Consider the following 57,671-nt stretch of genomic DNA (forward strand, 5'->3'; position numbering starts at 1 on the left):
CTCAGATGAGGCTCGTGATATGAATCCCAAACTGTGGGACAGCAGTGGGCATTGCCGGGTTTTTTTATGTCTGTCTGAAAGCTCCCAGGCAGCGCTGCTATGGGCTGTGGTACACTTGCCGCTTCAGTTACAGGTGTTGTTATGTCGTTAATATTAGCGCTCGATGCGTCTTCATTACTTTGTTCTGTCGCCCTGGGTGATGGGGATCAGCAGTGGAATATCACAGAGCTTCAGCCTCGCCGTCATGCTCAGCGTTTATTGCCGATGGTTGACGAAGTTATCGCTCAGGCCGGAATGGAAATAGAAAGCATTTCTGCCATTGCTTATGGTCGCGGACCAGGCTCTTTTACGGGCATTCGTATCGCCGCAGCGGTAATGCAGGGGCTGGCGATGGCGCTGGATGTTCCGGTTGCCGGTATTTCGTCTTTACAGGCAGTGGCGCAGTCAGTGTTTGAACGCTCCCAGGCAGAAAAAATACTGGTGGTGATGGATGCCCACATGGGTGAGGTGTTCTGGGGTATTTATCAGCGTGATGGCGCTGTTTGTCGGCCTGTTTCCGAAGAAAAAGTAGGTGCTCCTGAGTTATGCCTGCAGAATATCGCCGTTTTCGATGGTGAATTGGCGGGTGATGGTCTGGCTTTGGAGCCGTTTAAACATTTATCCCAACAATGGGCAGATCGTCATCCGGATGCCTGTGACATTCTCAAGCTGGCGCTGGTTGCAAAAAATAAGGGGCTTTTTGCTGAACCAGAACAGCACCAGCCTGTCTATCTGCGCGATTCCGTGGCATGGAAGAAACTTGATGAGCAGCCAAGTCTGCTGAAACGCAATTAAGGGAGCGGAACCTCCGTGGATTTATTTCAGATTATTGTTTTAGCTCTGGTGCAGGGACTGACCGAATTCCTGCCTATTTCCAGTTCAGCGCATCTTATTCTGCCGTCGGCGGTACTGGGTTGGCAGGATCAGGGCCTGGCATTTGATGTTGCAGTCCATATCGGGACGTTGCTCGCGGTTGTTGTGTATTTCCGTCAGGATATCCTGCGCATTATTGGTGGCTGGTTAACGACAGGCTTCAGCCGCACTCCCAATGCAGATGGACGTCTGGCCTGGTTTATTGCTCTGGCGACCATTCCGGCCGGATTGGCTGGTCTGTTGCTGGATGATTGGATTGAAGCAAACCTGCGTTCCGTGGCTGTTATTGCGTGGGCGACAATCGGTTTTGGTATTTTATTGGGTATTGCTGACCGCGTTAAAGGCAAGGGTATTACGCTGGGTAAAATGACGCTGATGATGGCGCTGGTTATTGGTGTTGCTCAGGCAATTGCCTTGATTCCGGGAACCTCCCGCTCAGGTATTACCATGACAGCAGCATTATTTATTGGTCTGCAACGGGTCGATGCCGCGCGTTTTTCTTTCTTATTATCAATTCCATTAATACTGGCCGCAGGCGGATTAAAAACACTGGATCTGATGGATTCTGTTCTGCCGGTTGACTGGAGTGCTATTGCTATTGGTATTGCGGTGTCCGCGGTCAGCGCCTGGTTATGTATCTATTATTTCCTCGCGTTTATCAACCGGATCGGGATGATGCCGTTCGTTGTTTACCGGCTGGTTCTTGGCGCGCTGCTGATGGTCTTTTTTGTCTGAGGTCGCCCTTGTACTCACTTATCTGTCTTGACCGCGCCTTACTGGCGGAGGCAAAGCGCTGGTGTGATATGTATGGCCTGACTCTGGCACAGGGCACCAGACTGCCAGTGGGTGGCTTTCATTTGTGTCTGGATTTTACCGGGCTGAGTCTGCGCAGTGGCGATGACCCCAAAGTACAGGTGCAGGTGAATTTTTCCGAGGGGGCTGTGGCTCACCGCCGTCGCTTCGGCGGTGGAATGGGGCAGGATATTGCCAAAGCGATAGGTGTTTCCTCGAGCTATAAGCCTTCAGTCATCGATGCAACAGCAGGTCTTGGTCGTGACTCGTTTGTGCTGGCAACGCTGGGCTGCGAAGTAACAGCCATTGAACGTCAGCCGGTTGTCGCTGCATTACTGGCGGATGGATTGCAACGGGCAATTAATGATATTGATATCAGTGATATTATTGCCCGTATCCATTTGAAATATGGCCAAAGCCAGACATTAATCAGCGACGAAAGTGATCAGGGTTTTATGGCGGATATCGTTTATCTCGATCCGATGTTTGATCACGATCCGAAACAAACTGCGAAAGTAAAAAAAGATATGCAGGCGTTCCGCGATATTGTCGGCCAGGATACGGATGCTGGTGATCTGCTGGGACCAGCCTGGCAGGCAGCACGCTGCCGGGTGGTAGTCAAAAGAGCCAGAAAGGCAGAACCTTTGGCCGGACGTGCGCCAAGTTATGCGATTACCGGTAAATCCAATCGCTTTGATGTGTATGTTAAAGCAAAGGTCGCGCCGCCAGAGGCATAACTATCCGCTGCCTGCTGACACAACAGCCGGATAATTTATCCGGCTGTTGTGTCGAATCAATCCTGTTTTTTCTCGTCTGCCTCTTCTGCGCCAGGTTTCTGAGCCGGAGTTGCTTCGGTTTCATCTGCCTCTGCATCATCATTGGCGGTGTCTTCCGTGTCCGGTTCTTTATCGTCAGAGTCTGCTCCCAGGCTGCGCAGGATACTCTCGCGTAATGCACCGTCGAGAATTTCTTCCAGACTGGCGATCAGCGGCTGCAAGCCATCGTCAAATATCAGTTTATCGTCAGTGGCTTTTGCCAGGCGCTGTTCGCTGATGAGCTGGCGGATCAGTGTGCGGAACAGGTTCTTGTCAAAAAACTCCGGCGCGTTAATGCCGTACAGCAGAGAGATACGTTGCGCCAGCAGGGTGCTCTGTTCCTCCAGGGAGGTGGCGTCGAGTTCGCCGCTGCCTTTCTGACTGAGAATGCTCAGTGTCAGGAAATAGCGCTCCAGCGTTTGCATCATATTGCCGGCCAATCCCTGCAGCATGGCAAATTCGTAGCTGCTTGCCGGCGGTGCGTAATAACCGCGGCTGTTATGCAGGAGATATCCATGCTCGACCAGTACTGTCAGCCATTGCTTCACTTCTTCTGCCAGTTCTGCTTCGTCCCAGCGCAGGAACAGCTCGGCTTTTAAATATGGATACAGCAAGGTGACGATGTCCTGGGTCTGGGTCAGACCGGCGCGCTGATTGTTGGTGAACAAACAGGCTAATAACGACGGCAGTGCGATCAGGTGCAGCACGTTGTTGCGGTAGTAGGTCAGGGTTACCGCCTGACGTTCATTAGTCTGAATCAGGTCGCCCAGTGGATGCTGACTGCGGCTGACGACGTCCAGCTTCTCACCATATTCGAGCCAGCTCTGGCCATCGCCGTCCGGCAGGCTGGTGAGGTGGCTGTATGGGTTGCTGGCGAGCAGGCGATGGTAACTTTCCATCTGGCTGATCAGCTGTTCTTCTTCCATGGCCTGACGCGGCGCTGACAGGATGCTCAGAGCGATCAGGTTAACCGGATTGACAGACGTGGCGTTATTAATACCGGTAACGACCTGATTGGCCAGCTGGCCGACCACTTCCGGTGCCCATTGCGGGCGATAGTCAGAATCGCTGTAATCCTGCTCTTTCCAGTCAGGCTGTTGCTGATCCAGAAATTCTGTCAGGTAGACCGGATCGCCAAAGGTCACGTTCACTTTGCCAAATGAGCGTTTCAGAGAGCGCAGAGTGCCCAGCACGCCGAGCAGGCTTTCTTTTTTCTTTTTCTGACCGCGTAATTCGCCCAGATAGCTGTTGGCTTCGAATACTTTTTCATAGCCGGTATAAACCGGCATAAACAGGATCGGTTTGCGTGAATCGCGCAAATAGCTGCGCAATGTCATGGCCAGCATGCCGGCTTTCGGACTCAGGGTGCGGCCGGTGCGGGAGCGGCCGCCTTCAACGAAATATTCTGTGGCGTAACCGCCGGCAAAGACTGAGTGCAGGTATTCGTCAAACACCGCTGCATACAGTTTATTGTCGCGGAAGGTACGGCGCATAAAGAAAGCACCGCCACGGCGCAGAATGGAACCCACCACCGGCATATTCAGGTTAATGCCTGCAGCGATCTGTGGCAGCTGCAGGCCCTGATGGTATAGCACGTACGACAGCAGCAGATAGTCGATGTGGCTGCGGTGGCAAGGCACATAAATGATTTCGTTGTCTTTAATGACGTCTTTCAGGTTTTCAATATTGTGTAACGCAATACCGTCGTAAATCTTATTCCACACCCAGGTCAGTACCAGGTCGAGAAAGCGCACATTGGTATAGGAAATATTGGAGGCGATTTCGTCTGCGTACTTAAGTGCTTTTTGCTGGGCTTTGAGTTTGGAAATACCTTTGCTTTGCGCTTCTTCTTCAATCGCTTTGACCACCAATGGGCGGTTAGGAATCTGATGTACCAGGGTGCGGCGGTGAGAAAGGTCTGGTCCGAGTACCGCTGCAGATACCTGGCGGTTATGAACGCGCAGTACCCGCGCTACTTTGCGGGCCAGTTTCTCTGCGTTCTGGCCGGACTCTGCCATCTCGCGTAATGAAATCGGACGGCTGAAATGAACAAAGGTATTGCGGCCATTGAGCACAATGGCCATCAGTTTGGCCAGGCGACCACCGATGGCACCGGTATTCTGTAACCAGATACGCAGAAATGAGCCTTCCTTTTGTGGCGCCCGGCCCCAGAAGACACGTACTGGTACGATCTGGATGTCGCGCTCGTCATCTTCCAGCAGCCATTGCGTCTGGCGGACCAGTTGGGATGCCACCATGGGCGTTCCCTGTTTGCGGAAAAAGGCAGCGCGATGGTAAATGCTGAACCAGGGTTTGCCTGGCAGGCGGCGCTCCGCGCGGTCATCCTGTGGGCTGGCCCAGCCTTTCAGGCTGGCTTCGCGGTCAATAACCAGCTGTTCCGCGTGGGATGGGTACAGCATGGCGTAAATCACCGGTTTATCCGGATCAATATTAAAGTCTTTGGTATCCGGACCAATAATCTGGGTTTTAATCATGCTGTACAGCAGCTTTTGCTGTACGCGGAACAGAACGCTGCGCAATTTTCGGATTATTTTCATCTTATGGCTCTTTATTCGCTACAGACAGTCCGGATGCTGCTGTCTTATGGGCTGTGAAAGTTTAACCCGTGCAGCGCCTTGTTTAAACGGTGAATAATCTGACTCTGTGAACCAGGGCCGTGGATTTTTAAATTGCAGGAGCGCGATATTTAATCCTGCAGCTCCTTATGCAAATAAAAAGCAGACTTTATGCTTCATTGTCCTTTTGTGTTGTTTATAAACCGTCTGCTTGGTTGTTTGGATTGCTTCGCGTTATTCACAGGTTTGTGTGGAGAGGTTTGTATGGAGAGGTCTGTGTCGAGAGGTTTGTGTGGAAGTCATCGTTATTCTGACACACCACGACACTTGTCGTGATGGCTGATTTTTTCTTGTTGTTTTGCTGATGGTGATCGTGAGGGGGAGTGCGAGGGAAGGGGTCATGCAATGACATGATCGGTATTCAGCCGTTGTGCCGGACACAGTCTGGCAGGAAAGAACAAAGTGGGCTCCAATACGGGCTGTTGCGCTTGTTTTTGCGGTGTTGTTACAGCGTTGAGGGCTTTCCTCTGTCCTTAGCTGCTGTTCTTAGCTACACAGCAACCGGATGTCACTATGTGATATGGACTGGCGAACATTGCAGGCAGACAATCCTGGTTCGGTATGCAGGTACAGGATGCACAGTTGTTGTCGGTCAGTCTGAATCAGCATCTTTCTTTGAGGCCTGTGTTCTCCGCCGGATCTGTGGTTGCTATCCGTGGGTGCTATAAAGAGGGCAGGAAAGAGAACTGGATGGAAGAGGGGTTTCAGCGCAGTCACTTTCTGCCTGCGCCTTGACTATCTCTCATCAGTAATGAGGGGGCGGTGCTTCCTGGCTGCTGTCTTTTACCTGGCCATCATCGGCCTGCAGCTGCTCCAGTTTTTTATTCATCATGCGCATTGCCTGACGGGCAAGATCAAATTGTTGCGACAGCTCCGCCATCTGGCTGTTTAGCGTGTCCACGGTTTCCTCCATGAAGGCCAGCTTCACTTCGAGTTCGTCAATCCGGCGCTGAGCCGCGTCATCCGTGGTCTGCAGGCTTTTATGCCCTTGCTCTGAATGGCTCATAGGATGCTTTATACCCCTTTGCTATCGTGTTGATTTTTTTAATGAATTGGGCTTTCATAGCCCACTCGTTACACGGCTTTTACAGCCAGTATTCCGATTCAGATGTGATAATAACAGCGATATGAGAGAAGGCATGGGCAAAATTATGTTGAGAAGAATTTTAATAGCACTGGTCAGTGCGGTGTTATTGGCAGGTTTGGTTGCTGTAGTTTTACCGAAAGTGGTCACCGGCCTGCAGGTTGAAGGCAGCGTGATGGCGATCGAAGGCATGAAGATGTTTCTGTTCCTGGTGGCCGTGTTTGGTTTCGTCATCAGTATTGTGTCTGTGCAGCTGTCGCCATCCCGTCGTCGCCGTTTCCGTAACAGCGGTACTGTGGTTGAGCAGGATGTGGAAGACGGCCGTGAGCGCGGCGTTGTTAAATGGTTTAACGTCAAAAAAGGTTTTGGTTTTATTACCTGGGACGAAGGTGAGGATGTGTTTGTCCACTTCCGCTCGATTCGTGGTCAGGGTCACCGATCACTGACGGAAGGTCAGCGGGTTAAGTTTACCGTTGTTCGTGGGCAGAAAGGCCCTCAGGCGGAAGACGTATCAGCGGTTCGCTGAATACGGACAGCGGAAAACAAAAAAAGCGGCTTTCAGCCGCTTTTTTTGTGCCTGACCGTCAGATCAGATGCGCAGTTTTTTACCGGCCCGCGGTCGTCAGGTCTGTTGTTTCTGTGGCGCGGGCTTTACCTGAGCTGCAATTTTGCGCAGCGGACAGGCGCGGTTGATCCGGGCGACACGATACGGGTCGTCGCATTGGGCTTCGCCCAGCCATTGCAGAATTTCGGTGATATGTTGCCAGAAGGTCATCGGGTCACTCCTGCAGAACCTATACATTGACTGTAGAAATTCCGCAGGAAGTTGCCACTGGCTGACAGGTTAGTCGCGGGCGAGAAGAGCCTTCAGCAGACGAGGATTGCTGACAACCAGGTTGGCTGGTGCTTTCAGCATTGGCTGGCCAGACACTTCGGACATCAGACAGCCGGCTTCAGAGGCGACCAGACCGGCAGCGCTGAGCGCATACTCGTCGACATCGCTGAGCATGGCAGCCTGAAAACGGTCGGCAGCTACGTAGCAGATGGACAGCGCGTTAGAGCCGATGTTGCGCAGATCGTAAGCGCGGGTCATCAGGCGTTGAGTACGCTGGCGCTGGTCGAGTGCTGAATCGTTAGTACCCATTGGCTGGGTATAACCAACAATGGCATCGCTCAGGGCATTGATGTTACTGCAACGAATACGACGGTTGTTCAGCTGAGAGCCACGACCACGGGAAGCAGTAAACTCATCACCATTGATTGGGTTAACAACAACGGCGTGCTCAGTTTTACCGTTGGCCACGCAGCTGATAATGATGGCAAAAGACGGAATGCCTACGCGGAAGTTGGCGATGTCATCAATCACGCAGATCTGCCAGGTTGGCTGATCGTTATTCTCAATGTTGCGGCCGGTTTCACGACCAGCAAAGTTGTGCTCAGGCAGGGCTTTCTTCAGTTCGAAGATGATGCTCTTTTCCAGACCAATGGTGCAGTCTGCAATAAACTTTGCTTTTTCCTGATCCGTGCTCTGGGCAGAATCGAAACGGTCCAGACGGCGGACCAGGTCTTGGCCAGCATTACGCGCAGCGCGCAACGCCAGGTTCACCATGGGTTGCATAGGGCTTCTGTCTCTTAAAGAACATTTTGGGGCGCGGGATTATATCAGCACCGAACTGGTTAGCAAGGGCGGTTTTACGTTACACTTCACGCCCTTTCAATTTTTCCTTTATCCGCTTAGCCGGATACGTCGCAGGATTCCGCTTTTTTATGCTAGATCAGATACGCATTGTCATGGTGAATACCACCCATTCCGGCAACATCGGAGCGGCTGCCCGGGCAATGAAGAACATGGGGCTCAGCCGGCTGGTGTTGGTGGATCCGATTGCCGCTATCGATGAAGAGGCGATTCAGCGCTCCTCCCGCGCAGAGGATATCCTGCACAACGCTGTGATCGTACCGACATTAGAGGAAGCCGTAGCGGACTGCTCTTTGATCATCGGCACGTCGGCGCGCAGCCGGCATATTCCGTGGCCGCTGATGACACCACGGCAGTCAGCAGCCAAAGCCCGTGAGATGATTCCGGCCGGTAATGAAGTGGCATTGGTGTTCGGGCGTGAGTCCCGCGGCCTGACCAATGAAGAGCTGCATCTGTGTACGGCCCACGTGCACATTCCCACGGAGGAGTCATTTTCTTCTCTTAATGTGGCGCAGGCGATTCAGGTGCTGTGTTACGAAATGCGTCTGGCACTGGCGGAACCTGCCGGGACTGATGCTGACGAAGAAGACGGTGTCTGGGGGGTGCCCTGGGATCATCCGCTGGCAACGCACGCGGAATTGGAAGGACTGTTTCAGCATATGGAATCTGCGCTGGTTGATATCGGCTTTCTTGACCCCGATACTCCCAAACAATTGATGTCGCGCATGCGCCGCCTGTACCAGCGTGCGGCGATGGACAAAACCGAAGTAAACATCCTGCGCGGTATGCTGGCCACAGTGCAAAAGCAACTGCATGGCGGAAAAGCCCGGGACAAGAACAATATACCAGCCTCAGATGCTGGCAACAGCACAACACAAGAAGGTGAAAGTAAGTGAGTATCAAACAACTGCGTGAAGATATCGCCAGTGTTTTTGAGCGTGACCCGGCAGCCCGCAATACGTTTGAGGTGTTGACTACCTATCCGGGTTTGCACGCTATTCTGCATTACCGTATCGCCAACTGGCTTTGGCGCAAGGGAATGAAGTGGCTGGCGCGTTTATTGTCGACCTTCAGCCGCTGGATGACGGGTATTGAGATCCATCCCGGCGCAACCATTGGCCGCCGCTTCTTTATTGACCATGGCATGGGTGTGGTGATCGGTGAGACAGCAGAGATCGGCGACGACTGCACGTTGTATCATGGCGTTACGCTGGGGGGTACCACCTGGAATAAAGGCAAGCGTCACCCGACGCTGCGCAATGGCGTGGTTGTGGGTGCCGGTGCCAAAGTGCTCGGTCCGATCATTGTTGGTGAGAATGCCCGTATCGGCTCCAATGCGGTCGTCACCAAAGAAGTGCCGGACAGTGCAACCGTGGTGGGGATTCCGGGTCGTATTATCCGTAAAGCCGGCGATGAAACACTGGAAAAACGTCGCCTCATCGCCGAAAAGATTGGCTTCGACGCCTACGGTATAGCCGACGAAATGCCGGACCCGATTGCGCGATCCATCCATAACCTGATGGATCACATGAACGCGGTAGACAGCAAGATTGATACTATGTGCAAAGCGTTGGCAGAAATGGGTAACACCAGTTGCTCTGATGCCTTGCCCAAGCTTGAAGAAGAGACCTTCGTCAGTCTTAATGATGCCTATGCAGAACTGAAAGAAGTGGCCCGTGAAGCCATCCGTCAGGAGGATCAGCAGGAACAGGCGGCTGACAAGACTGACAATGAACAGGACAGGGCGCTTTAAAGTTGACTGAATTTGTCGGATTTGGGCATAATAAGTCATTACTTAATACAGGGGATTACTCATGCGATTAACGACTAAAGGACGCTATGCTGTGACTGCCATGCTGGATCTGGCGATTCATGCTCAGCAGGGGCCGGTCAGTCTTAATGATATTTCCGGTCGTCAGGGAATCTCCCTTTCCTATCTGGAGCAGTTGTTTGCCAAGCTGCGCCGTAATGGATTGGTCGCCAGTGTCCGTGGTCCGGGCGGCGGTTACCGCCTGAGCCGCGAGAGTGCACAGATCAATGTCGCCGACATCGTGGATGCAGTAAACGAATCCATGGATGCAACCCGCTGTAATCGCCGTGGCGATTGCCAGGATGGTCAGCCATGTCTGACGCATCATCTGTGGCTGGATCTGAGTGATCAGATTCACGACTTCCTGTCCGGCATTACTTTATCCGGTCTGATTGAGCGCGAAGAGATCCGTCTGATCGCCGACCGTCAGGGTCAGTCCGGCAGTAACCGCATTCAGGCGGTTGAAGAAACAGAACAAGAGAGTCAGGCGCAATCAGCCTGATGGCTGGCGTAAACCGCTGACTTTATACCTCCGGCACCCGGATGGGTGCCGTCTCCACTTGACCTGAAGGCGCGGGCGCGGACAATGCCCGGTTTCAGATCAGCCCGGAACCATCATGAAAGCCCTGTATTTCGATTACGCTGCGACCACTCCCGTTGACCCTCGTGTTGCTGAGGCTATGGCTGCCTGTCTGACGATGGACGGCAACTTCGGTAATCCTGCTTCCCGTTCCCACCGTTATGGCTGGCAGGCGGAGCAGGCGGGGGAAAGCGCCCGTCGCCAGCTGGCTGATCTGTTGAATGCTGATCCGCGCGAAATTGTCTGGACCTCTGGCGCCACTGAGAGCAACAACCTGGCTCTGAAAGGCGTGGTTGAGCACCTGCGTGACGCTGAGCAGGTACAGGGTCCGCTGCACATTATTACGTCGGCGATCGAACACAAAGCGGTGCTTGATCCGTGTAAATGGCTGGAAAAGCACCAGAATGTGGAAGTAACTCTGCTGACACCGGATGCGGATGGTCTGATTGACCCGCAACAGGTGAAAGACGCATTGCGTGATAACACCTGTCTGGTCAGTCTGATGGCTGTCAATAATGAGCTGGGTACCATCACCGACATTGCCGCAGTCTCTGCGCTGCTGAACGATCATCCGGCTCTGCTGCATGTGGATGCCGCTCAGGCGGTAGGCAAAATTCCGGTGGACGTAAAAGCCTGGGATGTTGACCTGATGTCTGTGTCGGCGCATAAGTTCTATGGCCCTAAAGGCATTGGCGCTTTGTTCGTGCGCCGTGAACCACAGGTGAAACTGGCCGCCCAGATTCACGGTGGTGGTCATGAGCGTGGTATGCGTTCCGGTACGCTGGCGACGCATCAGCTGGTCGGTCTGGGTGAAGCAGCACGTATTGTTGCGGAAGAACAGGCCACTGACGAAGCGCGGATCCGTGCTTTGCGCAACAAACTCTGGCAGGGGCTGGAAGCGATCGGTGACGTTTATCTTAACGGCCATGCGGTGCACGGCTCTGCCAATCATCTGAACGTGAGTTTTGCCGGTGTCGATGGTGAAATTCTGCTGGCTTCGCTGGCGAAGGTCGCTGTCTCGTCGGGCTCCGCCTGTAACTCGGCCACCGTCGCGCCATCTTATGTACTGAAGGCCATTGGCCGCAGCGATGATCTGGCTCATGCGGGGCTCCGTTTCAGTCTCGGACGCTTCACCAGTGAAGACGATATCGATGCTGCAATTGCCGAGGTAAGCCGCGTGGTAACTGCGCTGAGAGGCTGAGCAGGCGCTGTCAGCGCTGGTCCTGCTGAGGCCTTTTAGTGGCCGTTGTACCCGCTGAGCAAAAACCTTAACAAAATCAGTGCCAAAATTTCCTTCAGAACCCCCGGGACACGTACAACTTTCATCAAAAGGTGCGTATAATCCGCGGGTTTTGATCCTCTAACCCCTAAAATTGATTAATTCTGGAGCTAAAAATGGCTGTTGAACGCACTTTGTCCATCATCAAACCGGATGCAGTGGCCAAAAACGTAATCGGTGAAATCCTGACCCGCTTTGAAAAAGCTGGCCTGAAAGTAGTTGCCGCTAAAATGATCAAGCTGGACGACGAAAAAGCCGGTGGTTTCTACGCTGAGCACAAAGAGCGTCCTTTCTTCAAAGATCTGGTTGGCTTCATGACTTCTGGTCCTGTTGTTGTACAGGTTCTGGAAGGCGAAAACGCTATCGCTGCTAACCGCGAACTGATGGGTGCAACTAACCCTAAAGAAGCGGCTGCCGGCACTATCCGTGCTGACTTCGCAGAAAGCATCGATGCAAACGCAGTACACGGTTCTGACTCTGCAGCATCTGCTGAGCGCGAAATCGCTTACTTCTTCTCTGCAGAAGAAATCTGCGCACGTTAATTCGGCGCGGAACTCAGGGGGCCTGTGGCCCTCTGACTGCTCTTAACGCCAAACTCTGTCTGGTATCTGCTGATGTCTGAAAGCAACGAAAAAGTTAATCTGCTGGGGCTGTCGCCCACCAAAATGGAAGCCTTCTTTGCCAATCTGGGTGAGAAGAAGTTCCGTGCCCAGCAAATGCTGAAATGGATACATCAGTACGGCGAATCCGACTTCGACAAAATGACCAATATGAGCAAGCCTCTGCGGGAAAAACTGTCGAAGGTGTGTGAAGTACGCCTTCCGGAAGTGATTTACGAAGATTTCTCCAAAGACGGAACGCGCAAATGGGTGATGCGCATGGACGGCGGCAGTGCTGTCGAAACCGTTTATATCCCGGAAAACGAACGTGGCACCCTGTGTGTCAGCTCGCAGATTGGCTGTTCCCTGGACTGCAGTTTCTGCTCCACCGGTAAACAGGGCTTTAACCGTGATCTGAGCGTCGCTGAGATTATTGGTCAGCTGTATGTCGCGGCCATGAGTTTCCACGAGCCGGGTGAACGCCGCGAACGCCGCATTACCAACGTGGTAATGATGGGTATGGGCGAGCCATTACTGAATTTTGATAACGTTGTCGACGCCATGCAGCTGATGATGGAAGACAACGCTTATGGTTTATCCAAGCGCCGGGTGACATTGAGCACCTCCGGTGTCGTACCAATGATGGATAAACTGGGTGACGTGATTGACGTTTCCCTTGCGGTATCCCTGCATGCGCCAAACGATGCGCTGCGTAATCAGCTGGTGCCGCTGAACAAAAAATACCCGCTGAAAGAATTGATTGCCGCCACCAACCGTTATCTGGGCAAACTGCCGGATAAACGTAAAGCGACCATTGAATACACTTTGATTGATGGTGTGAACGACACGATGGAGTGTGCGGTTGAACTGGCCGAGCTGTTGAAGCAGGTTCCCTGCAAAATTAACCTGATTCCATTTAATCCATTCCCGAATTCCGGCTACAAACGCCCGAGCAATAACCGGGTTTACAAGTTCCGCGATTATCTGATCAGCCAGAATCATGTTGCCACTATCCGTTCGACACGTGGCGATGATATTGATGCCGCCTGTGGACAGCTGGTAGGCAAAGTACAGGACCGTACGCGTCGCAGTGCCCGTTATATTGATGCCGTACAGGTCGACGACACATCAACCAGAGGGAATGCATAGTGATTAAACGTTTTATCAGCTCTGTATTGGTTTTACTGGTCAGCCTTACCCTGGCATCCTGTGTGACAGTAACGGAAAGCCGCCTGACAAAGAAAAAGTCGCCGGAAAAAGCAGTCGAAAATTACACTCAGCTGGGTCTGGGTTACCTGAACCGTAACCGTCCGGATCTGGCGCGTAAGCGTTTACAAAAAGCATTATCCATCGATGACAGTTACGCACCGGCTAACGATGCTATGGGCCTGTTGTGGCAAACCGAAAGTGAATTTGATCTGGCCGAAGAGTTTTTCAAAAAGGCGCTGCGGGAAGATTCATCCTATGTGCTCGCCCGACACCATCTGGGTCGTCTTTATACTCAGCTGAAGCGTTACGATGATGCCGAAGATGAATTGCGCAAAGTTGCTGAGAATCCTTATTACGAAGGGCGTGCCTCGGCCAGTAATGACCGCGCTACGAATTATTATCTGCAGGGTAAAACGCAGGAAACCATTCAGACTTACGGCCAGACTCTGCGTATAGCACCGTACAATACAGAAGCGTTGATGAATGTATCCAATCTGTTGTTCGACGCTCAGAGATTTGACGAATCGCAAAAATATTTCGACCGCTTTGATCGGATGGTTGCCCGGGATCAGACACAGCATACGTCTCACAGTCTGTGGCTGGGCATTAAATTGGCCAATATCCATGGTCAGGCCAGTCGTGCAGCCGGATATGCCAGTGACCTGAAACAGAACTTCCCGCAATCCCGGGAATATAAGCTCTATATCCAGTCTTTGTCCGGAGTGACTCAATGAGTACGCAGTTTGTAAATCCGATTAAACGGCGCAAAAGCCGTAAAATCTGGGTGGGGGATGTACCGGTGGGCGGCGATGCGCCGATTGCCATACAGACCATGACAAACACTGACACCTGTGATGTTGCCGCCACGGTGGCGCAGATTCAGCGCGCACAGGATGCAGGTGCGGATATTGTTCGTGTTTCTGTGCCGACGATGGACGCCGCGGATGCCTTCGGTAAGATCCGTCAGCAGGTCAATGTACCTCTGGTGGCGGATATTCATTTTGATTACCGCATTGCTCTGCGTGTCGCCGAGCTGGGTGTGGATTGCCTGCGCATTAACCCGGGTAATATTGGCCGTGAAGACCGCGTTCGTTCGGTGGTTGACGCCGCCCGCGATAAAAATATTCCGATCCGTATCGGCGTCAATGCCGGTTCACTGGAAAAAGATCTGCAGAAAAAATATGGCGAGCCGACATCGGAAGCTCTGGTGGAATCGGCCATGCGTCATATCGATATTCTCGATCGCCTGAATTTCCCTGATTTCAAATTAAGCCTGAAAGCCTCTGATATTTTTATGACAGTGGCCGCTTACAAACAGATCGCCTCACAGATTGAACAGCCGCTGCACCTGGGTATCACCGAAGCCGGTGGCCTGCGCGGTGGTACGGTGAAATCGTCCATCGGTCTGGGGCTGTTACTGTGGGAAGGTATCGGCGATACCATCCGTGTGTCTCTGGCGGCTGATCCGGTAGAAGAAGTGAAAGTCGGCTGGGATATGCTCAAGTCACTGAAACTGCGTTCCCGCGGCATCAACTTTATTGCCTGTCCAAGCTGTTCACGTCAGAACTTTGATGTGATCAAAACCATGAACGAGCTGGAAATGCGTGTGGAAGATATCCGCACGGATATGAGTGTGGCTGTGATTGGTTGTGTGGTAAATGGTCCGGGTGAAGCCAAAGAAGTGGATCTCGGTCTCACTGGCGGCCAGCCAAACCTGGTTTACATCGATGGTAAACCGGCCGGTAAAGTGACCAACGAAACTCTGGTTGACGACCTTGAACGAATGATTCGTGAACGCGCCGACAACCTTGAAAAAGAACGTGAAAACCTGATCGCCAGTACCGCCGAATAAGTACTGAACTGCGAAAACAGAAACGGATTAAAGACGACTAATGGCAAAGAAAATCCAGGCCATCCGTGGCATGAACGATATTCTGCCGGCACAAAGCCCGGTATGGCAGTATCTGGAAGGCACAGTAAAAGAGTTGCTGGCTTCCTACGGTTACGATGAAATCCGTATGCCGGTTGTGGAGCAGACTGCGCTGTTTAAACGCTCCATCGGTGAAGTTACCGACATCGTCGAAAAAGAAATGTACACCTTCGACGACCGCAACGGCGACAGCCTGACCCTGCGTCCGGAAGGGACTGCCAGCTGTGTACGTGCCTGTGAAGAACATGGTCTGCTGTATAACCAGACTCAGCGTCTGTGGTACACAGGTCCGATGTTCCGCCACGAGCGTCCGCAGAAAGGTCGTTACCGCCAGTTTTATCAGATCGGTGTGGAAACCTTTGGTATGGCCACGGCCGATATCGATGCTGAAGTTATTCTGATGACGGCGCGTCTGTGGAAAATGCTGGGGCTGAGTGAACACGTTACTCTGCAGCTGAATACGCTGGGCAGTAACGAAGCGCGTGCTAAGTACCGCGATGCACTGGTTGAATTCCTCGGCGAGCGTAAAGACCAGCTGGATGAAGACAGCCAGCGTCGCCTCGACAGTAATCCGCTGCGTGTACTGGACAGCAAAGATCCGGCCACTCAGGCACTGCTGGCGGATGCGCCACAGTTGCATGATCATCTCGATGACGAAAGCCGCGAACATTTCGACCTGCTGCGCAGCATTCTGGATGCCGCGGGTGTGAAATACGAAATTAACCAGCGTCTGGTGCGCGGTCTGGATTATTACTGCAAAACCGTATTCGAATGGGTAACTGACCAACTCGGTTCCCAGGGCACCGTGTGTGCCGGTGGACGTTATGATGGTCTGGTTGAGCAACTGGGCGGTAAGCCAACACCGGCAGTCGGTTTTGCCATGGGTGTTGAGCGTCTGATTCTGTTGCTGGAAACTCTGGAACTGATTCCTGAAGAAGTGCTCAATACTCTGGACGTTTATATCTGTCCGATGGGTGAGAGCAGCGCCCGCGCCGCGCTTCTGTTAGCTGACCAGTTACGTGATGATCACAGCTGGCTGCGGGTGCAGACCAACTGTGGCGGTGGCAGCTTTAAAAGCCAGATGAAAAAGGCTGATAAAAGTGGTGCACGCATTGCCCTTCTGCTGGGCGAAGACGAAGTCGCAGCCGGTACAGTAACGGTTAAGGATCTGCGTGGTGAAGCGGGTCAGGAAACCGTCCCGGCTGCTGAAGTCGGCGACTGGATTGCCAAAGAAATTTTTTAACCATTAAAAAACAGGCCGGTGGTTTGCCGGCAGTGAAATAAAAACACACGCACGGAGACGTGGAAGAATGACTGATATCCGTACCGATGAAGAACAGGCTGAAGCACTTAAAAAGTGGTGGGCTGATAATGGCAAAAGCCTGCTGATCACCGTACTGATCGCTGGCGGCGGTTTTTTCGGCTGGAATACCTGGAAAGAGAAACAGCAGGCCACTGGTGAAGCGGCTTCTCAGGTGTTCAGTCAGCTGATTCAGCAGGCAGCACAGCCAGCTGCTGCCCAGACAGACGCTGTGAAAGAAGAAATGGAAGCACTGGCTCAGCAATTAAAAACAGATTACGCCAGCACCACTTACGCGCAATTCGGTTCCCTGTTTCTGGCGCGTTTCGCTGCGGACGAAGGTGATTTCGCTGCCGCTGAAACCGAACTGAAAGCACTGATCGCTACAGCGGATGAAGGTCCGGTGAAATACACGGCGCAGTCCCGTCTGGCCAATGTGCTGATTCAGCAGGAAAAATACGATGAAGCGCTGGCTCTGGTAGCCACCGTTCCTGCGGACGCTTATGCGCCCCAGTTTGACGAAGCGAAAGGCGATGCTCTGTACCTGAAAGGTCAGCTGGCAGAAGCCCGCGCAGCCTACATCAGCGCTCAGACTGCCGCACAGAACCTGGGCCTGAATACTCAGGGCCTGCAGCGTAAGATTGATAACCTGGCTGCAGCAGCCAGCACAGACGGAGACGCCTGATGCGCAGTCTGCTGCTTCCTGTTGTTCTCAGTGTCTTGCTGGCCGCCTGTGCCAGCCAGCCGGAAAACGAAACGGCTGACACCGGGGAGAGCGGACTGCCTGATTATAACGATCAGACGGATATTGATATCAAGTGGCGTGAAAAGCTCGGCGAAGGCCCGCAAAAGGCTTATACCCGCCTGTACCCACTGGTGATGAATTCCGTGGTCTACGCTGCGGATCCATCCGGTGCGCTGACCGCCATGAGCCTCGAAGATGGCGATAAAATCTGGTCGGTTACCCTGGATGCAAAAGTATCCTCTGCGGTGAGCGGCGACCGTGATCAATTGTTTGTGGCCACGCTGGATGGCTATCTTCATTGTCTGAAGGCAGAGGATGGCGAAGAAATCTGGCGCAGCCGCATGAGCAGCGAAGCTGTTGCTCCGGCAGGTTTTGATCGTGGCCGTGTGTTCGTACAGACAGTCGACGGTCGTGTAACTGCGTTTGAGCGCAGCAATGGTCGCCAGGCCTGGTCTTATGAAAATGCCATGCCGGTGCTCTCAGTGCGTGGCACGGGTACGCCTCTGGTAATGGATCAGTTCGTAGTGGCCGGTTTTGCCACCGGTAAAGTACTGGCGCTGGATAAGACCCTGGGTATTCCCCGTTGGGAAGTACGTCTGGCGACTCCGGATGGCCGTTCAGAGCTGGAACGACTGGTGGATATCGATGGCAGCCCGGCACTGGATGGCAGCGTAATTTACGCTGCTAGCTACCACGGTAAACTGGCCGCGATCACTCCCAACGGACAAACCCGTTGGGAAGAAGAGGGTTCAACCTATACCAGCCCGGCGCTGGGTCTGGGTAATATTTACCTGACTCTCGACGATGGTACGATCCAGGCTTATGACCAGAACAGCGGCGCTAAAGTGTGGACTCAGAAGGGTCTGCGTGACCAGCTGCCAGGTCAGGTAACGGCTTACGGTAACTGGCTGCTGGCGGCTGACCGTGAAGGTTATCTGCATGTTATGAGTCAGGTGGATGGCGAGCTGGTCGGACGTGTTCTGCTGCGTCCTAAGCCTCTGCACATCAGCTACCCAAACCAGACTGAAGGTACCAACTGGCGTGCGCTGCGCGGTATCGATATGGGCATCCGCAGCCCAATGGTCGCCACACCGGAAGGTGTTCTGATCTTTACCAATGCGGGCGAGCTGCTGTTGCTTGATATCGAAGCAGACTAAACTGGTGAAGATGTTGTGCGAAACGCCGCCTTCTGCGGCGTTTTGTTTATCTGCCCAAGAAAAATTATTGAAAACGTCAGCCCGCGCGCTGGCGAATACTGAGGTTTCCTGAATATGGTTCCTGTCATTGCGTTGGTCGGCCGTCCGAATGTGGGTAAATCCACGCTCTTTAACCGCCTGACGAAAACCCGTGACGCATTGGTGGCTGAAATCGCCGGCCTGACCCGTGACCGCAAATACGGCGAGGGTAAGATCGGTGATCGTCCTTTTATCGTGGTTGATACCGGTGGTATCAGTGGCGAAGAAGAGGGAATTGATTCTGCCATGGCCGCGCAGAGCTACCAGGCGATTCAGGATGCTGACATTGTCTTCTTTATGGTGGATGTTGGTGCCGGCATCACCAATGGCGACCGTATGATCGCTGAGCATCTGCGCCGCTCCGGTAAAGACGCCTATCTGGTTGCCAATAAAATCGACGGTAAAAACCCGGATCTGGTTCTTGGTGAATTCTTTGAACTGGGCATGGGCGAGCCGTTAGCCATTGCCGCCGCTCATAACCGCGGTATTTCCGCCCTGATCGAATACGTGATGGAAGAGCTGCCGGAAGATGAAGATGAGTACTTCCGTGAACTGGCAGGCGAAGATGCACCGGTGCACGAAGAGCTTGACGTTAAAGGCATTAAAATCGCCGTCGTTGGTCGCCCGAACGTGGGTAAATCAACCCTGGTGAACCGTTTCCTCGGCGAAGATCGTGTGGTGGTCTATGACGAAGCCGGTACTACCCGGGACAGCATTTATATTCCCTATGAGCGTCACGGTCAGGAATACACACTGATTGATACGGCCGGTGTACGCCGCCGCAAAAATATTTCTGAAGCGGCGGAGAAATTCTCCATTATTAAAACGCTGCAGGCCATTCAGGACTGTAACGTCTGTATTCTGGTGCTCGATGCCCGTACCGGTATCGTCGAGCAGGATTTGCACATGCTCAGCTTTGTGCTGAACTCCGGCCGTGCTCTGGTGATTGCCATCAACAAATGGGATGGCATGACGCAGGACGATAAAGACCGGGTTAAAACGGAAATTGACCGTCGTTTTGACTTCCTGACCTTTGCCGATATGCATTTTATTTCGGCATTACATGGCACCGGCGTTGGTCATCTGTACGAATCTGTCGATAACGCCTATGAGTCGGCCATGGCAAAATGGCAGACCAATATGCTGACCCGCATTCTGGAAGATGCCACTGCCAGCCATCAGCCACCGGTAGTGCGTAACCGTCGTCCTAAGCTGCGTTATGCGCATCAGGGCGGATCAAACCCGCCGGTTATTGTGATTCACGGTAATATGGCGAATGAGCTGCCGGAAGACTACAAGCGTTATCTGGCTAATACCTATCGCCGGGTGCTGGAAATCAGTGGTACGCCGATCCGTATGGAATTCCGCCAGGGTGATAACCCTTTTGCGGAAAAACAAAAAGACGTGCGTCATTCCAGTAAGAAACGCGCTGAGGCTGTAGAGCGGACGTCCAACAAGCGTAAGATCAAGCAGGAAAAAGCGCGCAAACAGCTGCGTAAAAAATACAAAAAGCCAACCTGATCCGGTCCGCGTGCTTCTTCAGCAAAATTGGCTGTCAGCCACATAAGCCGGTATGAAGACGCAAGGTCATTACGCAAACAAAAGGAGCCCTTTGGCTCCTTTTTTCATTATGGTTTCTTTTGCTACCTGGCATGCGGATACAGCCAGAATTCAGGAAAGTCAGCATCTGCACGACAGTCATATATCTTTGGCGATTTTTTGATCAGAAATGGCAGCCAATCGCAGACGCCATTAATGCGCAGGCGTACCCTGATTAAATCTCACTGAAGGGGAGGTCGCAACAGTGGCTATGACGGTGAATCCGCTGAGTTCGGCGGTAGCGGGTGCTTACTCTGCTAAATCTTCTGCTGCAGAGCAGATAAGCTCAGGTCAGCGTATCAACAGTGCTGCCGATGATGCCGCGGGATTAAGTATTTCATCACGTATGGACGCAGAACTGGCCGGTAAGCGTATGGCGCTGCGCAATGCCGCTGATGGGATTTCTTATGCCCAGACCGCCTCCGGGGCGCTGGAATCCCTGTCATCCAATGTCAGCCGTATCCGGGAACTGGCAGTGCAGGCCGGAAATGGCATTTTATCGGACAGTGACCGTCAGGCCATTCAGTCCGAGATCAATGCGCTGAATGATGAAAACCGCTCCGTGCTGGAAAATACCACCTTCAACGGCAAAGCGATTTTTTCCGCAGACGAGCCGAGGGTGTTTCAGGTCGGCGAAAGTGCCGGCGATACCATTACGATTGACCCCATGCAGGTTCTGGAGCTGGGCAGCTTTAATGGCAATGTTGCATCGTCAGCGGATGTTGAAACCCTGATTAATTCCACCGACGATGATCTGCAGCGCCTGAGTTCGGCCATGGCTGATACCAGTGCGGTTGCCAACCGCTTTGAAAGCACGATGGAGCGGCTGTCCGGTAATATCGGTGACAATGCAGTTGCATTAAGTCGTTTGCGCGATACGGATATGGCGCAGGCGGCAGCACGTCAGAGTAATGAAGATATCCGCAATCAGATACAGATTGCGGTACAGGCACAGGCCAATGCCCGTGCCCCGGATGTGCTCAGATTACTGAGCTGATCCTGGTTATTCGTCCGTACTTTTAAACGGCCGGACGGTCACGCTGGCGCTCATACCGGCTACCAGATTAAAACCGGCCGGTACTTTGGATGTATCTATTCTTACTCTTACCGGGATGCGCTGTGCCAGACGAATCCAGCTGAAGGTTGGGGTAATATCCGCCAGCATATTATTCGCTGTCGCGGCGGCGGTGTCGGCAATACCTGAGGCAATACTTTCTACGGTACCCGGAATAATCAGGTCGCCGGCCATCAGTTTCACTTCGGCACGATCACCGACGTGTACCGAAGGCAATTTGGTTTCTTCAAAATAACCGTACACCCACATGCTGTTATCTTTCAGTAGCGCCAGGGCGGGTACACCGGTACTGATATAGTCGCCTTCTTTTACATCCAGGTTCGTCACTGTGCCATCTGCTGCGGCGCGGACTTCTGCCCGTTCATAATCCAGACGCGCCATATCCAGCGTCGTTTCTGCCTGCTGCACAGCAGCTTCGGCTTTGCTGATATTGGCCGTTGCCTGTTTGTTCTCGGCTTCAGACTGGCGCAGTTCTGCTTCGGCAGTAATTGCTGCGGAGCGACTGTCGTGAATGGTTTCTGCGGAAACCATATCGTTCATCCGCTCACGTCGTTCGGCGCGTTCTTTCTCCATCTGGTAGCGGCTTAAATTGGCGTTGATATCTGCCTGTGCGATGGCCGCGTTGGCATGTGCAGCTTCGAGGTCGGCTTTGGCGTAGGCCAGATCCGCTTCTGCGCGTTCAACGGCCTGACGGTAACGGTCACGGTCGACGGTAAACAACACATCACCTGCTTTGACCCGCTGGTTATCCTTTACATTGACCGCAGTTACCAGACCAGAGACATCGGCAGAAACACGTACAATGTCTGCACGTACGCGGCCATCGCGGGTCCAGGGTGAAGTGGTGTAATTAAGCCACGCGGCATGGGCGGATAATGCAGCAGCTAAAATAATTACGACGGCAATCGTCGTGTGGATGGCAGAAGACTTATTCATGATTAACCCACAAAAAGAACGTAACAAACGCTGTAAATACAGACGAAAATGGACATGCGTATCAGCGATGGGTGAAACATCATCTGATAGAAATTAATGCGCAGCAGTGCTCTGTCGGTCAGTACAAAGACCGGCAGTAACAGCAGCAATAAAAGTATCCCACCGGGTAAATAGACGCCGGATACCGAAAATTCAGCTGGCAAGGATTGCCTCCTCAGTATGCTCAGAAGATGAATGTTGGCTGACTTGTTCATCAAGTACATCGGCAAGCAGATACAGGTGCTCACGCAATGTCTGCTCGTTTGCAGATGACGTCAGACTTTGCATCGCCAGTGCCATACAAACATTGATTCGATGATGACCCGTTTCGCTGATATGGCCGTCCTGCCAGTGTTCATTAATCAGATCAATGACATCACGGATCAGATGTTTCTGTTGCTCAGAAATCCCTGTGTCCTGCACATCCTCGCGCAGCGATACCAGCACGTAGCAGGTTTCCTGTGTCATCAATGAACGCTGAATAAAGCGCTTTGCTCTGTGACTGCCGGCAGGCAACTGCGACACCATTTGCACGCAGATATCACGGTTACGGCTTTCCAGATGTTCTGCCAGTACATTGAGCGGCGAGGTCGCTGCCATATGCACGCTCTGATCAAGAAATTTCATAAAGCGTTTGTATTGACGATGAGTACCGTTAACTCCCGGCAACAGCAAAAAGCCAACAGCGGCCAGGTTGGCACCAACGATGGCACCAAACATTTCATTAAAGAAATGCTCATAATCCTCGCTGGCGCTGTAACCAAGGTTAAGGGCTACGATAAAGCCGATTAACAATGGCATACCAAGTCCCATCAGTTTTGGGCGGGTGACTATGTACATCAGCGCCAGGAAAAATGGCAGAGTACCGATCACCAGCATCGGGAATGTCGTCAGCAGTGGCAGAATGGCAAAACAGCCGAGCGCAATAAAGGGTGCTGTACTATGGCCGATAGCAGCCATTTTTACCGCAGCCAGTGGATTCGGCAGAGGTGCCAGCATCATATTCAGAGCGACAACAATAAACATACCGGTAGCACCCGAAGACCAGCCGCTGGCGATCCATAACATTCCTGAAGCAAAACAGATCAGGCTGGTACGGGTCATGGTCAGCATGACCATCACCGGGTCAAACGTGCGGCTGAAGCGGGTACGCGGAAATTTCTTTTTCTCGGCATCCGGACGCGCCACTGACAGCGTGTGCAGGCAACGGATCAGGGATTTTAATAACTGAGTCAGCAGGGCGCTGCCGGTATCAAATGCCTGATGCTCATCCTGCGGTAAGCTGTATTTCAGCGTGTTGTGCAGTTGTGGTAAGCGGGCAGCAATCTGTTGCAGATCGCGCACCAGCAGGGCTGTGTCGGAGACATCCTGATTCAGTCTTTCTGCCAGTGGTGCCGACAGACTTTGCAGCTGAGCTGCGGCAGCCAGTCCTTTGTCCTGCAAGCGGTTCTGCAGCCGGCGCAGCGACTGCAGTCGCGTGACAGTCTGCATAAAATAGTGATTACTGCGTTTTAAGGCACGGCTGATACTGCTCAGCCAGGGGCCCTCAAACACCGCGTTGTTCAACAGATCCTCGAAGCAGGTGGCTTTTTGTGCTGTCTGAAATTGCAGGGTTCCGTCATCACTTTTGTTCGTTTCAGTGCGGTCGCCTGTTTCGGTGCTGTTTGCAGGGATGGTTAATCCCCGGCGAACTTCCTCAATCAGAAACGCGAGATTACTTTCAGACAGGTTTTTTACCTGAGTGCGCAGCTGCACCGGAAACAAGCCATCGAATACGATGGTTGTAACGGTCATCCCCAGCACCAGTTCAAAAAAGCGGTGTACGGCAACGCTGAAAATTGCCTCCGGGGTGTTCACAACCGGCAGCACAATCATGGCCACGGTATAGCCGCTGAGTACGAAGGTGTAAGCGCGGAAGCCTTTGTTCATCAGCGCGCCCGCGGCACATATCCCTGTCCATAAGGCGATGGCTGTGAGCATCAGATAAGGCTGCTGCGGAAACAGAGCGACAATGGTGATGGAGGCTGTCGCTCCGAGCAGTGTGCCAAGAATCCGGAAAAAACTCTTGGCCATGATCATACCGGATTGCTGATTCATCACGATCGGAATGGTCAGCAGTGCCATGCTTGGAGATGGCAGCTCCAGCGCCATTGCCAGTGCCAGGGTGATGTACATGGACAGCAGAGTTTTAAAGATAAACAGCCAGGCTTTGCTCTGACCTTTCATAGCTTCGCGTACAGAAGCCAGCATCCCCGACGGCTGGTCGGTGAAGAAGTTTTTAATCTGTAGGCTGGTCATCAGAGAGAGTCGCGATCCGAAGTGTTCAGCAGGGAGTGCAGGTTGCTGTACAAAGCCTGATATTGGGCATCGTCAAATCCCTGAAACAGCTGGCTGAGTTGTTCATTAATCACCGGCAGCATCTTTTTCATCAGAGCTTTACCATCTTTGCTGATTTTAACCAGCCAGACGCGGCGGTCTTTATCACTTACCTCCCGTACAAGGAGATTTTTTTTCACCAGCAGATCTGTCAGCCGGGTGGTGTTGGACGGCTTTTCACCGGTGCGTTTTACCAGCTCGGAAATGCTCATGCCGCTGCCTCTGGCATCCAGCATGGTGAGAACATTGTATTCGGTCAGGGTCAGCCCGAACTGACGCAGATTGTTGTTGGCATGATCGGTGATCTGCCGGTCAACGGCACGAATCAGGCGTATCAGCCCGGCTTCGCGGCGGGAAAATTCCGGGTATTTGGCAGCAAAGTCATCCAGCTGACTTTCGACTGCAGAGAAATAAGACATAGGGACTTTAGTACAGAAAATTACATAAATGATTATTACATTAGTGTAGTAAATGGCTTAGGTAATAAATAGCGGCGGAAATTAGACAATCCTTTCCAGCGAATGGGACAGTGACGGCAGTGCGGTCAGACAGCAGTCCGGATCAGGACCTTTGCTTATCGTCACCAGCAAAAAGATTTGCTTTTGTCTGCACTGGCCATGAATAAAATGCAGCAACTTTTTTGCTGTGTGCCTGACGTGAAACTGATCTCTTTTGATGCCTGCCGCACGCTCAACTTTGGTAATACTCACTACCTGAAAGCGGAGCAGATGAACAACCATATTCAGCATATTATGGATGCTGACGGGGTTCTTTTTCCGCAGTACTGGCAGGTTAATTCACTGATCTATGGCCTTAAAAAGCGCATTTTCCCCAGTGCGGCCAGCTATCATATTGGCCATGACAAAGTCGAAATGACGCGCTGTTTTACCGCTGTCGCGCCTGCCAATGTGCCCTGGACCATTATCGATGCCAATACGCCCTATGCCGCGGAGCAGGCCTGGGATGCGATGCCTCTTCCGTTTGTTGCCAAGATTCCGAAAAGCAGTATGGGAGAAGGTGTTTTTCTGATCGAAAACCGTCAGGACTGGCGAAAATATCTTGAAAAGACGCCGGTGATCTATGTGCAGGAGTGCCTGCCGATTGACCGGGACCTGCGGATTATCTGGGCCGGAGACTGTATTGTTGGTGGCTATTGGCGTTTGCAGGCAGAGCAGGGTTTCTATAATAACCTGGCCCGTGGTGGCAGCGCAGAAACCGGTATTTTGCCGCCGGAAGCCTGTGCACTGGTAACCAGACTTGCTACAGAACTTGGTATTAACCATGGCGGCTTTGATATCGCGATGGTGGACCGTCATCCTTACGTTTTTGAATTTAACCGCATCTTTGGAAATCAGGGGGTTCCCGGTATTCAACAGAAAGTCGATCAGGCGATTACAGAGTATCTGTTGCGCGAGTGGGGATTCAGCGAACCTGAAAATCCGGATTCACCGGAATCTGCTCCGGTCAGTCCTTTTCCCGGAACGCAGACACCGTTTGCCGTCTGAGCGGATTCAGACGGCGTTTTTGGTATGTATCCAGCGATATTATTGGTCGCTTTTAATCGTACCGGCAAAGGCATTCTGACAAATCTGCATAAAGCCCGCTGCATCCATACTCACCGGATTGGTCTGGTGCTCTGCATCGAGCAGCGCCAGTGCAACAATATCTGACAGGGCACTTTCTTCGATGCCCAGCTCGGCCAGCGTGGCGGGTATCGCCAATTTACTGCGTAATTCCGTAATCCATAGAATCACTGCAGCGCCATCTTTTTCGGCAGATTCAGAAGAGAGGCAATCGTTGTCAGTTTCTCTTCTATGGCCGCACGGTTAAACGCCAGCACATAGGGCAGCAATACGGCATTAGCCAGACCATGGTGAGTATCGAACAGTGCACCGATGGCGTGGGCAAGCGAATGAACCGTTCCCAGACCTTTGGCGCTGAAAGCCACCGCAGCAATACTGGAAGCCGCCATCATTTCACTGCGGGCCTGCAGATCACTGCCATTGTTTACTGATTTTTCCAGCCAGCGTGCACACAGGCGAATCGATTCCAGTGCAATACCATCTGACATTGGATGATAAGACGGGGCACTGTAGGCCTCGATGGCGTGGGTCAGTGCGTCCATCCCGGTCCAGGCGGTAAGGTTCTGTGGCAGGCCTGCCAGCAATTGCGGATCATCAATTACAGCAAACGGAAAATGATCAGGATGATAAGGCACACGTTTGCGGTGCGTGTCGACATCGGTAATCACGCAGGAACTGCCGGACAGTTCTGAGCCTGTTCCTGCTGTGGTAGGAATAATCAGCAGGGGTACAAAAAAATGACTGCCAGTGACCGCAGGCAGATTGTCCGGATCTTCAAAAAAACAGAAATCCCACAGGCTGTGATCATTGTTGGCCGTCAGTGAAACCGCTTTGGCTACATCGATGGCACTGCCGCCGCCGATGGTCACAATGGCATCACAGTTCTGCTGTCTGAACGCGCTGGTACAGTCGCTGACATTGACCGAGGTTGGATTTCCGCGTACTGCGGAGAATACCGAAAAAGTCAGCCCCTGTTGTTGCAGGCTGTCGGTCAGTTCAGCAAAGAAAGGCTGCGCTACGATCCCGGGGTCGGTAACCACCAGAATATTTTGCAGATTCTGTTCAGCGAGTAATTCGGAAGCTTTAAACACGGTGCCAGGGCCAAAATGCACTGGCGGGACATAGCAATTCCAGACCTGCTGATTGGTCGGTTCACTGGCCAGTTCATTGCCTGTTTCGTTGGCCGTGGTATGGACTGATGATGTCATGCTTTGCCTCCTGTGCAGCGCGTAATATGTTTTACTTCGCGGTAAGCGCTCAGACCCCATGGCCCGAGTTCGCGGCCCAGTCCGCTTTTTTTCATACCGCCCCAGCTGGTTTCGGTTAATACGCGCTGATCGGTATTAATCCAGATATGACCGGCTTCAATCTGATCGGCTATGCGTTCACCATGTTCGTCGGTTGCACTGATGATGGTGGCTGCTAACCCATAGTCACAATCGTTGGCGATGGCAATGGCTTCGTCTTCGCTGGTGAACGTGTGAGTACAGAGCACAGGGCCGAAAATTTCTTCTGTCCAAAGACGGCTGTTCAGCGGCACATCGGTATAAATGGTTGGTTCAACCATAAATTGACTGGTGGGGTGTGCAAAGGCTTTACCACCGGTGAGCAGGTTCAGTTTTTCTTCTGCGGCAATATCGAAGTAAGCACACACTTTTTCGTATTGCGCCTGATTGGCCAGCGGCCCCAATACACAGTTGTCATCGGCGGGGTCACCCGGGCGCATATCGGCAAAAGTTTGTCTGAGTCTGCGCAGCAGTTGCGGCGCAATGTTTTGCTGCACTAAAAGACGCGATGTGGCAGAGCACATCTGCCCGTTATTAAACAGAATACCGCCGGTCACCGCAGACACTGCCTGCTCAATATCCGCATCGTCGAACACGATGACTGGCGATTTGCCACCCAGTTCGAGGCTGACATTTTTTATATCATCGGCACAGGCATGGCTGATAAAAGCACCGGTGGTTGTGCTGCCGGTAAAAGAAACCTTACGCACTGACGGATGCTTAATCAGATGGCTGCCGGCTTCTGCTGCACCGTAAATAATATTGACCACGCCTGGCGGAATGTCTGCAGCATCGCAGATGTCGGCCAGAAAGGATTCTGCCAGCGGCGTATATTCCGACGGTTTCAATACCACGGTGCAGCCTGCTGCTAACGCCGGCGCCAGTTTCCAGGAGGTGGTAACCGTAGGGAAATTCCACGGCGTAATCAGTGCAACCACACCGGTTGGCTGATATTGCAGGCGACTGCTGAACGCTTTATCGCTGACGGTGACGCTGAGGTTGTTATTGTCATCCAGCCCATTGGCAATGTCGGCATAATAACGATAACAATCGACAGAATCCTGTACATCAAACCGTGCTTCGCTGATGGGCTTACCACAGCTCTGGCTGATTGCTGTGGCAATCTGCTCCGCGCGCTTTTCAATTTCGTCTGCCATGCGTGTGAGGTACTCACCGCGCTGCCGGGACTCGCTGCGACGCCAATGGACAAATGCTTCAGCGGCACTTTCCACCGCACTGTTAACTTCCTCTGCGCTGGCGTAAGGAAATTCGGCAATGGTTTCGCCGTTATAAGGGTTGAGCGCAGGGTGCAGCTGGGAAGGCTGCGAAGCCTTCCTCCTGCCCTGTATATAATGATTAATCTGAATCATATTTGATTACTTCAATCCTGCAGGGATGTTTCCTGCTTACTGCTGATGCTGTCGGCGATTATTTTGAAAGCAAAATAGCTGACGGCAGAGAAGATAAAGGTTGGCGCGGTAGAGCCGATGGCCAGAGGCTCTACATAGGTAAAGTAAATGGCGAAAACGGCACTCAGCACATAGGCCAGAACCGCTGCCGGATTTACATCAAAACCCTGTTTGCCGGTGAAGTTCACGGAGTCGTCCTGCAGCACGCGACCACGGATGACATAGAAGTCGGTGATGACAATGGCAAATACCGGAATCATCAGCGCGCCGACCAGTAATACCCAGTCAAAGAAGGACGCCATCAGGATATCCTGCATATAGGTTCCGGCGATAATAAGCACGCCCCAGAAGATCACCGCGGTAGAGAAGCGCAGTTTCGGCAGGGCCGCCATGCTGCTCATGGAGATGCTGTAGAGACTCATGATGTTGGTGGTAACCACCGAGAAGAACATCACCAGCGAACCGATGACGACAAATTTCCCTTGCATAATATCGGAAGGGTCGTAAGTCGGAGTATGGCCGCCCAGAATCGCGTAGGCACCAACCAGAATACCCAGTCCCATGGCGATGATGGTTCCCAGCATATAACCGCCAACAATACCCGTCGCACTGATTTTGACTGAGCGGCAGTAACGGTTGTAGTCACATGGCAGGGTGATCCATGAGAACGCCGTGGCCAGTACGATATCAAAGACAATCGCAATGCTGAGGCTCGGAGTATCGGATAATGGCAGATTTTTTAACTCGCCCAGACCATTTTCACTGAGCAGCTTATAGGTGACGGCAAGCGCCATAATCAGCATCAGAGAGGAAGCAATGCCTTCGATTTTCTGAATGCCGGTGTGCCCAAGAATGGTAATCGCCATCACCAGTCCCTGGGTGATAAAAATCGCCAGCAGGATATTGTCGAAACCAAACAGGCTGGTGGTGACTTTGTTCAGTGCCAGAGCCCCAAGATAGCCCTGAATAAGCGACCAGCCGGTGAGAATAACGACGTTCAGTGCGGCAAAAAATTTAGACCCGTGATAGCCATAAGTCGATCGGGCAATCATAAAGGTTGGCAGTCCGGTCCGGGTGCCGATAATGGCGACCGACGCCAGAGCGATACAGCCAAGAACAGATCCTAACAGGACCATAAAAAAGGCAGAGGACGGACTGACGTCAGGAATGAACATCTGTCCGGTCATGATGGTTGGTGTCACCAGTGTTGCTGCCGTCCAAAGAAAAATGGTGCCAATAAGCCCCAGATTTCTGTCTTCCGGTTTGGTCGGCAGAATGGTGTCGTGCCCGCTGTTCAAGTGCATATTCATGTTCCCATATAGTGTAGCTTTAAAAAGAGTTGAGCTATCGTGTTGTGGGATTTTTTAATTATTTAAAAAATTTATTGTTATTTATAGAGCGTACCTGGCAGTACACAGAGCATTTCGTACAGGATATTGGCAGCCAGCAGCGCGGTGTTGCCTGTGCTGTCGTACGGTGGTGAAACTTCCACCAGATCGCCACCAACAATATTCATACCTTTACAGCCGCGCACAATTTCCAGCGCCTGCGGAACCGTCAGACCACCAATTTCCGCAGTGCCGGTACCGGGTGCATAAGCCGGGTCAAGACCATCAATGTCGAAACTGATGTACACCGGGCCATCGCCCATTTTGGCGCGGATATCAGCCATTAATGTCGCCAGTGATTTGTGCCAGCATTGCTCGGCGGTAACGACGGTAAAGCCTTTATCACGGCTCCAGTCATACTCGTCTGAGCTGTAACCTGTGCCACGCAGACCAATCTGGAACACACGGTTGGCATCCAGTGCACCGTCTTCGTATAAGCGGCGGAAGGGAGTGCCATGGGCGATTTTTTCACCAAACATGTCGTCGTTAATATCGGCGTGTGCGTCCACATGGATCAAACCGACCGGACCGTGTTTGCGGGCGATGGCGCGGATAACCGGCAGCGTGATGGTATGGTCACCACCTAAGGTCAGCGGTGCGCAGTCGTGCTGCAGGATTTCATCGTAAGCCTGCTCGATAATGTCGATGCTTTTCTTCAGATCGAAGGTGTTGATGGCGACGTCACCAATATCGGCAACCTGCAGACTTTCAAATGGCGCAGCGCCGGTGGAGACGTTGAATGGTCGCAGCATGCGCGATTCATCACGGATCTGGCGTGGTGCCAGTCGCGCTCCCGGGCGGTTAGACGTACCGATATCCAGGGGAATCCCGACGAAACAGGCATCAAGGCCTTCTGCGGTTTCCTGAGTTGGCAGACGCATCATGGTTGCCGGGCCACCAAAGCGCGGCATGGCGTTGCCACTCAGGGGCTGATTAAAAGGTTTCTTGCTCACGTAGTGCTCCTTAGCTGTACTGGCTGTTCGGCCATAAACGGTTATAGCAACGCCTGTGCCACAGAAATAAATCGTTAAAAATCAACAGTTTACATATTTAATCTGGTATTTCGATTCATTTTTGAATTGATTGCGGGCAGTAAGTGATTTAAATTTGAATCACGATTCATAACTGAATCATGCAAATCAGCGTGTTTATCAGACGGGATGAGAAATCAGGTGGCCTTTCGCAGCAGAATTGATCAACACATGTTTGAGGTGATCCTTGAGCGGTCTTCCGACAACATCGTTATTACCGACGGGCAGGGGTATATCCTCAGTGCCAGCGCTAATTTTTACCGGATTTACGGTATCCCTTTTCAGGAAGTGATTGGTCGGCGGGTCGATGAGCTGGAAAAAGCCGACGTACTGAAACCCTCGGTGACACTGGAAGTGATTGCCCAGCGGCGTGAAGTTCAGGTGATGCAGACCACCACGGCGGGTTTGCATGTGATGGCGATGGGTTTTCCTGTGTTCGATGAAGAGGGTGAGCTGGCCCGGGTGGTCAGTTTTTCCCGCGACCTTACTGACTTCAATCTGTTGCAACAGGAATTCGAGGCGCTGCAGAAAAGCAGGGCTCAGGAACTGGCGTCAGAAACGGAAGAAAACACGCCGCATCTGGTGTATCGCAGTAAAGTTCTCTCCGAAGTTGTGCGACTCATCCGGCGAATTTCCGCTTCCGATCTGTCGGTGCTTTTTCTGGGCGAATCCGGGGTAGGGAAAACCGAGCTTGCCCGTTTTGCCCACGAGCAGAGTCAGCGCCGTGACGGGCCTTTTATTGATATTAACTGCGCGGCCATTCCTGAGAGTATTTTCGAGTCGGAAATCTTCGGTTATGAAGCGGGTGCCTTCAGCGGCGCAGACCGTAAAGGCAAAGAAGGTGTTTTGGAGGCGGCGCGCGGGGGAACCTTGTTCCTCGATGAAGTTGGGGAACTGCCGGCGCAGCTGCAGACCAAGCTGTTAAAAGTTTTGCAGGATGGTGAATACCGTAAGCTTGGCAGCACAAAAACCTATAAAGCCGATTTCCGCCTGATGTGCGCAACCAACCGCGACCTGATGAAAATGGTGGACGACGGACAATTCCGTCTCGATCTGTATTTCCGTATTAATGGCTTCCCGGTTTATGTACCTGCTTTACGTGAGCGGCGCAGTGATATCGTGGTGCTGGTGCACAGCTTTATCAATGAACTGAATCAACAGTACAACGACACCAAATATATTTCTGATGCCGCTTTGTCCGATCTGCAGCACCGCGAATGGCTGGGTAACGTTCGCGAACTTAAAAATACTCTGGAACGCTGGTATGTGATTGCCCCAGGGCAGTGTATTGAAGTCGCCGATACCAGCGAGCGCAGACGCTATTCAGCAACAACTTCTTCAGGCGCTGTTACCGATGCGAAAAGTGCGATAACGGATGAACAGAGCAACGGGATGTTACCGGAGCTGACTCATATGCCGGGCGAGGGGCTGAAGACCCTGCTGGAGCACTATGAAAAACGCATTATTGAAGACGCGCTTTCACAGTGTAAATCGAGTTATGAGCTGGCTGAAAAACTTAAAATCAGCCAGCCCAGTGTGATACGCAGACTGCAGAAATACGGCCTGACTACCAGGGTGTAGTTTTGAGCTGGATCTGACAGACCCAAAGAGAGGGTCTGTCATGACTCTTCTCGTCTTTTCAGCTTTTCAGCTTTTTAGCTTTTTAACAGGGCCAACTGAGCATCCAGTTTATCCAGCTGAGCTGCGACCTGCTCGCTGCTCAGGCTGGCGTCATTGGCCAGCTGCGCCAGGCTCTGGGTGGCATCACCAATAACGGTCAGGTTGCGGGTGATTTCATTGCTGGTGGAACTCTGTTCTTCGGCTGCGGTGGCGACCTGATTAATATGGTCGGCAATATCGCCGATGCCTTCGACCACGGCGTGCAGTGCGCTGTTGGCTTTCTGGGTAGAGTCCATTGCGCCACTGGCACGCTGACCGCCCTGTTCAATAATATTAACCGTGGTATCGACCTCCTGCTGAAGGCTGGAAATCAGCGCATCAATTTCTTCAGTCGAAGCGTGGGTTTTCGATGCCAGAGTCCGTACTTCATCGGCTACGACAGCAAAGCCCCGGCCCTGTTCGCCGGCGCGGGCCGCTTCAATGGCTGCATTCAGTGCCAGCAGATTGGTTTGTTCGGCAACGTTGCGGATGACTTCCAGAATTTTATTAATATCATCAGAACGTGCTGCCACACGACTGATGGAGGCATTGGCGGTCGACATGCTTTCCGTCAGCTCAAGAACCGAATCAGCTGCGAGGGAAAGGATATTCTGTGAATCTTTAATGGTACCGTGAATATCCTTGGCTCTTTCTGCAGCGTTGCTGGCAATCGAAGATACTTCATGAGCGGTGGCGGACATTTCCTGGGTGGCGGTCACTACGTTATCCATTTCCTGCTGTTGCTGGCTGGTATTCTGTTTTGTGGTGCGGCTGATGTTCTGATTTCCTGTGGCCTGCTGACGCACACTGGTACTGACATCTTTAAGCGTGTTCACCATGTCGCGTAATTTCTGCAGGAATTGATTAAAGCCACCGCTCAGTTCGATCAGTTCAGCGTGGGTATTTAACTCAATCGTCTGGGTCAGGTCACCATGACTGCTGGACAGATTCTTCACCTGACGATTAATCGTTGCCAGCGGGCCGGAAACCGAACGGATCAGTCCGCTGATCATTACCAGAGACAGAATAGCCAGGATGAATGCAGCAATTAATTGATTACGGATGACCTGATGCTGACCGTCAGCAATTACTCCGATAAGAGTATCCAATGCTGACATCGCAACGCTGGCCGGCAGTTCAATGATCATGGTCCAGCTGGTGCCGGTGGCGTAAACCGGCAGATCGTAAGTCACAATAATTTTTTCGTCAGTGGCTATGGTGCCGCTGCCTTTACCCTGCAGAGCTTTAATCCTTGCGGCTTCCTGCGGCATGGCTTGTGATAATGGGCGGCCATCCAGCGCTTTATTCCGGCTTGAAGCAACAACCAGCCCTTTGCTGCTGATCAGGGTGACCTGTGCCTGTCCCTGGTAAAGTTTGGCACTCAGCTCTTCAGACAATTGCTGAAAGACGGGCAGGTTAATATCAATACCGGTAACCCCCACGACACGACTGCCATCCATGACCGGAACGGTAAGGCTGGTCATCAATTCTTCCTGGCCTTCCGTCACTTCATATTTATACGGCTCGATAAGGCAGGATTTACCGCTGTCTTTCGGGCACAGATACCACTCAGACGCTCTCTGCCCAAATTCATCAGGTGTTGTATCGTATTTATCGTCAGCGGAATCCTGTTTGTAAGACACCAGATTTCCGTCGGCATTACGAACCCAATAAATATAAATTGAGCCATCCGCTGCGACGGTGTGGTCGGCAGGGCTGCCGACGTAGCTGCGGTCGTAATCATAGCCATTCGGTTCCATGACCGCGTAGATGGCGCTGATAAACGGTGCTGAACGTAACATGGCTTCCATCGCCCGGCTGACTGAGGCCCGGCTCATTTGCTGAGACTGGTTCAGGTTGCTTTCAATCAGTGCCGACGCCAGCGTCGGAATACGGAAAGCGGAATTGATATGCCCTCCGACTTCTGCGCCATAAGCATGGGCGCTGCTGCTGAGGTTCTTCAGTGCGCTGTCGCGCAGATTGCTTTGTACCTGTTCTGAAATCTGGCCGGTCATTCCGGTAATGCCCTGATAGCTCACATAGGTCAGGGTCATGGTCATCAACAATACAATAGCGGCTGTAACGGCAAACAGCTTGGTGCGCAGTGGCAGGGACCGCATCTGCTTCTCCGGGGTGGTTAGTGAATAGTTTTATCAGTATAGAATGCCTGACTGAATTAGCCGGATATTTGCCGGAATTGTTAATTTTTTGTGCGGCTGGGAACAAATACGCTGCTTCGGGATTGAGGGGCGAAAGCAAAAGGCAGAGGAAAGGTCGGAGTAAAAAGCAGAAAGAAAACCCACAAACTGAACGCTGATGTTCAGTTTGTGTGTCGGGTGTTGATTTGGATTTCAGATGCTGAGTGTGTTTTCAGTTGGCAGCAGGAAGGCTGTATCTAACGCGCTTCAGCGTTCTTTAAATTCAGCGTCCTTTGAATTCAGCGTCCTTTGAATTCAGCCGGCCGGCGCTCAAGGAAAGAGCGTACGCCTTCCATGGCATCATCGCTGCTCATCACCGCTGGCATATCGTCGAAGACATGTTGCAGTGCCTGGGTATCACCAAGCAGACGGGCGGTTTTTGAGGACTTAAGCGCAGAGCGTACCCCCAGTGGTGCTGCGGCAGCAACCTTCATGGCCAGTTCACGTGCCCGCGACTGTACATCTTCTGCGGCACACAGCTCTGTAATCATGCCCCAGTCATGAGCCTGCTGACCGGTGAATTCGTCACCGGTTAACAGATAACGTTGTGCCCTGGCCCAGCCGATTTCTTCCGGCAAACGTACGGTACCACCACCACAGGGGTAGATGCCGCGCTTAACTTCCAGTTGGGCAAAGCGGGCTTCGGCGGTTGCTACGCGGATGTCGGTGTTTAGTAATAATTCCAGTCCGGATGTATAACAGATGCCCTGTACCGCCATCACCAGAGGCTTACTTAATTTTTCGCCATTAATACCGTAGGGGTCGATATGATCTTGTGGTAATTCCGGGACTGTTCCTTTAGCAAAAATCGGTGCCCACTTCTCCAGTTCCAGCCCGGCGGTAAAGTGCGGACCATTGGCCTGAATAATGCCAACGCGGAGATCATCTTCTGTGTGCAGGCGATACAGTGCCTGAGCCAGTAAATAAAAACTCTCGGGGTCTAGGGCGTTCATTTTTTCCGGACGATTAAAGGTAATAGTCAGGATATGATCGCTGGCTTCGATTAAAACTTTGTCTGAAATGTTTTCGCTCATAATTGATGACCTCAAAACCAGTCGTTGTGCATATCAGCACAGGTTGCATCAAAGGATTGCAGAATATTGGCCTGAGCCGGAATCTCTGCCAGTTCCCAGCGCACAAAATATTGCGCAGCCTGCAGTTTACCCTGCATAAAATGTTGATCTTCCAGTACTGAAGAGTCTGCAAATGCGTCGATGGCTTTATCTGCCATTTCCAGCCACAGCCAGCCAATTACGGTTTTACCCATCATATCGAGATACACCGCAGAGTTTGCCAGTGCTTCGCTGACTTTGCCGTTCTGCAGCGCGCCGCCAAGCAGCAGGGTGGTTTCCTGCACGGTTTTTAAATGTCCCTGATACAGGCTTACCAGAGTCCCGAGCTGTTCTTTTTTGCTGGCCGATGCCAGGGTGGCGTGAATGCGGGTCATTAATAATTTCAGACCTTTGCCATTGTGCTGCCACAGTTTGCGACCCAGCAGATCCAGTGACTGAATGCCATGGGTTCCTTCATGAATCGGATTTAAGCGGTTGTCGCGGTAGCATTGTTCTACCGGATATTCGCGGGTGTAACCGGCGCCGCCCAAAACCTGAATGGCCAGGTCGTTGGCGCGCGGTCCGTACCAGGATGGAAAGGATTTCACTACGGGGGTAAGCAGGTCGAGCAGAATACCGCTGTCTGCACTGTTTTCTGCGTCGTCACCAGCTTCCTGTTCATCCACTAAACGTGAGGCCAGCAGGCATAATGCCAGTGATCCTTCGACATAGGATTTCTGCGCCAGCAGCATACGTTTAACGTCGGTGTGTTCAATAATATTCAGCGGCTTGCTGAGCAGCGGGTCCCGCTCTACCGGAGAACGCCCCTGTGGACGGTTACGGGCGTAATCCAGTGATTCCAGATACCCGCGGTAACCAATCATTGCAGCACCCAGACCAACGCCGATACGGGCTTCGTTCATCATTTTAAACATGTATTTCAGGCCGCTGCCTTCTTCGCCGATCAGGTAGCCAACACAACTGTCTTTTTCGCCGAAGCTCAACACGGTGGATGTGGTGCCACGGTAACCCATTTTATGCAGCAGGCCGGCAAGCTGCACATCGTTACGGTCCTGCAGGGTGCCGTCTGCCGCGGTGAGAAACTTAGGCACGATAAAGAGCGAAATACCTTTAACGCCTTTGGCGGCGCCTTCCACCCGCGCCAGCACCAGGTGCACGATATTTTCGGTGATGTCCTGATCTCCGCCGGAGATATACATTTTCTGGCCTTTAATGCGATAGGTGCCGTCATCAGCAGGAATCGCTTTGGTGGTCAGATCGCCCAGTGAGGAGCCTACATCCGGTTCGGTCAGGGCCATGGTGCCGGAGAAGCGGCCGCTGAACATTGGCGGTACAAAGGTATTTTTCTGCTCTTCACTGCCGAAGGCATGAATCACATTGGCCGCCGCGCTGGTTAAAAATGGATAGCCAGCCGTGGACGGGTTGGCCGACATAAAAAAAGCATTGGCGGCGGTGTTGATCAGTGCTGGCAATTGCATGCCGCCATCGTCATAACTGTGGCGGGCTGACAGCAGACCGGAGTTGGCGAAATGCTGCCAGGCGTCTTTCACCTCGGGAATGGTTGCCACACTATGGCCATCAAATTGCGGCTCATGCTCATCCGCCTTGGCATTGTGCGGCTCAAAATAGTCGGCGGCAATGCGCCCGCAGGTCTTCAGCAATTCATCAAAGGTGGTGCGGTCGTGGTCCTGATAGCGGCTCAGACGGGTCAGTTGTTCAGCATCGAAAACCTGATAAAGCAGGAACTCGAGATCTTTATTATTCATCAGATGGGCCACAGATTTTCTCCGGTTTGGCATTTTTAACAAGTATCAGGCTTGAGTTGTCATTCGTTAATTGTCAATATAGCCACAACTAAAGCTGAATGTGACACCCTGATTGCCTGCGGGCAGCCGGGGTACAGAGAATAAAAACGCACAGAGCGGGGTAGTAGCAGTGGCTGAGATGCTGAACGTTGTTATCGTGGGTTATGACAAAGCCCTTTCGTCAGCAATGACGGGGGTTGTGGACCTGTTTGGTCTGGCCGGGGTTACCTGGAACCGGATTCAGGGACAGGAGCCGGAACGTCTGTTTAACGTGCGTATTGCCAGCCCGGATGCTGGCCCGGTACGTTGTATCAACGGCGTGCAACTGATGGCTCATATGAGTTACGACCAGGTCGATGACGTCGACGCCATTGTTATCCCGACCATCGGTGGTCCGGTGGACGATGTTCTTGGTAAGACCCCGGAGCTGAGCGATCTGTTGCGCAAAGCCAATGACAAAGGCTGGACCATTGCCGGCAACTGCACTGGTAATTTTCTGCTGGCAGAAGCGGGTATTCTCGACGGTAAGCAGGCGACCACGCACTGGGGATTCAAAGACGCCTTTGAGCAGCGCTACCCGCAGGTTGATCTGAAAGCGGATCAGCTGATTACCCGCCACGATAATATTTATTGCGCAGGGGGCGGACTGGCCTGGTTCGATCTGGGCCTGCATATGATTGAACGCAGTTTTGGTTTTGAGGCCGCGATTCAGACGGCAAAGGCCTTTGTTATTGATTACCGTCGTGACAGTCAGCTTTCATACTCGCTGATGCGATTGTCCAAACCCCATAAAGACGTTCTGGTAAAACAGGTGCAGGTCTGGCTGGAAGAACACTATCCACAAAGCTTTACCGTGGATGAACTGGCTGACCGCTTCAGCGTTTCCAAACGGACCCTGATCCGCCGCTTTAACTCGGCGCTGGATATGCCGCCAAATTCGTATGTGCAGTCTATCCGTATCGAAGCTGCGCAAAAGTTACTGGAAGAAACCGAACGCACCGTCGACGTGGTGATGAATGATGTCGGCTATGAAGATGCCAGCTCGTTCCGCCGCCTGTTCCGCAAAAAAACCGGTTTAACGCCAACCGAATATCGCCGTCGTTTCAGCCGTCGTTTCTGACGGCTATCGTTATCAGGATGAGGTGGTAGATAAATAAATAGAGAGAGGGCGGATAGGGTAGAGAGGACAGAGTCCGGTTAGCATGCAGATTACTGTTCTGATCCGTCAGGCATGAAGAAATAAACCGGGAGTATTTTCCCGGAGGTCTGTGCCTCTGGTTTCTGGTTATTTGGGGCACCCGATCAACTTCATCAAAGCCATTTCTGTGGTCAGCTTTTGCAGGAAATCGTCTGAAGTTTGTCCTCAGTGGCACGACAGAATTTCTGACTGTTTTGCTGGGAGAAATAAACTGTTTTATTTGATGCGTATTTCTTCACATTCTATTGGGATTTTTACGGTATTTAACGTTTAAAAACCCGCATTCTTACTCTATTTTCAATTTAGTCAGTAAGTGACAAAGTTTGTCAGGCGACGCTCTGGTTACTTTTAGATACAATCGCGCCCGTGAATTATTCGGGTATTTGTATGCGTTTTCGGTTATATCTGGCTGTATTTTTCTTATTTTTTTCTGTGGCATGCAATGCCTATGGCCGTGCCTGGCAATACAGAACCATTGTGCAGATTTCTAATGGCGCTGGTCGTGATCTTTCCAATCAGCCGGTAGTATTGAATCTTAATGCTCAGAGTTTATCTGCAGATTATAACTGGAGTGCTGCTGGGGATGATTTGCGTATTACACTGGATGATGAAAATGAGTCATCAGCTATTTCTTTCGAGATACGTGACTGGAACGCGACTGCCCGTACGGCAACGATCGTTCTTTTAGTGCCTAACTTTCCCCCGATTGGTTCGGGCAGTAATCATAATTTATACCTTTTTTACGATAATAACGGAGCTAGCTCTGTTAGTCAGGATGTAACACCTGCGCGGGCTGCCGGGCTTTTATATCAAACTCGCTACAATTCTCCTGCAAACAATCCTGGCAGTCGAGAAGAAGCTGAAGGTTCATTCAATGCAGCACCAGCCAGTCAACAGGGATATGGTGAAGCAACGCTTCAGGAATTTACTGGCGTTCGTAATAGTGATGTTATTCCTGGTGGCACTAATGGCGACTATATTATGCGGGTTTCTGCGTATTTTAGTGTTGCTAATACAGGACAGTATCAGTTTCGGGCTGGTGTCGATTTTGGGTTTGGCGCCAGTCTTTATCTCAATGATGGCTCACAAATATCAGTTGATAGGTGGAATCAGACTAATCCAGATCTCTGGTGGAATAATAACTGGAATAACGATGCTGGTGTGTTGACGACTGATACAGGTTGGCGGTTTCGTAGTGGGAACAACTATCTGATAACGTTAATCGGTGCTGAAAATTACTCTGGCTCAGCCAGCTCTTTGCAATATCGAAGAAGGTTTAACGGAAGCAATAATTGGTCAAATTGGCGTGCTTTTTCGACAGATAACCCAGATGGAATTGTTATTACTTCTGATGCGCCTGTCTCTTATCCAGAGCTTTCGGTCAGCTCGTTCAATTCAACGCTTAACCTTACGCAGGGCGTTGACTTAACGATTATATCAACACCAATGCCTGACTATTGGTTTACTAATAAAGGACAAGAAGTCACTTTTACTGTGCGTAATAACGGTACGGATGCAGTTTCTGCAGGCGTAACGGTCAGGCTGGATAATTCAAGTAACCTTGACATTACCTCTGTATTTTTAGGTGCTGGATGGACTTGTGGCAGTGGTCAGTGTCAATACACGGGAGCGACGGTTGTTGGTGGTGATGATTTTCCACCGATCAGGCTGTCTTTTACCGGTATGGCTACCGGCACCGGTACTTACAACGGAAGCGTTGAGCACCCTGACGACGTAGATCCCAGTAATAATGGCATTACAGGTTCTGCACAGGTCGTGGATTTGATTCGGGCGGTAACGCCTGAGTGTGCGGTACCGGGACCTGGGTTATTGGCCACGTTTTACGATGTCGAAGCAGACTGGGAAAGGGGTAATTTTGTTCGAAGCCATGCGGATTTTGACAGCATTATTTCTCTCGTAGTTACGCCGGATGCTACGCCGCTTTCCTCACAGATACTTGGCACTGTAAATGGCAGTGGCGTTCCGGGAAGTAATCAAGGCGATTATTATCTTGGGATATTTACTGGTTATATCAGGATTCCTTCCGATGGTTATTGGTCTTTAGGTGTTATCGGTGATGACTCGGTCGAGGTGTTGATTAATGATGTGGTCTATAGCCATTTCTACCAGGGGGTAGATAATTGGAATAATGGTGCAATTGTGGGGCGCACCACTCTCTTTCTGGAAGCCGGCTACCATCGCCTGGAGTATCGGGTGCATGAAAACGACGGGGATGATACCTATCAGTTTTATATGCGCGAAGGTCAGAGTACCAATAATCTGACCATTGTGAGTCCGGATATTCTTTTTCAGTGTTACGCTGCCTACGACCTGCGATTGACCTCTTCACTTCAGGTTGAAAGTGACCCTGTTAACAATACGAATTCTCCGAAGGCCATCCCGGGTGCTATGGTGCGTGTAACCGGGGTAGCCTCCAATCGTGGCACACTAAGACCGGGTCAGGATTCAATCGCTGTTACTCAGACGATACCGGCTGATGCTGACCTGTTTCTGAATGGCGGTGCTCCGGTCAGTTTTGATGCTTCGGATAGTGGTCTGAATCTGAATTCAATTTCGTATTCCTCGGATGGTACAAACTTCAATGTGCCTGCCGGTAACGGCGACTACAATGAAAACATCCGTTATTTCCGCCTGAATTTAAACGGCACTATGGCGCCGGCGAATGGCAGTAATTATCCGCAGTTTACGTATGAATACCGTATACGGTTAAAGTGATTAACGCCTGAACAGTAGCCTGCTGCAGAAACATTGATCGGCAGTATCACTTTTCTGCCCAGCAAGGGTATTGAAACGCCTTGTCGCTGAGGGGCAGTTATTGACACTATTTGGCAGGAGACGGTGAGTTCCGTTTTTGGATACAATTCCGCTATAAGAATATAGTCAGGGTTGTTATCGATGCTTTACCGTTTAGTGCTGTTAGTCCTGTTATTTCCACTGCCAGCGCTGGGCTACTGGAATGGTGACTGGAGTTTTCGTACAGAGTCGACACTGACTTCTGATCAGGCGCGCAGTGATTACCGGGTGACGCTGGACATTACTGCAGCCGATCTGCATCCGGATTACAGCTGGAGCAGCAACGGTAATGATCTGCGGGTTATCGCGGCAGACGATTCGACGCAGCTGAGTTATTACATCGTCAGCTGGGATGCCGCAAATCAGCAGGCTACCGTGGTGGTTAACTTTCCTTCGCTGGCCGCCGGGACCAATACCTTCTATCTCTACTATGGCAATACCACTGCCACTTCAGCATCCAGTGCCACGTCGGCTCTGGTGCCCGGTTTATCTTATACCAGCCGTCAAAGCACGCTGAATCCGGGCAACTGGAATCAGGCGTATGCTGAGCTGAATAATGCGCTGTCGAGCGGTTATGGTTCCACTATCATTACCAATTTCAATGGTATCGAGAACAGTGACTTAGCAGGCGGCTCCAATACAAATTTTGTGGCTTATATAGCTGCCCGTTTTACCGTAACCGGCAACGGCCAGATCCGCTTCCGTTTTGGCAGTGATTTTGGTCGTGGTGGCGAGCTACGCGTGGATGGCCAAACCCTTGAGGCGCAATGGAGCGATGACCTGTGGTGGAATGGCAGTTGGTCAAATGGTGGCGATGTTCTGCAGGGCTCAATTAATTTATCGGCCGGTGAGCACTACCTTGAAATCCTGGGCTCAGAAGGTGGTAATGACGGCGGTATGGCACTGCAGGTCTGTACGGCCAATAATTGTGGTACGAACAGCAGTAACTGGCGCTACTTCTCTACTGCGAACTTTTCCAGCATCCGCGCCATTCCGCCGTCTAACGATTCAACCTTAACGATTGAGTATCGGCAGGGCTACGACTTTGCATTAACTGCGACGCTGCCTGCCCGTTGGACCGACAGTGTAGGTGCTCCGGCGGAAATAGTGCTGAATGCAGCCAATGCTGGCAGCGGAGCAATAACCGGCACCACACATATCATTGTCAGCAGCAATGAACCAACTCTGACCTACGTATTCCGCAGTGGTAATGGCTGGACCTGTCCTGTCAGCTGGACCGGCTCCGGCGACTGTACCTATTCCGGTAGTGCTGTGGCCAGTGGTTCTTCTTTCCCGCCTCTTTACATCGATGCCTATGTGAATTCGGCAAGCCTGCCAGCCCAGGCGGCGTACGATTTCTATGTGGTGAATTATCCGCTGGAATCCTCAGAAACGCGTGTCAGCAATAACCGTGTGAGCGGTACGCTGCCGGTGGTGCATGTACTTGAGGCGTCGGGCACGGATTGCAGTGCGCCGGGCGGCGGGCTTTGGGCGAAATATTATACGGTGCCGAATAATTCCGGATTTGCCAATAACCGTGCCGGTTTTCAGAGCCTTATCGATACTTACGCCAGTGGTACACCAACGCGTCAGGAAGTGTTATCCGATATTAATTACTACTACGGCGGCACGGATCTGACGTATTTTCTGTCAGTGATCGAAGGCTATATCTATGTGCCGGTCAGTGGTAGCTACGCATTCAGCCCGGATGGGGATGACGATGTGGAATTCTGGATCGACGATACTTATGTGGCCGGTATTTATGGTAACCACGGTGCGGCGGAAGGTGCAGGCTATGCCCAGGGATCAGTCTACCTCGAAGCTGGCTATCACAGAATTGAATTCCGCCATCTGCAGCAGCAGTATCAGTTCAGCTGGTATCTGTACTGGAACAACGGATCAGGTTGGCAATTAGTGCCGCCGAATTCTGTGCGTCAGTGCTACATGGTGTACAACCTGACGCTGACATCCTCTGTACAGGTTGAAAGTGATCCGGTGAACGGCACGGATTCCCCAAAAGCGATACCTGGGGCAACCGCGGCTATTACTGTGATCGCCGCCAATGAAGGCGATCTGCAGCCTGATGCAGACTCCATCAGTATTCTGCAGGCGATTCCGGACGATGGTGATTTCTATTACAACGCCGGCAACGGTATTACGGTAACTGATGGCAGTGGTGCATTGGCCAGTGGTTTGACCCTATCGACGGTGCAGTATCTGGATGCCAGTCAGCAGGTTATTTCTCCGTCGGCAGATGCAAAAGGCTATGATGCCAGCGTGCGCTATTTCAGGCTGAATTTTAATGGCCAGATGAATTCACCCACCGGCAGTAGTTACCCGCAGATCGATTATGAGTTCCGTATCCGGCTTAAATAGTCACGTATATCGGCTGATCCGCAGCAAGGAAGCCGCAGTGACAATTTTGGTCAGGATACTATTTGTTGAGAATTTAGTTACAATCAGGCCTTGATATTTCTTTCAGGGTCGTCTGATGCTTTTCCGGATGATAGTGCTGGTGTTGCTGTTCCCTCTGCCAGCATTCGGTTATTGGGACAATAATTGGGATTACCGTACCGAAGTTACGCTGACTTCCGATCAGGTGCAGTCTGATTATCGTGTCACTGTTCAGATAACAGGCAATGACCTGCATTCCACATACGGCTGGAGTAGCAGTGGCAATGACCTGCGGGTAATAGCCGCTGATGATTCAACTCCTTTGAATTACTACATCAGTAGCTGGAACCAGGGGGCTGAGCAGGCCACCATTGTTATTCGTTTTCCCAACCTTGTTGCCGGAGACAATACTTTTTACCTCTACTACGGTAATGATTCTTCCTCTTCTGCGTCGAGCTCTGCGACGACGCTTGTATCTGGCATTTCCTATAATAGCCGAAGTAGCACTATTAACCCGTCCGGATGGGAACAGGCTTATACAGAGTTGGGAAACCCCGAAGTGACAGGTTATGGTTATAGAGTGATAACCAATCAGCGTCGTATCGAAAACAGTGATCTGCCAAATGGTTCCAATACCAACTACGTTGCGTACATGGAGACACTTTTCACTGTGACTGGTAGTGGTTGGTTTTATATTCGACTCGGAAGCGATTTTGGACGCGGAGGGGAGCTCAGAGTCGATGGACAAACGATAGAAGCTCAATGGAGCAGTGATCTCTGGTGGAATAGTAACTGGACAAATAATGGCAGCAACATTCTTCAAGGGCGTATTCGGCTATCATCGGGAGAGCATCACCTTGAAATTCTGGGATCGGAAGGTGGTAATGACGGTGGAATGGCGCTTGAGGTGTGTACGTCAGGGAGTTGTGGAGATAGCAGTAGCTCCTGGAGGCCGTTTACGACTGACAATTACTCCAGTCTCCGGGCATTTCCTCCTGTAAATGATGACTCAACAGACGTGATATTTGGCAGCAGTGTTGTGGGGGGCGTTAACATGGCTGTTACATCAAATGAGCCCGAATATTGGTCGTTGACGAGTACACAACAGTTGAACTTTACAGTCGCTAATATTGGCACTGAGCCAGTGACAGAAGTAATCAGTTTCCAGCTGAACCTCGCTTGGAACCTGACTATTGAGTCGGCATTCTGGGGAGATGGCTGGGATTGTAATAACGAAACAAGTAATAACTCGACCTGTACCTACGACGACCTTCCGGTCAATCCGGGAGACGTCTTACCTCCGATACAGCTGGCGGTATCTGCGCACAATAACAACGGTTATACGACGACGGCATCTTATGGGGCGACTGTCTCTTATTGGGGAGGGCTGTCTGATGCTGATACATCAGATAATACAGTATCTAATACTTTACCAATTATTGACCCTGTCGTTCCGGCAGGTCTTTCGTGTTCATCGCCTACGGACGGGTTATGGGTGAGTTTCTATGATGTCAGTAGTTGGTCGGGCACTTACGTCAACAGTGCATCGGATTTTCAGAATCTGGTGACAGGGTACGCCAATGACAATTATCTGGATGGTAAGCAGGTGTTTGGCAGGATCAGCGGAAGTGGGAATCCGTTTGGAAGCAGCGAGGAGTACATGGCCATATTTGAAGGTTATCTTCAGGTTGACACTGCCAGTTCCTGGACTTTTGCGTTAGATGGAGATGATGCTTTAGAACTGTTAATTGACGGAGAGGTTAAAACAGGACGTTACGGGGGTAATGAAGCCAGCGGGTCGCCGCAGAATGCGGTTACACTGTACCTTGAGGCTGGATATCACAGCATTGAATTTCGGATGCACGAATATCGTGGCGATGATTCTTACTATCTGTATATGACTCAAGGTAATGAGACATCCTCTCTTAGTGTAATGCCAGCGAACTCCACTGTTCAGTGCGGGGGGATTTATGATTTAAGACTGACTTCCGCCATTCAAATCGAAAATGACCCGGTGAATGGTACTTCTTCGCCTAAAGCCATTCCTGGTGCACAGGCCCTTATCCAGGTTGTGGGGGTTAATGAAGGTGCATTAAGCCCGGATGCAGATTCTGTTTTTATTACTCAGGCCATTTCTGAAGACAGTGAATTTTATGCAAACGGAGGCGTTACCTTTATTGATGGAGTGGGCGTTCTGAGCAGCGGCCTGGCCGCAGGCAATATTACTTACTCCAGCACGGACGATGCTGACACCAGCTTCACCCATACACTGACACCAGACGGGGAGGGTTATGACGCTGCGGTGCGTTATTTCCGTATCCAACTGAATGGTCAGATGAACCCGGCAACGGACACGGTTAATCCTGAATTTTCTTACGAATACCGCATCCGGCTGAAATAATTCAGCCGGTTGTCACGCTTTAGGTTTTTACCATCGGCTTATCAGGCGGTTTGCTGTTCGCCTGAGACATGGTTGTGTTCTTCCGGCTGGTGATAGTGACGCAGTTTCAGTGACAACAGCAGGGTACCGGTTAATACCAGCAGCGAGCCCGCCACGACACCTTGCCAGCGCCACGCATCCCACCAGATATGCAGATAAAAACCACCGGTACTTGCACCTGTATAGTAAAACAGCAGGTACAGGGAAGACGCACTGGCACGGGCGCCCTGTGCTTTGTGGCTGACCCAGCTGCTTGAGGTGGAGTGTGCAAAGAAAAAGCCAAAACTGTTGATCAGCAGTCCGATAATGATCGATGGCAGGCCCGGCAGCAGCGTCACCAGTGAGCCCAGCATGAGTATGCTGATACCCAGTGCCATGCACAGTGGCTGCGGGATTTTCTGTGCGACTTTACCGGAAATAGCAGAACCGAATGTGCCGGATAAATAGGTCAGGAATAACAGCCCCAACAGGCTCGCCGGCAGATTGTAGGGGTCATCTGCCAGTACGAAGGTCACGTAGCTGTATTGGTTAATGAAAATAAAGAAGTTAAAACCACCGATAATAAAGGCAATCAGCAGCGCCGGATTCTTCAGGTGACCACTGAGATCACGCAGCATTTGTTTCGGGTGTAATGGCTTGGCAGTGAAGTGCTGTGATTTAGGCAGGGCCAGCGCAAACACAATCAGCAGAACCACACTCATGATGGCGATAAACACAAAAGCGCTTTGCCAGCCGGCGATATCACCCATAAAACCACCGATCAAACGGCCACCAATACCGCCCAGACTGTTACCGCTGATGTAGTAGCCAACCGCTATGACCAGTGCGCGTTTGGTAAATTCATCACCCATATAAGCGATGGCAATGGCGGGTAAGCCGCCCAGAAAAAAGCCCTGCAGTGCCCGCAGAATCAGTAACGCATGAAAGCTTTCAACAAAACAGATCGCCACGGTCACCAGCGTGGCCGCGCCCATGGTAAAGATCATCAGTGGACGCCGGCCAACCGCATCTGACAGGGGGCCATACACCAGCAGAGACAGGCCCAGCATCAAAGTGGTAACGGTAAAACTCCAGCCCGCCATCAAAGGGGATACATGAAAATGCTCTGCCAGTGTCGGCAGCAGAGGCTGGGTCACATAGACGTTAGAAAAAATAGTAAATGAGCCCAGGCATAACGCCAGGGTTGCGCGCCAGAAGGCCGCCGAGCGGATATCGATCATGGGGATACATCAAGGTATTGAGAATAACACTACATTAGCACCGCTTTTAAGATCATAAAAATATATAGTTTTTATAATTACCATAAGATCATGTTATAGTTTGCCGGTACTAACGACAGGGGCAATCAAATTGGACTCCAGGGCACTCACTTACTTCCTTGCTGTGGCTGAAAGCGGCAGCTTCACTGCCGCCGCTGAGCAGCTGCACGTTGCCCAGCCGGCGGTGAGTATGGCGATCCGCAGACTTGAGGAAGAGCTGGAACTGAGTCTGTTCCACCGTAATGAGCGGCGCATCAGTCTGACGGATGAGGGCCTTGTGCTGTTACCGCACGCCAGACAGATTGTGCAGGCGCTGGCCGATGCCGAGCTGGAAATGCGCGAGCTGCACGAGATGGCCCGCGGCGAGGTGCGTATCGGCATCCCCAGTATGCTGGGCTCCTATTACTTCCCGCCGATTCTGATGGCGTTCCGCCACCGCTACCCGCAGCTGCGCCTGTCCGTGGTGGAGGCGGGTACCCGTCAGCTGCAGAAAATGATCTACAGCGGCGAGATTGATATGGGCGTCATTGTCGCCGATACGCCGCCGGAAGATCTCGAATCACGCAGTTTTCTGCGCGATCAGATGATGGCCATCCTGCCGCAGGATCACCATCTGGCCGGCCAGAAGACGGTGCGCTTCCGTGATTTTTTTGCGGAAGATCTGGTGCTGTTCCGCAAAGGCTATTTCCACCGCGAAGTGATTGATCAGCTGTGCCGGGAACACGATTTCAGCCCGAAGATCTGTGTTGAAACCAACCTGCTGCCACTGACCAAGCAGATTGTGAAACATGGTTTCGGCATCACCACACTGCTGGAAATGGTGATTGCCGAAGACGCTGATCTGGTGGCGCTGCCGTTTGAACAGCCGGTATGGCTCGATCTGTCGGTGGCCTGGCGGCAGGGCGGATATCTGTCGCGGGCCAACCGCACCTTTGTGGATTTTTTGCTGGAACACAGTAATGCGCAGACATAAAGCGCGGCGGCTGATGTGAAAATGGCCATCCCGGGTCCATAATAAAGACTATGGATATGAATGAACCCCAACCCGTGCAGGCGGACCAGCTTGCCATGCGTGCCGTTATCCGCCAGCCGCTGCTGCGTTCGCTGGTGTTTGCCTTCGGCTGGCTGAGCGTGGCGCTGGGCGTGGCCGGTATTTTTCTGCCGGTACTGCCGACCACCCCCTTTCTGTTGCTGGCGGCGGCCTGTTTTGTGCGGACTTCCCCCCGCTTTTACCGCTGGCTGGTGGAGCACCCGAAACTGGGCCGCTATGTGATTTATTATCTGGATGGCAAGGGCATGCCACTGAAGGCCAAGGTGTACACCCTGATCCTGATGTGGAGCACCATGATGCTGACGGCGTTTGTGCTGACCGACCGGCTGACGATTAAAATCCTGCTGCCATTGATTGGTCTGGGGGTCAGTATTTATATTCTGCGTTTACCGACACTGCTGCTCAGTGACGCCAAGGAAGCCCGCAGCGGCCACTGACGCTGTACGCGATAACAATAATAACGACTCTTTTCTGCGGCGCGGCCGCCGGATGATTGTATGCGCTCATCTTATTCCACCATCGCCGCCTGGCCTCTGGCGGTCGCCAGAACGTTAGCGGAAAACGGTTTCGATGCGCAGCGGTTTTTCGCTGCGGCCGGACTGGATCTCACGGAACTGGAACGCCAGCCCGACAGCCGGGTGCCCATTGAGGTAATGACCGGCCTGTGGCAGCAGCTGGAAGAAAAAACCGCTGACCCGGCGTTTGCCCTGCAGGTGGCTGCTCATGTACAGCCCATGCATTTCCGTGCCCTGGGTCTGCTGATGCTGAGCTGCAGCAATATGCAGCAGGTGATCGATAAAATGGGGCGCTACCATGCGCTGGTGTCGAATACGGTGAATATCCGTGTGGTGCATCAGGCCACCCGTACCGGTTTTGTGATTGATCCACTGGCCGGGGTCCCCATCAGTCCGCTGGCCGTGGACGGTTTTTTTGCCACCATCGTCACCTTTGCCCGCCAGCTGACCGGCCGTACCCGCATTCTTGATGAAGTCGAACTGCTGCGCAGTGAACCACCCGCTGGTGGCCAGCCCTGGACCCGGCTGATGCAGTGTCCGGTGCGCTTTGCGGCGGCCACCAATTGCCTGTGGTTCAGCCGTTCTGAACTGGCGGCCATGGCGTTGCCCGGTGATGAACAGATGGCGGCGGCCAATGAAGCACTGGTTGAGCAGTATCTGCATAAAATGAACGCGCTCAGCTGGTCGGAACGGGTCCGTAACAGCCTGCAGGCCATGCTGGAACAGGGCGAGCCGGGGTTGGCTGATATCGCGCAGGTTTTCAATCTCAGTGAGCGGACGCTGCGCCGGTATCTGCAGCAGGAAAACACCAGCTACCGCCAGTTACTGGAGGAGGTACGGCGGGAAATGGCGCAGTACTGGCTGCGCCGGCCGCAGGAAACTATTACTTCGGTGGCCCTGCGGCTGGGGTTCAGTGACAGCAGTAATTTCAGCCGCGCGTTTCAGCGCTGGTTTCAGCAGACGCCCGGGCAGTTCCGCCGCGGGCGCTGAGTGCGGCGGCGATTATTCCGGCAGGACAATGGCAAAGGCCGGATCCGGCTGCTCAAACAGTGAGAAGAAACGGATCAGATCCAGTGTGCTGCCATCCACGCTGAGGTTATCGGAAAACAGCGTATCCTTAATGCCGGCTTCCCCGGTCAGCATGCTGACAAACAGGGGATGGGTCAGGTTGAGTGTGGCATCGGTGGCCGGCGTTTCGTTCTCTGCCAGTGGCCGGTAATGCAGCACGGCATTTTCAATCCACAGCAGATAGTTCTGTTGCAGGTCGGTAAAGCGGATGGCAATACGCCAGTCTTTATCGGCAGCATCTTCGGCTTTCAGCCTCACCGACAGGGTATCAAAGAAGTTGCTGACCGGTGTCTGCAGGAAAATCTCTTTCATGGTTGCCAGGTTAATACCGCTGTCGGGTTTACCGTCACGCAGTTCCATTGCCCCGGTCAGATAAATATCGCGCCACGGCCCGGATTCCGCCTGATAACCCAGCTGGTCATAATTCCTGGCCAGTAATTCGCGGGCTTTGCCGTTGTCCGGCTGGGCAAAGACCAGATGATTGAGCAGCTCGGCACTCCAGCGGTAACGGCCATCGGCGAAAGCGGCGCTGGCTTTGCTGTACAGGGCGTCGGCACCCCCGGCAAGATCGACATAGCCTGCGGCACGGGCGGTGTCGGGCAGCGGATCAAGATGCGCCGGGTTGCCGTCATACCAGCCCATATAGGCCTGATAAACGGCACGGGCATTGTGCTTCAGCGTGCCGTAATAGCCGCGGCTGGAAAAAACCGTTGCCAGACTGGCGGGCATTTTCAGGTCTTCGGCAATTTCACCGGCGGTCATGCCCTGATTCATCCGGCGTACGGTCTGATCGTGAATGAATTTATAGGTGTCACGCTGTTGTTTCAGGAAGGTCTGAATATTTTCCTGTCCCCAGATTGGCCAGTGATGGCTGCCGAAATAAATATCGGCATCGGCAAACAGGCGCCGTGCTTCTTCGATATAAGCACTCCATTTCATGGCATCACGTACCTTGGCACCGCGTGGGGTATACAGGTTGTGCATATGCCGGGACATCACTTCTGCGCCACAGAAGGCCCGGTACTGCGGCAGATAAAACGTGAATTCCGCCGGTGCTTCGGATTCCGGCGTGTACTGGAAGCGGAAATCGACACCATCAATGGTCATTTCCTGCAGTGTATGATCCACCAGTTGGTTAGGCTGCAGAATACTGAATTCACCGAACGCCGGTGATTTTCCCAGTCCGGAGCCGACATGGCCCCAGATATCACGCGGCAGGTTTTTACCGTACATAAACATCGCCCGGCGGCTCATGGCATTACCGGCAATAATATTTTCGCTGGTGGCTTCTTCCATAAAACCCTGTGGTGCGATCACCGGAATATGGCGCTGATCAATTTCCTGTTGCGAAATAATCCCCAGTGCGCCACCAAAGTGATCAAGATGCGGATGAGTGAAGAGTACCGCGCTGATGCCGGTTAACTGCGGATAACGCGGCTGCAGCTGCTGCATGGCAAAGCGGAAGGCGTTGGCTGCGGTTTCACGCGAGGTGAGCGGGTCGATCACAATCCAGCCGCTGTCACCTTTGATTAACGTCATATTGGCCAGATCAAAGCCACGCAGCTGATAAATGCCCGGCGTTACCTCAAACAGACCATGAATATTATTCAGCTTTGCCTGGCGCCATAAACTGGGATTGACGCTGTCCGGGGCCTCTCCCTGAATAAAGGCGTACTGAGTCATATCCCACACGCTCTGATCCGGGTTGCGTTCAGCGCTGACGCGTAATGGCTGCTGGCTGGCGATCAGCCCGCGGCGGGCATCGTTGAAATCCTGCTGGTCGGCTAACGGCAGCTGCTGTTGCAGCTGTTGATTGGCCGCGGTGGTATAGGCCGAAACTTTTTGTCCGTGGCTGTCAGGCGTGGTTGCTGCCGGGTTACAGCCGGTCAGCAGGGTCAGGCCGGCGAGGGAAAATAAAAGGGTTTTATGAGCGCTCATGGCGGCTCCTGTACTGATTATTGTTGTGCAGTCAGTGTAGGAGCCGCCGTGACAGGAAACCGGTTCCCGGCGGACAGAAGACTGTCCGCTGAGGCCAGTGTGGTCAGGAATAACTGGTGTTGCGTGATACCCGGTAGGCTGACAGAGCCGGAATCAGGCCGGCAATCACACTCAGCACGAGGCTGATAAGGATCAGCCAGTGGGTGTGCTGCGGCCACCACTGCGGGCTGACCACCAGACTGAAATAATCGGCCAGCAGTGGCGCGGCCAGCGTCTGAGTGAGGCCGCTGATCAGCAGGGCCAGCAGCCAGCCCGAGGCTGTCAGTAACAGCACTTCCAGTTCCAGCAGGGTAAATACCGACAACGGATGGGCGCCGATCAGACGCAGCAGGCTGATTTCACGGCGACGGAAAGCCACGCTGACCTGCAGCATGGCGATTGTGCCCAGCAGGCCGGTAATCAGCATCAAAGCACTTAATACCTGCAGTATATTTTCGGCATTGGCCAGCAGTTGCCAGAATTCACTCAGTGCCACGCCAGGGATGACAGCGGTTAACGGTTCCTGATCCGGGGCATTGAGCAGCTCGCGTACCTGAAATGTCAGTGGCCAGGATTTCAGACCGACAAACACCGCTGAAACTTTGCCGGGGGCCGGCAGGTCGGCAAAGTGAATATGATCAATGGCAGCGGCGCTGTGTTCAGTATGTTCGTGTTCAGCAGCATCATGAGCGTGGTGATCAGGGTCTTCGTCATGCTCATCCATGCTGGCGTGATCATGCTCCCCGTGATCGTGTTCAGCAGCATCATGAGCGTGGTGGTCATGGTCTTCGTCATGATCATCCATGCTGGCGTGATCATGCTCCTCGTGATCGTGCTCAGCAACATCATGAGTGTGGTGATCATGGTCTTCGTCATGCTCATCCATACTGGCGTGATCATGCTCCTCGTGATCGTGTTCAGCAGCATCATGAGCGTGGTGATCATGGTCTTCGTCATGCTCATCCATACTGGCGTGATCATGATCATCATCAGCCTGTTCATGCATGTCATGTCCGTGGTCATCTTCATGGTGATGAGCCAGCTGGTGCGCGTGCAGCCAGCTTTCGTTATGCACGGCTTCCAGCATGGCGATGGGCACGTGCACAGAACGGTCAACCGGTGTTCCGGTGGGGGCCAGCACGGCGCTGATACGGAAGGATATATTTTTATGTACGTGGAAGCTGGTGGCGTGGGTGCCATGGCTTAAATAAAGTTCATCGCCGACACTGTAACCCAGCTCGCGGGCGACGGTGGCACCGATCACAGCATCCAGCGGGTGACTGAATTCAATCCCCTGCGCATCACTGATGCTTTGCTGAGCCTGAAGAGATTGTTTGCGCCCGTATTTAAAGTGGCGGAAATAATCATTGGTGGTGCCTATAACGGCGAAGCCGTGATGAGAATCACCAAGAGCAATCGGAAAGCTCCACTGCAGCTGTGGCATTTCCTGTACTGTCTGCCAGCGTTCTGCGCTGACTGCCTGCGTTGGCGTGCCGAGACGGAATACGGAATACAGCAGAACCTGCAGGGGATGGCTGCGCGCGCCGACAATCAGATCAGTGCCGCTGACTGAGGAATTAAAACTGTTTTTCAATTCACTGCTTAAACTGCGTGTCAGCAGTAACGCGGACATACTCAGGCTGATGGCCAGAATAATCATGATGGCTGCAGTTTTTCTCTGCAGCAGACTGCGGTAAGCCAGTTTGATCAGCATACGGATGCTCCGTTCTGCTCTGAGTTAATGCGTGGCAGATGAACGGTATGGGTAAAATACGGTTGCAGGCTGAGATCATGGCTGACCATGATGAGCGTGGAATTCAGCTGTTTTACTTCACTCATTAACAGCTTCATAAAAGCGTCTTTATTGTCGTCATCCAGAGCAGAGGTTGGTTCGTCGGCGATGATCAGCGGTGGGCGGTGAACCAGTGCCCGGGCGATGGCCGCCCGTTGTTGTTGGCCGGTACTGAGATTACTGACGATCTGCTTGCGTTGATCCGTCAGATTCAGCTGCTCTAAAAGTTGCTGTTGCCACGACGGGTTATTGCTCTGTCCGGCAAAGTGCTGCATCAGCTGCAGATTTTCTTCCGTGGTTAAATAGGGCAGCAGATTGAGGGTCTGGCTGATGACTCCCATAGTTTGCCCACGCAGGCGATCCCTTGCTGACGCGCTGAGCTGCGACAGGTCATGGTCATTAACAATGACCGCTCCGCTGTCGGCAGTCAGCAGTCCGGTGATTAATTTCAGCAGTGTGGACTTACCGCAGCCCGATGGCCCCGTGATAAACAGAGATTCGCCGCTGCTCAGGCTCAGCTCAGGAATATGCAGAAGATTCTGCTGCTTCCAGCCGAAACGCACGTCCTTCAGTGCCAGAATCTGTCTATCGTTTTCAGTCGTCATTCACACTGCCTTTTAATTCAGCCGTTTTTATTCGCTCAGAACGACCAGTTAACGCCTAACTGTAAAGAACGTCCTGGTAGTGGCGCGTATTCTTTCAGATAGGATACATGATTGCGGGCTACTTCATCGGTCAGGTTGTTGACCGCTGCCCGTACTTTTAATTCCTGGTCCCCCAGCAGAATAGCACGGCTCACACTGGCATTAACCATGTTATAGCTGTCGGTGCTGGTTTCGTTTTCAGCCGTGTCGGACTGCTCCGCCACCAGTTTATTTTCCAGACGCGCCTGCCACAGATTATGTTGCCAGTTAATGGCAAGCAGAGCTGAGGCCGGAGCAATGCGTGGCAGGTTGCCGCCATCATTCAGTTTGGCGCGTACATAATCGGCATTCAGATCCAGATGCCAGTTGGCATTAAAAATATGCTGCCAGCTGAATTCACCACCATTAAAGCGCGCATCTGCCTGTTCATGACGATAGACAAAATTGCCATGCAGAGGATCGGCAAAACCTTTCAGATCATTGTAAATATAATCTTCATATTCGTAGTGGTAGAGGGCAATGCGCACACTGTCGCTGTCCGTGGTATAGCGCCAGTTAATATCCAGCGTGTAAGCGGTTTCTTCCTTCAGATCCGGATTATCCAGCTGGAAGGAAAAGGTTGCATGATGATCGCCGTTCCAGAACATTTCTTCTGCATCCGGAGCGCGTTGGGCACGTGCCAGGCTGAGGCCAATGATCTGTGTATCAGACAGTTCAATGGTTGATGCTGCAGACAGTGTCAGCGGTGTGAAATGTGTGTCGTCATAATAGCTGCTCTGCTGGCGATGCGCCGGATTGATGGTATCCGGGTCCAGTTCGATTTTTCTCTGATCTGCACGTGCGCCAAATTCGACTGTGCCACCCAGCCCCCCGGTTTCTGAGTCTGCTGCGGCAGCACTTTGCCATCGGCGTTTTTCTACCCAGTAGAGGCCAAAATCTGTGGTGTCGGTTTCTGGCATCGGTGTGGAATGGGCAAAGTTGTATCCGCCGACATTGAGTAGGTTGGCGCCCTGAGAACCGTCCCATGCAAAGTCGCTGTAATCCGGGATGCTGCTGCAACCGCCGTGATCATGACACAGCTTTAGCGTCTGTTTGCTGGCCTGTAAACCGATGCTGCCTTGCCAGCCAGCAAACATCTGATGACGTAAGCGGGTCTGCAAGCTGGTGGTTTCTTTATCGAATAAACCAACGACCATGCCTTCGTCGGTTTCATCGTGTTCATAGTCGGTGTAATTAATTTCGGTACGCCACTCTTCCAGCCAGGAGGAATTTAACGGCTGCCAGGCGCCTTTAATATCGTAGCGGGTCTGATCGGGGCGTACGCGGTTATCTTCATTTTCTTCATTAGGCACACCGTAATCGTAGCTCAGCGTTGACACACTCATGCCAATAAAACCCTGCATGCCGATACGGCTTAATGCCACACTGCCACCGGAACTTTCAGTGTCGGTATTTTCAATATCTTCACCGTCAGTCTGGTAGTTATCACTGCTGCGGCTGAAGCCGTCCAGATGCAACACCCAGTTTTCATTGCCCATATCGGTGCGTGCCTGAATGTTCTGAGCGTTGTCGTTACTGCGGTAGGATGCGGACACTTCACCAAGGATATTGCCGTCGGCCTCACTCATTCCCTGTTCACTGATGCGACGGTCGATAAGGTTAACCACACCGCCAATTGCCCCACCACCGTACAGCAGTGTTGCCGGCCCCTGAATAACTTCCAGTTGTTCTGAGGCGCTGGCATCGGCCATGGGTGCATGGTCAGAACTCATGGCTGACACGTCGCTGCTGTTTACACCATCGACCAATAATTTAACCCGGCTGCCGCCCATGCCGCGCAGGACTGGCCGGCCAACACCCGGGCCAAAAGAAGCATTGGAAATACCGGGCTGATTTTCCAGCAGGGTTCCCAGCGTATCGCCCTGATTTTCATCAATGGCGTCGCGGTCCAGTACAGTGACCGGTTGCGCAACATCGGCAATGGCATCCTGTCCGGCACTGCTTACGACCACAGTATCCAGCTCTGTGGTGTGAGCATGCAGGGAAGGAGCAATATTAACCAGAGCAATGGCAACAGAGATTTTTTTCAGCATGGGAGTATCCGGTTTTAACAGGGAGTTGTTCAGAAAAACAATTGTACATAAACGAAAATAGCCCGCGTTTATGACCATCTGACGGTCATAAACTCGGGCGCACAGAACTCAGTGTTCTGTTTTATCAGTGCTCGTGATCGTGCTCACCACCTTCGATGGCATGCATAAACACCATATCCTGTACGTCAGAGACGTCGCTGCTCAGATCCACGATGCTGTGAATGTGGAAGTTGCTGGCGTCTTCATGTTTGTCGACGACATAAAGCTGGTGGGCAGCATTATCGACAACCATAAAACCTTCAGCCGCAGGCGCAATAAACAGGTCTCCACAGGCTAATGACGCAGGG

At 52.3% G+C, this 57,671-nt stretch carries 48 protein-coding genes (1 of these 48 running past the window's edge); 26 read left to right on the top strand and 22 right to left on the bottom strand.

The window, feature by feature from the left end; genetic code table 11:
* Positions 1-141: 141 nt before the first annotated feature.
* From tsaB to B2Z72_RS10865, 3 genes are read left to right on the top strand one after another with little or no spacing between them, the layout of a single operon-like run.
* Positions 142-834, top strand: a complete 693-nt coding sequence (gene tsaB / locus B2Z72_RS10855; protein ID WP_296981394.1) for a tRNA (adenosine(37)-N6)-threonylcarbamoyltransferase complex dimerization subunit type 1 TsaB — start codon at positions 142-144, stop codon at positions 832-834.
* Between the two features lie 15 nt (positions 835-849).
* Positions 850-1,647, top strand: coding sequence for an undecaprenyl-diphosphate phosphatase (locus B2Z72_RS10860; protein ID WP_296981395.1), 798 nt, complete (start codon positions 850-852; stop codon positions 1,645-1,647).
* A gap of 8 nt (positions 1,648-1,655) precedes the next feature.
* Positions 1,656-2,441: a class I SAM-dependent methyltransferase gene (locus B2Z72_RS10865; protein WP_296981397.1), complete on the top strand. Its 786-nt coding sequence runs from the start codon at positions 1,656-1,658 to the stop codon at positions 2,439-2,441.
* A gap of 56 nt (positions 2,442-2,497) precedes the next feature.
* On the opposite strand, the gene plsB is transcribed toward B2Z72_RS10865, so the two are convergent.
* Positions 2,498-5,077 (bottom strand): glycerol-3-phosphate 1-O-acyltransferase PlsB, encoded by a 2,580-nt coding sequence (gene plsB, locus B2Z72_RS10870; RefSeq protein WP_296981398.1) that lies wholly within the window; start codon positions 5,075-5,077, stop codon positions 2,498-2,500.
* Positions 5,078-5,900: 823 nt separating this feature from the next.
* Entirely contained in the window at positions 5,901-6,161 is a 261-nt protein-coding gene (locus B2Z72_RS10875) for a SlyX family protein (protein ID WP_296981400.1), read from the bottom strand.
* 145 nt (positions 6,162-6,306) lie between these two features.
* Between B2Z72_RS10875 and B2Z72_RS10880 the strand changes: the two genes are divergently transcribed.
* Positions 6,307-6,765: a cold shock domain-containing protein gene (locus B2Z72_RS10880; RefSeq protein WP_296981402.1), complete on the top strand. Its 459-nt coding sequence runs from the start codon at positions 6,307-6,309 to the stop codon at positions 6,763-6,765.
* A 96-nt stretch (positions 6,766-6,861) separates the two neighbouring features.
* Here B2Z72_RS10880 and B2Z72_RS10885 read toward each other — a convergent pair whose 3' ends face one another.
* Both B2Z72_RS10885 and B2Z72_RS10890 read right to left on the bottom strand, forming a co-directional pair.
* On the bottom strand, positions 6,862-7,014 hold the full coding sequence (locus tag B2Z72_RS10885; protein WP_296981404.1) for a hypothetical protein: 153 nt from the start codon (positions 7,012-7,014) through the stop codon (positions 6,862-6,864).
* A gap of 69 nt (positions 7,015-7,083) precedes the next feature.
* Positions 7,084-7,857, bottom strand: coding sequence for an inositol monophosphatase family protein (locus B2Z72_RS10890; RefSeq protein ID WP_296981405.1), 774 nt, complete (start codon positions 7,855-7,857; stop codon positions 7,084-7,086).
* Between the two features lie 149 nt (positions 7,858-8,006).
* Between B2Z72_RS10890 and B2Z72_RS10895 the strand changes: the two genes are divergently transcribed.
* The 13 genes from B2Z72_RS10895 to B2Z72_RS10955 all read left to right on the top strand — a co-directional run bounded on the left by B2Z72_RS10895 (position 8,007) and on the right by B2Z72_RS10955 (position 21,218).
* Complete coding sequence (locus B2Z72_RS10895) at positions 8,007-8,831, top strand: RNA methyltransferase (protein WP_296981407.1); 825 nt, start codon at positions 8,007-8,009, stop codon at positions 8,829-8,831.
* Positions 8,828-9,688: a serine O-acetyltransferase gene (gene cysE, locus B2Z72_RS10900; protein WP_296981408.1), complete on the top strand. Its 861-nt coding sequence runs from the start codon at positions 8,828-8,830 to the stop codon at positions 9,686-9,688. The genes B2Z72_RS10895 and cysE overlap by 4 nt, the downstream gene beginning before the upstream one ends.
* A gap of 61 nt (positions 9,689-9,749) precedes the next feature.
* On the top strand, positions 9,750-10,247 hold the full coding sequence (gene iscR / locus B2Z72_RS10905) for a Fe-S cluster assembly transcriptional regulator IscR (protein ID WP_296981412.1): 498 nt from the start codon (positions 9,750-9,752) through the stop codon (positions 10,245-10,247).
* Between the two features lie 115 nt (positions 10,248-10,362).
* Positions 10,363-11,526, top strand: coding sequence for an aminotransferase class V-fold PLP-dependent enzyme (locus tag B2Z72_RS10910; protein ID WP_297004791.1), 1,164 nt, complete (start codon positions 10,363-10,365; stop codon positions 11,524-11,526).
* A 194-nt stretch (positions 11,527-11,720) separates the two neighbouring features.
* Positions 11,721-12,146 (top strand): nucleoside-diphosphate kinase, encoded by a 426-nt coding sequence (ndk, locus tag B2Z72_RS10915; protein WP_296981418.1) that lies wholly within the window; start codon positions 11,721-11,723, stop codon positions 12,144-12,146.
* 72 nt (positions 12,147-12,218) lie between these two features.
* Complete coding sequence (gene rlmN, locus B2Z72_RS10920) at positions 12,219-13,352, top strand: 23S rRNA (adenine(2503)-C(2))-methyltransferase RlmN (RefSeq protein ID WP_296981419.1); 1,134 nt, start codon at positions 12,219-12,221, stop codon at positions 13,350-13,352.
* Complete coding sequence (locus tag B2Z72_RS10925; protein ID WP_296981420.1) at positions 13,352-14,146, top strand: tetratricopeptide repeat protein; 795 nt, start codon at positions 13,352-13,354, stop codon at positions 14,144-14,146. Before rlmN ends, B2Z72_RS10925 begins: the two co-directional genes overlap by 1 nt.
* Positions 14,143-15,264 (top strand): flavodoxin-dependent (E)-4-hydroxy-3-methylbut-2-enyl-diphosphate synthase, encoded by a 1,122-nt coding sequence (gene ispG / locus B2Z72_RS10930; RefSeq protein WP_296981421.1) that lies wholly within the window; start codon positions 14,143-14,145, stop codon positions 15,262-15,264. The genes B2Z72_RS10925 and ispG overlap by 4 nt, the downstream gene beginning before the upstream one ends.
* A gap of 40 nt (positions 15,265-15,304) precedes the next feature.
* Entirely contained in the window at positions 15,305-16,585 is a 1,281-nt protein-coding gene (hisS, locus tag B2Z72_RS10935; protein WP_296981423.1) for a histidine--tRNA ligase, read from the top strand.
* Positions 16,586-16,652: 67 nt separating this feature from the next.
* The gene (locus B2Z72_RS10940; protein WP_296981425.1) at positions 16,653-17,327 is read left to right on the top strand and encodes a YfgM family protein; all 675 of its coding nucleotides are present in this window, start codon (positions 16,653-16,655) and stop codon (positions 17,325-17,327) included.
* The gene (gene bamB, locus B2Z72_RS10945) at positions 17,327-18,544 is read left to right on the top strand and encodes an outer membrane protein assembly factor BamB (protein WP_296981427.1); all 1,218 of its coding nucleotides are present in this window, start codon (positions 17,327-17,329) and stop codon (positions 18,542-18,544) included. Before B2Z72_RS10940 ends, bamB begins: the two co-directional genes overlap by 1 nt.
* A gap of 114 nt (positions 18,545-18,658) precedes the next feature.
* Entirely contained in the window at positions 18,659-20,143 is a 1,485-nt protein-coding gene (der, locus tag B2Z72_RS10950; protein WP_297004793.1) for a ribosome biogenesis GTPase Der, read from the top strand.
* Between the two features lie 289 nt (positions 20,144-20,432).
* The gene (locus B2Z72_RS10955) at positions 20,433-21,218 is read left to right on the top strand and encodes a flagellin (RefSeq protein WP_296985005.1); all 786 of its coding nucleotides are present in this window, start codon (positions 20,433-20,435) and stop codon (positions 21,216-21,218) included.
* A 6-nt stretch (positions 21,219-21,224) separates the two neighbouring features.
* Here B2Z72_RS10955 and B2Z72_RS10960 read toward each other — a convergent pair whose 3' ends face one another.
* Genes B2Z72_RS10960 through B2Z72_RS10975 form a run of 4 tightly spaced genes read right to left on the bottom strand, consistent with a single transcriptional unit; the run spans position 21,225 to position 25,066 of the window.
* Positions 21,225-22,232, bottom strand: coding sequence for an HlyD family secretion protein (locus B2Z72_RS10960; protein WP_296985007.1), 1,008 nt, complete (start codon positions 22,230-22,232; stop codon positions 21,225-21,227).
* A 2-nt stretch (positions 22,233-22,234) separates the two neighbouring features.
* Positions 22,235-22,435: a DUF1656 domain-containing protein gene (locus B2Z72_RS10965; protein WP_296985008.1), complete on the bottom strand. Its 201-nt coding sequence runs from the start codon at positions 22,433-22,435 to the stop codon at positions 22,235-22,237.
* Entirely contained in the window at positions 22,425-24,569 is a 2,145-nt protein-coding gene (locus B2Z72_RS10970; RefSeq protein ID WP_296985010.1) for an FUSC family protein, read from the bottom strand. Before B2Z72_RS10970 ends, B2Z72_RS10965 begins: the two co-directional genes overlap by 11 nt.
* Positions 24,569-25,066, bottom strand: a complete 498-nt coding sequence (locus tag B2Z72_RS10975; RefSeq protein WP_296985011.1) for a MarR family winged helix-turn-helix transcriptional regulator — start codon at positions 25,064-25,066, stop codon at positions 24,569-24,571. The genes B2Z72_RS10970 and B2Z72_RS10975 overlap by 1 nt, the downstream gene beginning before the upstream one ends.
* Positions 25,067-25,294: 228 nt before the next feature.
* Between B2Z72_RS10975 and B2Z72_RS10980 the strand changes: the two genes are divergently transcribed.
* On the top strand, positions 25,295-26,152 hold the full coding sequence (locus B2Z72_RS10980) for a hypothetical protein (protein WP_349676755.1): 858 nt from the start codon (positions 25,295-25,297) through the stop codon (positions 26,150-26,152).
* A 39-nt stretch (positions 26,153-26,191) separates the two neighbouring features.
* On the opposite strand, the gene B2Z72_RS19320 is transcribed toward B2Z72_RS10980, so the two are convergent.
* The 5 genes from B2Z72_RS19320 to speB form a co-directional block, all read right to left on the bottom strand.
* Positions 26,192-26,401, bottom strand: coding sequence for a hypothetical protein (locus B2Z72_RS19320; protein WP_422664286.1), 210 nt, complete (start codon positions 26,399-26,401; stop codon positions 26,192-26,194).
* The gene (locus B2Z72_RS10985) at positions 26,398-27,438 is read right to left on the bottom strand and encodes an iron-containing alcohol dehydrogenase (RefSeq protein ID WP_422664287.1); all 1,041 of its coding nucleotides are present in this window, start codon (positions 27,436-27,438) and stop codon (positions 26,398-26,400) included. Before B2Z72_RS10985 ends, B2Z72_RS19320 begins: the two co-directional genes overlap by 4 nt.
* A complete protein-coding gene (locus B2Z72_RS10990; RefSeq protein ID WP_296985014.1) occupies positions 27,435-28,886 on the bottom strand; it encodes an aldehyde dehydrogenase family protein in 1,452 nt (483 codons plus the stop codon). Before B2Z72_RS10990 ends, B2Z72_RS10985 begins: the two co-directional genes overlap by 4 nt.
* A gap of 11 nt (positions 28,887-28,897) precedes the next feature.
* On the bottom strand, positions 28,898-30,229 hold the full coding sequence (locus tag B2Z72_RS10995) for a purine-cytosine permease family protein (protein ID WP_296985016.1): 1,332 nt from the start codon (positions 30,227-30,229) through the stop codon (positions 28,898-28,900).
* A gap of 83 nt (positions 30,230-30,312) precedes the next feature.
* Positions 30,313-31,224, bottom strand: coding sequence for an agmatinase (gene speB, locus B2Z72_RS11000; protein WP_296985112.1), 912 nt, complete (start codon positions 31,222-31,224; stop codon positions 30,313-30,315).
* A gap of 291 nt (positions 31,225-31,515) precedes the next feature.
* On the opposite strand from speB, the gene B2Z72_RS11005 reads away from it, so the two are divergent.
* The gene (locus tag B2Z72_RS11005; protein WP_296985018.1) at positions 31,516-32,925 is read left to right on the top strand and encodes a sigma-54 interaction domain-containing protein; all 1,410 of its coding nucleotides are present in this window, start codon (positions 31,516-31,518) and stop codon (positions 32,923-32,925) included.
* Positions 32,926-32,999: 74 nt separating this feature from the next.
* Here the strand turns inward: B2Z72_RS11005 and B2Z72_RS11010 are convergent, their stop codons facing one another.
* From B2Z72_RS11010 to B2Z72_RS11020, 3 genes are all read right to left on the bottom strand, one after another.
* Entirely contained in the window at positions 33,000-35,123 is a 2,124-nt protein-coding gene (locus B2Z72_RS11010; protein WP_296985021.1) for a methyl-accepting chemotaxis protein, read from the bottom strand.
* Positions 35,124-35,440: 317 nt separating this feature from the next.
* Positions 35,441-36,235 (bottom strand): crotonase/enoyl-CoA hydratase family protein, encoded by a 795-nt coding sequence (locus B2Z72_RS11015; protein WP_296985023.1) that lies wholly within the window; start codon positions 36,233-36,235, stop codon positions 35,441-35,443.
* A gap of 11 nt (positions 36,236-36,246) precedes the next feature.
* On the bottom strand, positions 36,247-38,052 hold the full coding sequence (locus B2Z72_RS11020) for an acyl-CoA dehydrogenase (protein WP_296985028.1): 1,806 nt from the start codon (positions 38,050-38,052) through the stop codon (positions 36,247-36,249).
* A 166-nt stretch (positions 38,053-38,218) separates the two neighbouring features.
* Here B2Z72_RS11020 and B2Z72_RS11025 point away from each other — a divergent pair, with 166 nt between their 5' ends.
* The 4 genes from B2Z72_RS11025 to B2Z72_RS11040 all read left to right on the top strand — a co-directional run bounded on the left by B2Z72_RS11025 (position 38,219) and on the right by B2Z72_RS11040 (position 46,886).
* Positions 38,219-39,199 (top strand): GlxA family transcriptional regulator, encoded by a 981-nt coding sequence (locus B2Z72_RS11025; RefSeq protein ID WP_296985114.1) that lies wholly within the window; start codon positions 38,219-38,221, stop codon positions 39,197-39,199.
* Positions 39,200-39,664: 465 nt separating this feature from the next.
* A complete protein-coding gene (locus B2Z72_RS11030; RefSeq protein WP_296985030.1) occupies positions 39,665-42,013 on the top strand; it encodes a hypothetical protein in 2,349 nt (782 codons plus the stop codon).
* Between the two features lie 180 nt (positions 42,014-42,193).
* Positions 42,194-44,467 carry a CCXG family PEP-CTERM protein gene (locus B2Z72_RS11035; protein WP_296985032.1) on the top strand — a complete coding sequence of 758 codons (2,274 nt, stop codon included), beginning with the start codon at positions 42,194-42,196 and terminating at the stop codon, positions 44,465-44,467.
* Between the two features lie 115 nt (positions 44,468-44,582).
* A complete protein-coding gene (locus B2Z72_RS11040; RefSeq protein WP_296985034.1) occupies positions 44,583-46,886 on the top strand; it encodes a DUF2341 domain-containing protein in 2,304 nt (767 codons plus the stop codon).
* A 41-nt stretch (positions 46,887-46,927) separates the two neighbouring features.
* On the opposite strand, the gene B2Z72_RS11045 is transcribed toward B2Z72_RS11040, so the two are convergent.
* A complete protein-coding gene (locus B2Z72_RS11045; RefSeq protein ID WP_296985036.1) occupies positions 46,928-48,145 on the bottom strand; it encodes an MFS transporter in 1,218 nt (405 codons plus the stop codon).
* Between the two features lie 130 nt (positions 48,146-48,275).
* On the opposite strand from B2Z72_RS11045, the gene B2Z72_RS11050 reads away from it, so the two are divergent.
* From B2Z72_RS11050 to B2Z72_RS11060, 3 genes are read left to right on the top strand one after another with little or no spacing between them, the layout of a single operon-like run.
* Complete coding sequence (locus tag B2Z72_RS11050; RefSeq protein ID WP_296985038.1) at positions 48,276-49,157, top strand: LysR family transcriptional regulator; 882 nt, start codon at positions 48,276-48,278, stop codon at positions 49,155-49,157.
* Positions 49,158-49,213: 56 nt separating this feature from the next.
* Entirely contained in the window at positions 49,214-49,672 is a 459-nt protein-coding gene (locus B2Z72_RS11055; protein WP_296985041.1) for a YbaN family protein, read from the top strand.
* A 60-nt stretch (positions 49,673-49,732) separates the two neighbouring features.
* Positions 49,733-50,740: an AraC family transcriptional regulator gene (locus B2Z72_RS11060; protein WP_296985044.1), complete on the top strand. Its 1,008-nt coding sequence runs from the start codon at positions 49,733-49,735 to the stop codon at positions 50,738-50,740.
* 12 nt (positions 50,741-50,752) lie between these two features.
* Here B2Z72_RS11060 and B2Z72_RS11065 read toward each other — a convergent pair whose 3' ends face one another.
* The 5 genes from B2Z72_RS11065 to B2Z72_RS11085 all read right to left on the bottom strand — a co-directional run.
* Entirely contained in the window at positions 50,753-52,756 is a 2,004-nt protein-coding gene (locus tag B2Z72_RS11065; protein WP_297004796.1) for an alkyl/aryl-sulfatase, read from the bottom strand.
* A 103-nt stretch (positions 52,757-52,859) separates the two neighbouring features.
* The gene (locus tag B2Z72_RS11070; RefSeq protein ID WP_297004799.1) at positions 52,860-54,509 is read right to left on the bottom strand and encodes an ABC transporter permease; all 1,650 of its coding nucleotides are present in this window, start codon (positions 54,507-54,509) and stop codon (positions 52,860-52,862) included.
* Positions 54,503-55,192 carry an ATP-binding cassette domain-containing protein gene (locus B2Z72_RS11075; RefSeq protein ID WP_296985056.1) on the bottom strand — a complete coding sequence of 230 codons (690 nt, stop codon included), beginning with the start codon at positions 55,190-55,192 and terminating at the stop codon, positions 54,503-54,505. Before B2Z72_RS11075 ends, B2Z72_RS11070 begins: the two co-directional genes overlap by 7 nt.
* A gap of 35 nt (positions 55,193-55,227) precedes the next feature.
* Complete coding sequence (locus B2Z72_RS11080) at positions 55,228-57,324, bottom strand: TonB-dependent receptor (RefSeq protein ID WP_296985058.1); 2,097 nt, start codon at positions 57,322-57,324, stop codon at positions 55,228-55,230.
* A gap of 124 nt (positions 57,325-57,448) precedes the next feature.
* Positions 57,449-57,671, bottom strand: partial view of a hypothetical protein gene (locus B2Z72_RS11085; protein WP_296985061.1) — the 3' portion only. The gene runs 1,118 nt beyond the window's last position; only the last 223 of its 1,341 coding nucleotides appear in the window; its start codon lies off the right edge, out of view; the stop codon is at positions 57,449-57,451.

Source organism: Thalassolituus sp. UBA6592 (assembly GCF_002433655.1).
Lineage (GTDB): Bacteria > Pseudomonadota > Gammaproteobacteria > Pseudomonadales > Oceanobacteraceae > Venatoribacter.

Bases quoted from the DNA above. Each gene is read 5' to 3' on its own strand.
- tsaB (WP_296981394.1), top strand. From the start codon at position 142: ATGTCGTTAATATTAGCGCTCGATGCGTCTTCATTACTTTGTTCTGTC.
- plsB (WP_296981398.1), bottom strand. From the start codon at position 5,077: ATGAAAATAATCCGAAAATTGCGCAGCGTTCTGTTCCGCGTACAGCAA.
- B2Z72_RS10875 (WP_296981400.1), bottom strand. From the start codon at position 6,161: ATGAGCCATTCAGAGCAAGGGCATAAAAGCCTGCAGACCACGGATGAC.
- B2Z72_RS10880 (WP_296981402.1), top strand. From the start codon at position 6,307: ATGTTGAGAAGAATTTTAATAGCACTGGTCAGTGCGGTGTTATTGGCA.
- B2Z72_RS10885 (WP_296981404.1), bottom strand. From the start codon at position 7,014: ATGACCTTCTGGCAACATATCACCGAAATTCTGCAATGGCTGGGCGAA.
- B2Z72_RS10890 (WP_296981405.1), bottom strand. From the start codon at position 7,857: ATGCAACCCATGGTGAACCTGGCGTTGCGCGCTGCGCGTAATGCTGGC.
- B2Z72_RS10895 (WP_296981407.1), top strand. From the start codon at position 8,007: ATGCTAGATCAGATACGCATTGTCATGGTGAATACCACCCATTCCGGC.
- iscR (WP_296981412.1), top strand. From the start codon at position 9,750: ATGCGATTAACGACTAAAGGACGCTATGCTGTGACTGCCATGCTGGAT.
- B2Z72_RS10910 (WP_297004791.1), top strand. From the start codon at position 10,363: ATGAAAGCCCTGTATTTCGATTACGCTGCGACCACTCCCGTTGACCCT.
- ndk (WP_296981418.1), top strand. From the start codon at position 11,721: ATGGCTGTTGAACGCACTTTGTCCATCATCAAACCGGATGCAGTGGCC.
- rlmN (WP_296981419.1), top strand. From the start codon at position 12,219: ATGTCTGAAAGCAACGAAAAAGTTAATCTGCTGGGGCTGTCGCCCACC.
- ispG (WP_296981421.1), top strand. From the start codon at position 14,143: ATGAGTACGCAGTTTGTAAATCCGATTAAACGGCGCAAAAGCCGTAAA.
- hisS (WP_296981423.1), top strand. From the start codon at position 15,305: ATGGCAAAGAAAATCCAGGCCATCCGTGGCATGAACGATATTCTGCCG.
- B2Z72_RS10940 (WP_296981425.1), top strand. From the start codon at position 16,653: ATGACTGATATCCGTACCGATGAAGAACAGGCTGAAGCACTTAAAAAG.
- bamB (WP_296981427.1), top strand. From the start codon at position 17,327: ATGCGCAGTCTGCTGCTTCCTGTTGTTCTCAGTGTCTTGCTGGCCGCC.
- der (WP_297004793.1), top strand. From the start codon at position 18,659: ATGGTTCCTGTCATTGCGTTGGTCGGCCGTCCGAATGTGGGTAAATCC.
- B2Z72_RS10955 (WP_296985005.1), top strand. From the start codon at position 20,433: ATGACGGTGAATCCGCTGAGTTCGGCGGTAGCGGGTGCTTACTCTGCT.
- B2Z72_RS10960 (WP_296985007.1), bottom strand. From the start codon at position 22,232: ATGAATAAGTCTTCTGCCATCCACACGACGATTGCCGTCGTAATTATT.
- B2Z72_RS10970 (WP_296985010.1), bottom strand. From the start codon at position 24,569: ATGACCAGCCTACAGATTAAAAACTTCTTCACCGACCAGCCGTCGGGG.
- B2Z72_RS10975 (WP_296985011.1), bottom strand. From the start codon at position 25,066: ATGTCTTATTTCTCTGCAGTCGAAAGTCAGCTGGATGACTTTGCTGCC.
- B2Z72_RS10985 (WP_422664287.1), bottom strand. From the start codon at position 27,438: ATGACATCATCAGTCCATACCACGGCCAACGAAACAGGCAATGAACTG.
- B2Z72_RS10990 (WP_296985014.1), bottom strand. From the start codon at position 28,886: ATGATTCAGATTAATCATTATATACAGGGCAGGAGGAAGGCTTCGCAG.
- B2Z72_RS10995 (WP_296985016.1), bottom strand. From the start codon at position 30,229: ATGCACTTGAACAGCGGGCACGACACCATTCTGCCGACCAAACCGGAA.
- speB (WP_296985112.1), bottom strand. From the start codon at position 31,224: ATGCCGCGCTTTGGTGGCCCGGCAACCATGATGCGTCTGCCAACTCAG.
- B2Z72_RS11005 (WP_296985018.1), top strand. From the start codon at position 31,516: ATGTTTGAGGTGATCCTTGAGCGGTCTTCCGACAACATCGTTATTACC.
- B2Z72_RS11010 (WP_296985021.1), bottom strand. From the start codon at position 35,123: ATGCGGTCCCTGCCACTGCGCACCAAGCTGTTTGCCGTTACAGCCGCT.
- B2Z72_RS11015 (WP_296985023.1), bottom strand. From the start codon at position 36,235: ATGAGCGAAAACATTTCAGACAAAGTTTTAATCGAAGCCAGCGATCAT.
- B2Z72_RS11025 (WP_296985114.1), top strand. From the start codon at position 38,219: ATGCTGAACGTTGTTATCGTGGGTTATGACAAAGCCCTTTCGTCAGCA.
- B2Z72_RS11030 (WP_296985030.1), top strand. From the start codon at position 39,665: ATGCGTTTTCGGTTATATCTGGCTGTATTTTTCTTATTTTTTTCTGTG.
- B2Z72_RS11035 (WP_296985032.1), top strand. From the start codon at position 42,194: ATGCTTTACCGTTTAGTGCTGTTAGTCCTGTTATTTCCACTGCCAGCG.
- B2Z72_RS11040 (WP_296985034.1), top strand. From the start codon at position 44,583: ATGCTTTTCCGGATGATAGTGCTGGTGTTGCTGTTCCCTCTGCCAGCA.
- B2Z72_RS11045 (WP_296985036.1), bottom strand. From the start codon at position 48,145: ATGATCGATATCCGCTCGGCGGCCTTCTGGCGCGCAACCCTGGCGTTA.
- B2Z72_RS11055 (WP_296985041.1), top strand. From the start codon at position 49,214: ATGAATGAACCCCAACCCGTGCAGGCGGACCAGCTTGCCATGCGTGCC.
- B2Z72_RS11060 (WP_296985044.1), top strand. From the start codon at position 49,733: ATGCGCTCATCTTATTCCACCATCGCCGCCTGGCCTCTGGCGGTCGCC.
- B2Z72_RS11065 (WP_297004796.1), bottom strand. From the start codon at position 52,756: ATGAGCGCTCATAAAACCCTTTTATTTTCCCTCGCCGGCCTGACCCTG.
- B2Z72_RS11070 (WP_297004799.1), bottom strand. From the start codon at position 54,509: ATGCTGATCAAACTGGCTTACCGCAGTCTGCTGCAGAGAAAAACTGCA.
- B2Z72_RS11075 (WP_296985056.1), bottom strand. From the start codon at position 55,192: ATGACGACTGAAAACGATAGACAGATTCTGGCACTGAAGGACGTGCGT.
- B2Z72_RS11080 (WP_296985058.1), bottom strand. From the start codon at position 57,324: ATGCTGAAAAAAATCTCTGTTGCCATTGCTCTGGTTAATATTGCTCCT.